Raw genomic sequence first — 57671 nt, 5'->3', positions numbered from 1 at the left:
GCCCGGGGTGCCGCGCGGGGAGGTCTGGAAGGAGGGCATCTGCCGCCGCCTGGGGTGGCCGGTGGACACTCCGGCCGCCTGGAAGCGGATCCTGGCCTCGGTGAACTCGTACAAGGACCTGGAGCCCGAACTTCTCCGGAGCGTCGAGCAACTCATCGATTTCACCACGGAGTAGCGTGCTGATCACCCCACGCGCGTGGGGGTCGCCCGTCGATGAGCTCGTCGACCCGGCCGAGTAGCGTCAGCGCCCCGCACGCGCGGGGCCGGCCCCGTCAGTCCACCAGGTCGCGCACCACCGCGTCCGCCAGCAGCCGCCCGCGCAGGGTCAGCACAGCCCGCCCCGCGGCGAACGGCCCGCCGGCCAGCAGCCCGTCGGCCAGCGCCCGCTCGGCGGCCCGCAGCCCGGCCGCGGTGAGCAGGTCGAGCGGGCAGCCCTCGACCAGTCGCAGCTCCAGCAGGATCCGCTCGACCCGGCGGTCCTCGGCCGGCAGCACCTCGCGCCCCTGGGCCGGCGTGCGGCCCTCGGCCAGGGCCCGTGCGTACGCCGCCGGGTGCTTGGCGTTCCACCACCGCACACCGCCGACGTGGCTGTGCGCGCCCGGCCCCGCGCCCCACCAGTCGGCCCCGGTCCAGTACAGCTCGTTGTGGCGGCAGCGCCCCGCCTCGGTGGTCGCCCAGTTGGAGACCTCGTACCAGGCGTAGCCGGCGGCGGCGAGCGCCTCCTCGGCGATCAGGTAGCGGTCGGCGTGCACGTCGTCGTCGACCATCGGCAGTTCGCCGCGCTTGATCCGCCCGGCCAGCCGGGTGCCCTCCTCGACGATCAGCGAGTACGCCGAGACGTGGTCGGGTCCGGCACCGATCGCGGCCGCCAGCGAGGCCCGCCAGTCCTCGTCGCTCTCCCCCGGCGTGCCGTAGATCAGGTCCAGGTTGACGTGCTCGAAGCCGGCCGCCCTGGCCTCGGCGACGCAGGCCTCGGGGCGGCCCGGGGTGTGGTGGCGGTCCAGCACCTTCAGCACGTGCGGGCGGGCGCTCTGCATGCCGAAGGAGATCCGGTTGAAGCCGCCCGCGCGCAGCTCGGCCAGGTAGGCCGCGTCGACCGACTCGGGGTTGGCCTCGGTGGTCACCTCGGCGTCCGGGGCGAGCCCGAACTCCTCGCGGACCGCCGCCAGCATCGCGACCAGGTCGCGGGCCGGCAGCAGGGTGGGCGTGCCGCCGCCGAGGAAGACGGTGCGCACCGGCAGCTCGGCGCTCCCCAGCACCTCGCGGGCCAGCCGGACCTCGGCGACCAGGTTGGCCGCGTAGGTCTCCTGGGAGGCGACCGCACCGGAGGAGTGCAGCTCGGTGGCGGTGTACGTGTTGAAGTCGCAGTAGCCGCAGCGGGTGGCGCAGTACGGCACGTGCAGGTAGAAGCCGAACGGCCGGTCACCGAGGCCGGTCAGGGCGGACGCGGGCAGCGAGCCGTCGGACGGCACGGGCTCGCCGTCGGGAAGTGCGGAGGGCATGCGTCCATTGTCCGGTACGGCGCGGGTTGCCCCTGCCGTACCGGACCGGGCGGGGGCTCAGGCCTCGTTGGCGCCCGCGTACATCTCCTGGACGGCCTCGGCGTAGGTGCGCTCGACCACCGGGCGCTTGATCTTCAGGCTCGGGGTGAGCTCGCCGTGCTCGACGTCCAGGTCACGCGGCAGGACGAAGAACTTCTTGATCGTCTGCCAGCGCTGCAGCTCGGCGTTGAGCTTCTTGACGAAGCCCTCGATCAGGTTCCGCACCTCCGGCGAACCGACCACCTCGGCGTAGCTCTTGCCGGCCAGGCCGTGCTCACCGGCCCACTGCATGATCACCGGCTCGTCCAGCCCGATCAGCGCGGTGCAGAAGTTGCGGCCGTTGCCGATCACCAGGATGTTGCTGACGAACGGGCAGATCGCCTTGAACTTGCCCTCGACCTCGCTGGGGGCGACGTACTTGCCGCCGGAGGTCTTGAACATGTCCTTCTTGCGGTCGGTGATCCGCAGGTAGCCGTCCGGGCCCAGCTCGCCGATGTCGCCGGTGTGGAACCAGCCGTCGGGCTCCAGCACCTCGGCGGTCTGCTCCGGGTTGTCGTGGTAGCCGCGCATCACGGCCGGGCCGCGCAGCAGGATCTCGCCGTCCTCGGCGATCCGGACCTCGGTGCCCGGCAGCGGCCGGCCCACCGTGCCGACCCGGATGTCCTCGGCGGGGTTGACCACCACGCCGGCGCTGGTCTCGGTGAGGCCGTAGCCCTCCAGGATCGGCACCCCGGCGCCCAGGAAGAAGTAGCCGATCTCGGGGGCCAGCGCGGCACTGCCCGAGACCGAGCCGCGCAGCCGGCCGCCGAAGGCCGCCCGGATCTTGGCGTAGACCAGCTTGTCGGCCAGCGCGTGCTGCAGCCGCAGGCCGAGCGGCGCGCTGTCGCGGCCGGTGGCGAGCCTGCTCTCCTGGACGGTCCTGGCGTAGTCGCGGGCCACCTTCGCGGCCCACATGAAGATCTTGTACTTGGCGCCGCCCTCGGCTCTGGCCCGGCCCGCGATGCCGTTGTAGACCTTCTCGAAGATCCGCGGCGCGGAGGCCATCAGGGTCGGCCTGATCAGGGGCAGGTTGTGGATGATCCGGTCCACCCGGCCGTCCACCGCCATCACGTGGCCGGTGGCGATCTGGCCGCAGATCAGCGACTTGCCGAAGACGTGCGACAGCGGCAGCCACATGAACTGCACGTCGTCGCTGCGCAGCAGGCCGCTCTCCTGCTGGGCCAGGCCCTCGTACGCCCAGCAGTCGTGCACCAGGCGGACGCCCTTGGGGCGGCCGGTGGTGCCGGAGGTGTAGATGAGGCTGGCCAGCTGCTCGCGGTCCAGGGCGTCCACCGCGCGGCGGATCGCGTCCGGGTGCTCCTTGAGGTAGGCGGCGCCGCGCTCCTCCAGCTCGGCCAGGGTGAGCACGGTGAGGCCCGCCGGCTCGGGCCGCTCGGCCGGCAGGTCGAAGAGCACCACGGTGCGCAGCTCGGGCAGCTGGTCGCGCTGGTCGACCGCCTTGGCCAGCTGGGCGGCGTTCTCGGCGAAGAGGACCTTGCTGCCGGAGTTGGCCAGGATGAAGGCGGTCTCGTCGGCGTTGGTGCTCGGGTAGATGGTCGTGGTGGCCACACCCGCGCACATGTTGCCCATGTCGGCGATGATCCACTCGATCCGGGTGGAGGCCGCGATCGCGGCCCGGTCCTCGGGCTCGATGCCGAGCGACATCAGGCCGGCGGCCGTGTGCTGGACCCGGGCGGCGGTCTGCGCCCAGGTGAGCGAGCGCCACTGCTCGGCGCCGGGCGCACCGTCCGCCGCGTGTTCGTCGACCGGAACGGGGAACCTGTATGCCTCGCCGTCGGGCGTGGCCTCTACCCTGCTGAGGAACAGGTGGGCCACTGAGGCCGGGCGCCCAGCGATCTTGTCGGAGCCGATGACGGAATGCGCTGAACTCAACGAGACCTCCGGGGGACCAGGTGGCCGAGGGTGGGATCCGTGCGGGGGCTTGGGGGGTTGACCGCCCGCCGGGCCTGTTCACCGTCCGGTTAATTAACTGGCCGGTAACAAGGCTGCCGACAGCCTAGGGCCAACAGGGCACCCCTGTTAAGAGGGAACCGCCCACTGACACCGCAACGAACTGGTAGTGCATGGAGTGATGAGATGACCAGACTGATGGTCGGATCAGGAGAGAAGCCCGCGTAGCCACCGCGGGACCGCCGAAAATGAGGGTGCGACCCCATCCCGTCGACAACGAGAGTGTCCGAGTGCTGATCAGACTTCTCAGGGCCCACCTCGGGCCCTATACCAAACCCATCTCCCTGCTGGTCCTGCTCCAGCTGGTTTCCACCATCGCCTCGCTCTACCTGCCGACGCTGAACGCCGACATCATCGACAGCGGCGTGATCAAGGGCGACACCGGCTACATCATGCGGATCGGCGGCGTGATGATGGCGGTCACGCTGGCCCAGGTGCTCTGCTCGATCGGGGCCGTCTACTTCGGCGCCCGCACCGCGATGGCGGTCGGCCGGGACATCCGGGCCGCCGTCTTCGACCGGGTGCAGAGCTTCTCGGCCCGCGAGGTCGGCCAGTTCGGCGCCCCCTCGCTGATCACCCGCACCACCAACGACGTGCAGCAGGTCCAGATGCTGGTCCTGATGTCCTTCACGCTGATGGTGGCCGCCCCGATCATGTGCGTGGGCGGCATCATCATGGCGCTCAACCAGGACGTCCCGCTCTCCAGTCTGCTGATCATCGTGGTGCCGCTGCTCGGCATCGTGGTGAGCCTGCTGGTGCGCCGGCTGCGGCCGGCCTTCCGCGGCATGCAGACCCGGATCGACGGCGTGAACCGGATCCTGCGCGAGCAGATCAGCGGTATCCGGGTGATCCGCGCCTTCGTCAAGGACGGCCACGAGCAGCAGCGCTTCGGCGTCGCCAACGACGAGCTGACCGACTACTCGCTGCGCACCGGCCGGCTGATGGCCTTCATGTTCCCGTCCGTGATGCTGATCGTGAACGTCTCCAGCGTCGCCGTGCTCTGGTTCGGCGCGCACCGGATCGCCGGCGGCGACATGAAGATCGGCGCGTTGACCGCGTTCCTCTCCTACCTGATGCAGATCCTGATGAGCGTCATGATGGCCACCTTCATGTTCATGATGGTGCCGCGCGCGGAGGTCTGCGCCGAGCGCATCGTCGAGGTCATGGACACCGAGTCCAGCGTGGTGCCGCCGAGCGCGCCGGTCACCGAGCTGCGCTCGCACGGCCACCTGGAGCTGCGCGGTGTCGACTTCCGCTACCCCGGGGCCGAGGCCTCGGTGCTGCGCGGTGTCGACATCACCGCCCGCCCCGGCGAGACCACCGCCGTGATCGGCAGCACCGGCGCCGGCAAGAGCACGCTGCTCGGCCTGATTCCCCGACTGATCGACGCCAGCGACGGCGAGGTGCTGGTCAACGGGGTCGACGTGCGCCAGGTCGCCCCGGCCCTGCTGGCCGAGAAGGTCGGCCTGGTGCCGCAGAAGCCGTACCTCTTCACCGGCACGGTGGCCAGCAACCTGCGCTACGGCAAGCCCGACGCCACCGACGAGGAGCTCTGGCAGGCCCTGGAGACCGCGCAGGCCAAGGACTTCGTGGAGCGCCTGGAAGGCGGTCTGGAGGCCCCGATCGCCCAGGGCGGCAGCAACGTCTCCGGCGGCCAGCGCCAGCGCCTGGCGATCGCCCGCGCGCTGGTCCGCAAGCCCGAGATCTACCTGTTCGACGACTCCTTCTCGGCCCTGGACTACGCCACCGACGCCCGGCTGCGCGCCGCACTCACCCGCGAGACGGCCGAGGCGACCGTGGTGATCGTGGCCCAGCGGGTCAGCACCATCCGCGACGCCGACCGGATCATCGTCCTCGACGAGGGCTCGGTGGTCGGCACCGGCACACACCGCGAGCTGATGGACGACAACCCGACCTACCGGGAGATCGTGCTCTCCCAGCTCACCGAGGAGGAGGCGGCGTGACCACCTCGCAGAAGGCCGGCGGACCCCCGGCCGACCCGGCCAAGCCGGGCGGGCCCCCCGCCGCCCCCGCCGCCCCGGCCGCGCCGGGCGATGTGCCGTCCGGTTCGCAGGCTGCCGCGGCCCGGCGCGGGCCGGCCGGCCCCGGCCGCTTCATGAGCGGCCAGGGCGCCGAGAAGTCGATGGACTTCACCGGCTCCGGCAAGCGGCTGCTCGGCCTGCTCCGGCCGGAGCGGGCCGCGCTGACCGGGATGCTGGCGCTCGGCACGCTCAGCGTCGGCTGCGCGGTGGCGGGCCCGAAGCTGCTCGGCCGGGCGACCGACCTGATCTTCGCCGGCGCGCTGGGCCGCCTGATCCCCACCCCGACCGCGCTGGCCTACGCGACCAGCGGAAACGGGAAGCAGGCGGAGCTGCTGCGCCACCTGCACTTCACCCCCGGTCAGCGGATGGACTACAGCGCCATCGGCACCGTGCTGCTCTGGGTGCTGCTGATCTACGTCGCCTCGTCGGTCTTCGGCATCATGCAGGGCCGGCTGGCCGCGCGCGCGATCAACCGGACGGCCAACCGGCTGCGCAACCAGGTCGAGGAGAAGATCAGCCGGCTGCCGCTGAGCTACTTCGACAAGCAGGCGCGCGGCGAGGTGCTCAGCCGGGTCACCAACGACATCGACAATGTCACCCAGTCCATGCAGCAGACCATGGGCCAGGTGGTGAACTCCCTGCTCACCATCGTCGGCGTGCTGGCGATGATGTTCTGGATCTCCTGGATCCTCGCGCTCATCGCGCTGGTCTCGGTGCCGCTCTCGGTGATCGTCGCGGCGCGGGTCGGCAAGCGGGCGCAGCCGCAGTTCGTCGCGCAGTGGAAGACCACCGGCAAGCTGAACGCGCACATCGAGGAGATGTACACCGGTCACGCGCTGGTGAAGGTCTTCGGACGGCAGAAGGAAGCCGCCGAAACCTTCCGCCAGGAGAACGAGGAGCTCTTCGCCTCCAGCTTCCGGGCGCAGTTCATCTCCGGGATCATCCAGCCCGCGATGATGTTCATCGGCAACCTGAACTACGTGGCGGTCGCGGTGGTCGGCGGTCTGCGGGTGGCCAGCGGCGCGCTCTCGCTCGGTGACGTGCAGGCGTTCATCCAGTACTCCCGCCAGTTCAGCCAGCCGCTCACCCAGGTCGCCAGCATGGCCAACCTGCTGCAGTCCGGGGTCGCCTCGGCCGAGCGGGTCTTCGAGCTGCTCGACGCCGATGAGCAGTCCCCCGAGCCGCTGCACCCCGAGCGCCCCGCCGAGCTGCGCGGCCTGGTCTCCTTCGAGGACGTCGCTTTCCGCTACACCCCCGACAAGCCGCTGATCGAGGACCTCTCGCTCAAGGTGGAGCCCGGCCACACGGTCGCCATCGTCGGCCCGACCGGCGCGGGCAAGACCACCATGGTCAACCTGCTGATGCGCTTCTACGAGGTCAGCGGCGGCCGGATCACCCTGGACGGCGTCGACATCGCCGCCATGTCCCGCGAGGAGCTGCGCTCGGGGATCGGCATGGTGCTCCAGGACACCTGGCTGTTCGGTGGCTCGATCGCCGAGAACATCGCCTACGGGTCCACCGGCGCCACCCGGGAGCAGGTCGTGGAGGCCGCCAAGGCCGCCCACGTCGACCGCTTCGTGCGCACCCTCCCCGAGGGCTACGACACCGTGATCGACGACGAGGGCACCGGGGTCAGCGCCGGCGAGAAGCAGCTGATCACCATCGCCCGCGCGTTCCTGGCCCAGCCGAGCATCCTGGTCCTGGACGAGGCCACCAGCTCGGTCGACACCCGCACCGAGGTGCTGATCCAGCGGGCCATGGCCCGGCTGCGCAGCGGCCGCACCAGCTTCGTCATCGCGCACCGGCTCTCCACCATCCGGGATGCCGACGTGATCCTGGTGATGGAGAACGGGGCGATCGTGGAGCAGGGCACGCACGACGAGCTGATCGCCGCCCGGGGCGCCTACGACCGGCTCTACCAGGCCCAGTTCGCCCAGGCGGTCGCCGAGCAGGAGTGAACCACCGGCTGTGCCGGCGGCAGGGCTGCCGGCACAGCATGTCAGCCGGCTGACCGGTTGACCGGCTGACCGGCTGGTCAGCCGGCCGGCTGATCGGCTGACATGCTGATCGGCTGACATACCGAAGGGCCGCCCACCGCGCTTGCGGTGGGCGGCCCTTCGCCGTGCGCCGGACTACTTCTTGGCGTCCTTGGGGGCGTCGGCGTCGGTGGACAGCGCGGCGATGAAGGCCTCCTGCGGGACCTCCACCCGGCCGACCATCTTCATCCGCTTCTTGCCCTCCTTCTGCTTCTCCAGCAGCTTGCGCTTGCGCGAGATGTCACCGCCGTAGCACTTGGCGAGGACGTCCTTGCGGATCGCGCGGACCGTCTCACGGGCGATCACCCGGGAGCCGATCGCGGCCTGGATCGGCACCTCGAACTGCTGGCGCGGGATCAGCTTCTGCAGCTTGCCGGCCATCATGACGCCGTAGTTGTAGGCCTTGTCCTTGTGCACGATCGCGGAGAAGGCGTCCACCGGGTCACCGTGCAGCAGGATGTCGACCTTGACCAGGTCGGCGGTCTGCTCGCCGATCGGCTCGTAGTCGAAGGAGCCGTAGCCGCGGGTCTTGGACTTCAGCTGGTCGAAGAAGTCGAAGACGATCTCGGCCAGCGGCAGGGTGTACCGCAGCTCGACCCGGTCCTCGGAGAGGTAGTCCATGCCCTGCAGGTTGCCGCGGCGGGCCTGGCAGAGCTCCATGATCGCGCCGACGAAGTCGTTCGGCGCCAGGATGGTGCCGCGCACGACCGGCTCGTAGACCTCCGCGATCTTACCGGTGGGGAACTCGCTCGGGTTGGTGACGGTGTGCTCGCTGCCGTCCTCCATGACAACCCGGTAGATCACGTTCGGGGCGGTGGAGATCAGGTCCAGGTTGAACTCGCGCTCCAGGCGCTCCCGGATGATCTCCAGGTGGAGCAGGCCGAGGAAGCCGCAGCGGTAGCCGAAGCCGAGCGCGACCGAGGTCTCGGGCTCGTAGACGAGTGCGGCGTCGTTCAGGCGCAGCTTGTCCAGCGCGTCGCGCAGCAGCGGGTAGTCGCTGCCGTCCAGCGGGTAGAGGCCGGAGAAGACCATCGGGCGCGGGTCCTTGTAGCCGCCCAGCGCCTCGGTGGCGCCCTTGTGCATCGAGGTGATGGTGTCGCCGACCTTGGACTGCCGGACGTCCTTCACGCCGGTGATGATGTAGCCCACCTCGCCGACGCCGAGGCCGTCCGCGACCTTGGGCTCGGGCGAGATGACGCCGATCTCCAGCAGCTCGTGGGTGGCGCCGGTGGACATCATCGCGATCCGCTCACGCTTGGTGAGCTGGCCGTCGACCACCCTGACGTAGGTGACCACGCCGCGGTAGGAGTCGTAGACCGAGTCGAAGATCATCGCGCGGGCCGGGGCGTCCTTGACACCCACCGGTGCCGGGATCTTCGCGACCACGTGGTCGAGCAGGTCCTCGACGCCCAGACCGGTCTTGGCGCTGACCTTGAGCACGTCGTCCGGGTCGCAGCCGATGATGTGCGCGAGCTCGGCGGCGTACTTCTCGGGCTGGGCGGCCGGCAGGTCGATCTTGTTGAGGACCGGGATGATCGTGAGGTCGTTCTCCAGGGCCAGGTAGAGGTTGGCCAGGGTCTGCGCCTCGATGCCCTGCGCGGCGTCCACCACCAGGACGGTGCCCTCGCAGGCGGCCAGGGAGCGGGACACCTCGTAGGTGAAGTCCACGTGGCCGGGGGTGTCGATCATGTTGAGGATGTGCGTGGTACCCGCGTGCTCACCGGTCAGCGGGGCCCACGGGAGGCGGACCGCCTGCGACTTGATGGTGATGCCGCGCTCGCGCTCGATGTCCATCCGGTCGAGGTACTGGGCACGCATCTGCCGGGGGTCGACCACGCCGGTGATCTGCAGCATCCGGTCGGCGAGCGTCGACTTGCCGTGGTCGATGTGGGCGATGATGCAGAAGTTGCGGATCAGCGCCGGGTCGGTACGGCTGGGCTCTGGCACGTTCGTAGGGGTCGCGGGCACCTTGGTCCGATTCTCCGTTGGTCCGGGGGGCCGGACGCTGTCGTCCGATCCAGGAGCCCTGGGGGTGTCTCAAATACCAGGGTTCCGTCCATCTTCCCACGAGCACGGCGCCGCCCGCCGGTTTGGGGGGCGCGCCAGGGCCCTGGTAGCGTGGGGCGCTGCACCTCGCTCTCGGCATGCCCTCTCAGCTGGACCGGAGTGAAGGACGCAACACCCGCAGACCCGATCGATCAGATAAGACTGAGGCTCTTTCGTGGCGAACATCAAGTCCCAGATCAAGCGCAACAAGACCAACGAGAAGGCGCGCCTGCGCAACAAGGCCGTCAAGTCCTCGCTCAAGACCGCGCTGCGCAAGGCCCGCGAGGCCGCTGCCGCCGGCGAGACCGAGAAGGCCACCGTGCTGGCCCGCGAGGCCTCCAAGGCCCTCGACAAGGCCGTCAGCAAGGGTGTCATCCACAAGAACCAGGCTGCCAACAAGAAGTCGGCGATCACCAAGCAGGTTGCCACCACCCAGGCCTGAGCCCCGTTGGTCCGCACCGCTCGGCCGGGCTCCGCTCGATATCGACCCGGCTCGGTGGCAGGACTTCACCGGACTCGCGGTACCTCGCGGTACCCGTAACACCGCGCAGCATCTCGTAATCTCGTAGTACCCCTCGGGTGACACGGCCCTCTACCCGGAGCCCCGAGGCGCACGAACTCGTACCGCACGCGGCCTGCGTTCGCCACGCGGGTGCGGTGCACAGCTCGACCGGCAGGCGCCATGGCAGTCCCCTTCGGGGGTGCCGCGGCGCCTGTCGGCGTTTCAGCCTGTCGGAGTTTCACGGGGGCGTTTCGGGGGCGTTCCGCGGGGGGCCTCGCGCACGGGTGTGCCCGGCCTCCTCGGGGCTGGCGTGTCCGCCGGAGGTGGCCGCGCCCACCTGGCGCGGCGGGCGGGGGGTATATCGTCTAGCCACGCTCCGTTCGGGGTCATCACGCTCTGCCGCCGCCGCTGCCGCGCCCTGGGGGATATGCCCGTGTCGACATCACCGCAGGCCCCACCCGGCTACGGCTACCCGCCCCTGCCGGGCGGGCCCGCCGGACCCCAGGCGCCGGCCGACCACGGAACGCCGAGCGCTCCCGCACCGCGCGGGCGGCGGTCGCTGCTGCGGGCCCGCTGGGGGTTCGCCGGTGCGCTGGTGGCCTCGGTGCTCTGGACGGCGGCGGTGTGGACCGTGCCCGGGCTGGCCAGAGCGCCCTCCGCGGCGCTGCCGATCGGCGGCTACCGACTGACCGACAACCTGTGCGGGACGGCGCCGCTGAGCCGGCTCGGACAGCTCTACCCGGTCTCGGCCGCGGCCTCGAACCACTTCACGACGCGGAACAAGGCGCTCGACGAGACGAACTGCACCGAGTACCTCAAGAAGTCCGCGACGGACACCGAGTACGTCTCCCTCTACCTGGACGCGCAGCTGCACCACGCCGTCAATCCGGCTCCCGAGTTCCAGGCCCAGCGGGCGTCCTACGCCCAGCGGCAGTTCGAGGTGAGCGACGTCCCGCAGCTGGGCGACCAGGCCTACGCCGGGTACCAGGACCAGCAGAACGGGACCGATCACAACCGGCACTTCCTCACGCAGATGGTCTACGTCCGGGACGGCGCGATGACCTACTACCTGATCTGGTCCACCTCCTACGAGGAGGGCAAGGAGACCGCACCCGACCGGGACGGGATCCGGCAGGCGCTGGTGATCGACACCCGGGACGCGCTGCGGGCGCTGGGCGGACGCGGCTGACGGGGCGGGGTTGGCGAGGCTGACGGGGCTGGGTTGGCGAGGCGGGGTTGGCGAGGCAGACAGGGCCGACTTGGCCGACTCCTCTGGAGCGGCCGGCGGCGCGTCAGTAGGAGCGGGCGCCGGAACGCGCGGCCCTGGCAACCGCGACCACGGCCCGCTCCAGCGCGTACGCCGGGTCGTCCGAGCCGCCCTTGACCGCGGCGTCGGCCTGGGCGATCGCGGTCAGCGCGACCGCGACGCCGTCACCGGTCCAACCGCGCATCTGCTGGCGGACCCGGTCCACCTTCCAGGGCGGCATGCCCAGCTCGCGGGCCAGATCGGCCGGACGCATCGAGCGGTCGGCGGTGGCGAGCCGGCCGATGCCGCGCACCCCGGAGGCCAGCGCGTAGGTGATGCCGGTGGGCGGCTGTCCCACGGCGAGGGCCCAGCGCAGCCGCTCCAGGGCATCGGCGGCCCGGCCGGTCACCGCGAGGTCGGCGACCTCGAAGCCGGTGGCCTCGGCGCGACCGCTGTAGTAGCGGGCCACCACCCGCTCGTCGATGGTGCCCTCGACGTCGGAGGTGAGCTGGCTGCACGCGGCTGCCAGCTCCCGCAGGTCTCCACCGAGCGAGTCCAGTAGCGCCTGGCAGGCCTCCGGACTGGCCGAGCGCCCGAGGGTGCGGAACTCGCCGCGGACGAAGGCGATCCGCTCGCCGGCCTTGGTCATCTTGGCGCAGGCGACCTCGCGGGCCCCGGCCTTGCGCGCCGCGTCCAGCAGCCCCTTGCCCTTGGCCGCCCCGGCGTGCACCAGGATCATGATCACTTCTTCGACCGGAGAGTCGAGGTAGGCCTTGACCTCCTTCACCGACTCGGCCGCGAGGTCCTGGGCGGCCCGGACCACGATCACCTTGCGCTCTGCGAAGAGCGAAGGCGTGGTCAATTCGGCCAGGCTGCCCGGCTGCAGGGCACCGGGAGCGAGATCGCGGACATCGGTGTCGGGATCGGCCGCCTTCGCCGCGGCCACCACCTGGGCGACCGCACGGTCGAGCAGCAGCTCCTCCTGGCCGACCGCGAGGGTCAGCGGGGCGAGCAGGTCGTCGGGTGCACTCTTCCTGGCCATCGCGTACCAGCATCCCACGAGCGGCTGACACCCCGGGGAGCGATGCCGGCGGCCGACGCCGAGGCGGGAGAATGGTCGCCGTGAACGCGCATGACATCCCTGAGACCGACAACGAGACCGACAGGCTGACGCACGCCTCCACGACCGTCGGCCGACAGCTGCTGGTGCTCGCCGACCGCGACGCGGCCGAGGCGGTGGCCGAGGAGTTGCTCCGGTGCCGGCCCGCGCTGGGTCCGTTCGAGCTGGTGCGTGATGCCCTGGCCGGTGAGGACGATGCCGAGGACGCCCAGTGGTTGGTGGTCCTGGAGGAGCCCGAGCTCGGCTGGGACCCGGCACTGCTGGCGTCGGTGGACGCCGTGGTGGCGGAACACGAAGGGTGGCGCGAGGACGGCTGAGGGCGGAGCTGAGGGCGGAGCTGAGGGCAGCGCTGAGGGGCAGGCGGGGCTGGGACGCCGGTACCGGCGCTGCCACTGCGTCCGCGCCCACGCCTGCCGCTGCCCAGGTCCCGGACCCAGGCCTGGCCCTGGGCCCGGCGGCGGCCTCGCTGGTGGGCCCTGCGACCTCGGTGTCGGCGGCGGAATGGGTGAGTACGCGGAGGTCGGCCGCGGTGTCGCCCAGGACTGCGATGTCGCCGCATCGGTCGGTGCGCAGCACGGTGGTGCCCAGGGCACGCAACTGGTCGACGGTGCGGGCCGCCGGGTGACCGTACGGGTTGTCGGCGCCAACGGAGATCAGCGCGAGGCGCGGACGCAGCGCCCGGGCCAACTCCCAGTCCTGGTTGGCCGAACCGTGGTGTGCCACCTTGAGGACATCGACCGCTCCTGGATGGACCCGACCCAGCAGCTCGGCCTGGGCGGCCGGTTCGAGGTCGCCGAGCAGGGCCAACCGCAGACCGCCGGCCGCGACCAGCAGCGCGAGGCTGGCGTTGTTCGCCCCCGGGGTCGCCGGGCCCAGCTCCCCGACGGGCCACAGGACGTCCCAGGAGAGTTCGGGCCCGGCCGTGCGGTGCTCGCCCGGCACCGCCCGCACCAGCGGCACCTGGGCCTGCGCCGCCCACCGGGTGACTTTGGCCACCTCGCCCGGCGGCGTCTCGACCGTGGTGGTCTCGATCGCACCCACCGAGCGGTTCCGCAACACCCCGGGCAGCCCCTCGCTGTGATCCGCATGGAAATGGGTCAGCAACACCATCGGCACCCGAGTGATCCCCAGATCGCGCAGACAAGCGTCGGCCGCCGCCGGATCAGGGCCGGTATCGACGACCACGGCGGTGTCCGAACTGTCCTCACCCGGCCCCGCGGTGACGGGGAGGACCAGCAGATCGCCCTGACCCACCGAGCACATGACCAGCCGGGCCCCGGTGGGCGGCCAGCCGGTGGCGATCCGGACCAGCGGGGCCGGCCGGAGCAGGAGCAGCAGGAAGCCGAGGGCGAGCAGTGCGGCCACCAGGATCCGCACCCGCCGCCGGGTTCGGGGGGACGGACGGGAGCCGGGCGGAGCGCCGAGTGGGGAGCCCGGCGGAGCACCGGATCCGGATCCGGATCGGGAGGCGGATCGGGAAGCGGATCGGGAGTCTGGTGGGTCGGTCTGCCGACCGGGCCTCGGGGGCAGCAGCAGCCGCAGCGCGTAGCAGGCCGCGACCACGGCCACCGCTAGGGTCGCCGTGCCGAACCAACCCGGGGTCCAGGCGAGTTCGGCGCCGGGTAGGGCCGCGCCGGCTCTGGCCACGGTGGCGAGCCACTGGGTCGGCAGTGCGGCCAGCTCCGCCAGGAGCCGCGCGAGGCCGGTGGAGAGTGGAGCGGACGCGAGGGCGGCGAAGCCGAGCAACGTGGCCGGGGTGACCGCGAGTTCGGCGAGCACATTGCACGGGATGCCCACCAGGCTGACCCGCGGTGCGAGCAGCACGGTGGCCGGCGCGCAGAACGCCTGCGCCGCGGCCGTGGCGGCCACCCCGCTCGCCAGGTGGTGCGGCCAACCACGCTCGTGCAGCGCCGTCGCCCAGGACCGCCCGGCGGTGAGCAGCCCCAGAGTGGCGAGTGCCGACAGCAGGAATCCGTAGGAACGGGCCAGGAACGGGTCGACCAGCAGCAGCGCGAGCACCCCGCCGGCCAGCGCCGGGATGGCTCGCCGGGGCCGGCCCATGGCCAGGGCGAGCAGCCCGAGCAGGCCGGTCGCGGCGGCCCGCAGCACGCTCGGATCGGGTCGGCAGAGCGTCACGAACGCCACCGTCAGCACCGCCCCGAGCAGGGCCGAGAGGCGCAGCGGCACCCCGAGCAGTGCGGCCAGCCCGCCCCGCTCAGCGGTGCCGGCCCGAGCGGGCGCGCCGAGCAGCACGGCCAGCACGATGGAGAGGTTGGCGCCGCTGACCGCCGTGAGGTGGACCAGGTCGGTGATGTGGAAGGCCTCCTCCAGGTCGTCCGGCATCGCGGAGGTGTCGCCCACCACGAGGCCCGGGAGCAGCGCTCGGACGTCGGGCGCGAGCCCGGCGCAGGCCTGGCGCAGGCCCGTTCGCAACCGCCCGGCCAGCCGCTGGGCCCAGCCGGGGTCGGCCAGCGGGCGCGGCGGCCCCTGGGCGAGCAGCGCCGCAGCGGTGTCCGCGACCGCCCCGGAGGCGGGCAGCACCCGTGCCTCGGCGACGACCCTGGCGGATGGCAGCAGGCCCTGCCAGGCGGCGCTGTCGCGCTCCTGGACGATCACGGTGACCGGCGTGCGGGTGCGGGTGGCGGCGCCGGTCGCCAGGGTGACCTGGTCGGCCGTCGCGTCCACGGTGAGGACGGGGCGCCCCGGACTGGAGCCGCGCGCCCGGGAGGTGCGGGTGTGCGGGTCACCGGTGATGGTGAGTTCGACGGAGGCGGTGGTGGACGCGGGCCCGGGCGCCGACCCGGTACCGGGCGTCGGCTGAGGGCCGGCTGAGGGCCGCGCGGATGGGAGGTCGGGGGCGCTGCCGCCGTGCGCCAGGGCGGGCAGCGGGCCCCGGTGCAGGTCCGCCGTGTGCAGGACGGTGCAGGTGGTGGCGGCCGCGGCTGTGAGCAGCAGCGCGGCGGCCATCCCGACAGCCGAGTGCGGGGCGCCGCGGAGGCGCCGCGGATGGTGCGGGCCGTGCTGGTTCTGCGGGCCGTCGTGGCCGGGCAGGCCGTCGTGGCGGTGACGGTGGTCCCGCCGGTACCGGCCGCCATGGCGGTGACGACCGGTCAGGTGAGCGGCCAGGATCAGCAGAGGAGCACTGATCGCCAGAAGGCCCGCCATGGCGATCAGGGCCGGCGCGTGCCGGGCATCTGCACCGAGGAGCACCGCGGTTACGCACCAGGCGACGATCGCGGGAAGCAGCAGGCGCAGGTCACTCTCCTGGCCGGCACCAGGTGGGGCTTGGGACATCGGGACCCTCTGCGGTGGATGGGCGGTCACGGGCTCACAGAGTCACGAGGGGTTTGAGCTCGGCGAGTTTTCGCTCCCCGATGCCGGTGATCAACCGGAGTTGGTCGAGTGACTGGAACAGACCGTGTGTGCCCCGGAAGTCGAGGATGTGCCGCGCCAGCACCGGGCCCACCCCGGGCAGCGCGTCGAGCTGGTCCAACGTCGCGCGGTTGAGGCTGACCGGGGGCTTGGGGGCGGGCGGCGCAGGCCCGCCCTGGACCGCCGGGGACGGCGCCCCCACCAGGACCTGCTCACCGTCCACCAGCACCCGGGCCAGGTTGAGTGTGTCGGTGTCGACCCCGGGTAGCGCGCCACCGGCCGCGCGGAGCGCGTCGGCGACCCGGGCGCCGCTGGGCAGTGCGCGGATGCCGGGGTGGGCGACTCGACCAGCGATGTCGATGACCACCGGCGGGAGCGCCTGGCCTCCGCTCCCGGGCACGGCGGCGGCCGAGGCAGCGGGGAGCGGAGCGGCGTCAGGAGCCGCGACCGGAACCGCATCCGGAACGGGAGCGGGGGCGGCATCAAGAGCCGGAGCCGGAGCGAGCGCGGCCTGAGGAACGGCCCGGGCGACTGGTCGGGCGGAGGAGAGCGGCACGGCGACGGCCTGTGGCCGGCCGAACCAGAAGTGCTGTGCCGCGTAACCGACGGCCAGCAGCAGGAGCACCGTGAGCCCGAGCACGGCCTTGCGGTCGGCGAGGAGCAGCGAGTGCAAGGCAGCGGGCAGCCGGAACCGGGAGCGCCGCTCGACGTGGACAGGGGTGAGGTCGGAGACGAGGTCCAGGTCGAGATCGGGGTCGGGGTCGGGGTCGAGATCGGAGTCGGGGTCGAGATCGGGGTCGGGCGGCGCCCCCGGACTCGGACCACGGACGGCGGATGCAGGTGCGGCCGCGACCGAGACCGCGCTCACGGGCGACGTGGCGGCGGAGCTGTCCGGCTCGGCGCGGTACCCGTAACCGTACGGCCAGCCGTCGGGGACCGGGGTGGGCCCGCCCGTGCGGGAGCCGGAGCGGGCGGCGCGGTCGGCGCGGTCAACAGGGGCCGCGACTGGTCTGCCGGCCGCCGCCGTAACCGCAGACGTCGCCGCCAACCCCTGCGCGAGCGAGGCGCGGAGACGGGCCGCCGCGACCCACGCCTCGTCCGCGACCGGCCGCCCGCTCGCCGGTGGCGCTCCGACCGGGGAGCGGGCGGGCGGCTGCGCGCAGAGGACGGCCAGGCGGCTACGGGCGAGGTCGGCGGCCTCGCGACGGCGGTTGGCGGCAGGGGTGCACGGGCGCTTCATGAGGCCGACGGTACGGAGCTCCCCGACCACCCGTCAGCGGCGGCTCAAAACCTGTGGATAACCAAGGCTCTGTGGATAACTGAGGCTCCGTCAGCCCGCCGTGGACGGATTCCCCGGTACGACCGGTACGACCGGGTCCACCGGTACGACCGGGTCCACCGGTACAACCGGGTTCACCGGTACGACCGGGTCCACCGGTGCCACCACCACCGCGAGCAGCCCGGGCCCCACATGGGTCCCGATCACCGCCCCGACCTCCCCCACCAGCACCTCGCGCACACCCGGGACACGTGCGCGCAGCCGCTCGGCCAGCGGCTCGGCGCGGTCCTCGGCGGCCAGGTGGTGCACCGTGATGTCCACCTGGCCCTCCCCCGCCCGCTCGACCGCGATCTCCTCCAGCCGGGCGATCGCCCTGGCGGCCGTGCGTACCTTCTCCAGCGGCTCGATCCGCCCGCCCGCCAGGTGCAGCAGCGGCTTCACCGCGAGGGCCGAGCCGAGCAGTGCGCGGGCGGTGCCGATCCGGCCGCCCCGGCGCAGGTGTTCGAGGGTGTCGACGTAGAAGAAGCCGCTGGTGGCCGCGGACCGGCGCACGGCCGCCTCGGCCGCGGCGGCCGGGTCGAGCCCCGCGTCGCGGGCCTCGGCGGCGGCGAGCACCGCATAGCCGAGGGCCATGCCGACCAGGTGGCTGTCGACCACCTGGACCGGGACCGGCGCCTCGGCGGCGGCCAGTCGGGCGGCTTCGGCGGTGCCGGAGAGCTCGGCGGAGAGGTGGATCGACAGCACGGCGGTCGCGCCGGCCTCGGCGGCCGCCCGGTACGCGGCGGCGAAGGCCTCGGGATTCGGCCGGGAGGTGGTGAGCCGCTGCTTGGCGCGCAGCGCCTCGGCGACGTCCTTGGGGGTGATCTCGACCCCCTCCGCGAGCACCTGGTCGCCGAGCACCACGCTGAGCGGGACCACCGAGATCCGGTGCCGGTCGACGGCCTGCTGGGGCAGATAGGCCGTGGAGTCGGTGACGAGCGCGAGATCGGCGGGCATGTGCCGGAGGTTACTCCCCGAAACAGGCCGAGGACAGCCGAGGACAGCCGAGGCCGGACGGACGCCGCCCGCCCCCGAGGAGCGCTCCCGCCCGCCCCGCCGAGGAGTCGTCCCCGCCCCGCCGGGAGGCCGGCCTCAGCTCGCCGAGGAACCGGGTTCGGCCTTGCGCAGCCGCTGGCCGAGGCGGGTGAGCGGCTCGCTCAGGTTCAGCATCTCCTCCGCGCCGAGCCGCCCGGCCCGCGCGGCGATCCCGGGCCGCGACGGGGTGGCGCCGCCCTGGGAGGCGGTGTGACCGCCCCGGCCGGCGCCGGCAGCAGTGGCGGTGCCGGACGCGGCCCCAGGGCCGTCGGACCCGGCGGCAGGCTCCTGCCCCACCCGGTCCCAGTGCCGCAGTGCCCCGGCCTCGCTCTCGCACTCCGCGCTCAGCCGGCTCAACTCGTCGGCCGCGAAGCGCTGCATCCGGTCCTGCGCCGCCCAGCGCATCGACTCGGCGGAGTGCGTGATCCGGTCCGCGCGCTCGCGCAGCTCGGGCAGCTTGGTGGCGATCCGGGACGGCTGCGGCTCGCGCTCCAGCATCCGCAACTCGGCGTCCAGTTCGGCGGCGTGCCGGTCGAGGCGGTCCAGCAGCCCCAGTGCTTCGGCCAGTTGGCCATCGGCCCCGACGCCGGCCGCGAGCACCTCGCGGGTGCCGGCCAGCGAGGTGCGCAGCCCGAGCCGGACAGCGGCCAGCTCGCCCTGCGGGCCGGGCTTGGTGAAGCTCTTGGCCCTGAGCGTGACGTTCTCCACCGCGCGGCGGGCCTGCGCCTCGGTCCGCTCGACCTTCCTGGCCACCGCCCTGGCGGCCTTGACCGCGCTCACCACGACCAGGACGATCACGGCGGTCGCGAAGAGCCCGAGCAGGATGATCACTGCGCCGATCGCATCCATCAGTTGCCGCCTTCCACCAGGGCCGGGGGCCCCGACTCCGCGCCGGATTCCGGCCGGACTCCGCGTCGTGTTCCACGGTAGCCGCCCCAGGAGCGTCACAGCAGGGAGCCGGGGACGGATCAGGGTGCGCTCAGGGATGACCCTGACCCCGCGGCCCCCACCCTCACCCGCCTCCCACCGCCCGCCCCGGCTGCCAGACTCACCCCATGCTCGAAACCTCCGCCCGACTGCTGCGCCTGCTCTCGCTGCTCCAGGCCCGCCGCGACTGGTCCGGTGCCGACCTCGCCGTGCGCCTGGGGGTCGGCGTCCGCACGGTCCGCCGGGACGTGGAGAAGCTGCGCGCCCTGGACTACCCCGTCGACTCGACACCCGGCGCGGCGGGGGGCTACCGCCTGGGGGCGGGCGCCGAGATGCCGCCGCTGCTGCTGGACGACGAGGAGGCGGTGGCCGTCGCCGTGGGCCTGCGCATGGCGGCGAACGGGAGCGTGGCGGGGATCGAGGAGACCTCGGTGCGCGCCCTGGCCAAGCTCCAGCAGGTGCTGCCCGCCCGGCTGCGCGGCCGGGTGGAGTCGATCGCCGGCGCCACCACCAAGCTGCGCAACCGGGGTCCGGCGGTGGACGCCACCACGCTGGCCGTGATCGCCGCCGCCTGCCTCGCGCACGAGCGGCTGCGCTTCGAGTACACCGCCAAGGACGGCGCCGGCACCCGCCGGGACGTCGAGCCCTGCCGGCTGGTGCACACCGGCACCCGCTGGTACCTGGCGGCCTGGGACATCGACCGGGCGGACTGGCGCAACTTCCGGGTCGACCGGATGCGGCTGCGGCCCCCGCACGGTCCCCGGTTCACCCCGCGCGAGCGGCCCGAGCAGGACATCGGGGACTTCCTCTCCTGGGAGGTCGCGGTCGGCCGCTACCGCTACCAGGCCAGGTTCACCGTGCACGCGCCGGCCGCGCGGGTGGCCGAGTGGATCGGGCCCACCGACGGGCTGGTCGAGCCACTGACCGCCGACAGCTGCACGGTGCGGACGGGGTCCAACTCGCTGAACGGGCTGGCACTGCACATCGGGCTGCTCGGCCTGCCGTTCACCGTCCACGAGCCGCGCGAACTGGTCGAGCACATAGCCGCGCTGGCCCAGCGGCTGGGCCGGGCGACAGAACCGGCCGACCGCTCCGCGAACGGAGCGGCCGGCCGGTTCGAGACCTGACCAGGTGCCTGCTGAAGCACCCGCGAGAACACCTGACGCGAGGTCAGCCGGTGACGATGTTCACCAGCTTCGGCGCCCGGGCGATCACCTTGCGCACCGGCGCCCCACCGATCGCGCCGACCACGGCGGGGTCGGCCAGCGCCAGCGCCTCCAGCTCGGCGTCGGTGATGGTCGGCGGCACCTCCAGGCGGGCCTTGACCTTGCCCTTGATCTGGACCACGCAGGTCACCGACTCGTCCACCACGAACGCCGGGTCGGCGACCGGGAAGTCGGCGAAGGCCAGCGAAGCGGTGTGGCCCAGCTTGCGCCACAGCTCCTCGGCGATGTGCGGGGCCAGCGGAGCGACGACCAGGACCAGCGCGTCGGCCACCTCGCGCGGCGTGCTGCCGCGCTTGACCAGGTAGTTGTTCAGCTCGATCGCCTTGGCCACCGCGGTGTTGAAGCGCAGTGCGGCCAGGTCGCCGCGGATCCCGTCGATCGCCTTGTGCAGCACCCGCAGGGTCGGCTCGTCGGCCGGCTCCTCGGCGACCACCAGCTCACCGGTCTCCTCGGAGACCACGTTGCGCCACAGCCGCTGCAGGAAGCGGTACGAGCCGATCACGGCGCGCGGGTCCCAGGGGCGGGAGACGTCCAGCGGGCCCATCGACATCTCGTACAGGCGCAGCGTGTCGGCGCCGTACTCCTCGCAGATGGTGTCGGGCGCGACCGCGTTCTTCAGCGACTTGCCCATCTTGCCCGCCTCGCGGGTGACCGGCTGCCCCTGCCAGGCGTAGCCGCCGTCCACCTCCTCGACCTCGGCGGCCGGCACCGGGAAGCCGCGCTCGTCGCGGTAGACGTCGGCGGTGATCATGCCCTGGTTGAACAGCTTGTGGAACGGCTCCACGGAGGAGACGTGACCCAGGTCGTGCAGCACCTTGTGCCAGAAGCGGGCGTACAGCAGGTGCAGCACCGCGTGCTCGGCGCCGCCGACGTACAGGTCGACACCGCCGGCCGGCTTCTGCTCGGTGGGGCCCATCCAGTAGGCCTCGTTGGCCGGGTCGACCACGTTCGCGGCGTTGACCGGGTCGACGTAGCGCAGCTCGTACCAGCAGGAACCGGCCCAGTTGGGCATGGTGTTGGTCTCGCGGCGATAGGTCTTGACGCCGTCGCCCAGGTCCAGCTCGACGGTGACCCAGGCCTCGTTGCGCGACAGCGGGGTCTTCGGGGTGCTGGTGGCGTCGTACGGGTCGTAGGTGTGCGGCGAGTAGTCGTCCACCTCGGGGACCTCGACCGGCAGCATCGACTCGGGCAGCGCGTGCATCACGCCGTCCGCGTCGTAGACGATCGGGAACGGCTCGCCCCAGTACCGCTGGCGGCTGAACAGCCAGTCGCGCAGGCGGAAGTTGACGGTGCCCTCGCCGATGCCGCGCTCGGTCAGCCAGGCGGTGACGGCGGCCTTGGCCTCGACCACCCGCAGGCCGTCCAGCGACAGGTCGGGGTTGGCGGAGCCCACGATCACCGAGTCGTAGGTGTCGAAGGCGTCGTCCCACTCGGCCGCCTCGGTGCCGCGCCCGTCGGTCGGCTCGACCACGCAGGCCATCGGCAGCGAGAAGGCTCGGGCGAAGGCGAAGTCGCGGTGGTCGTGCGCGGGCACGGCCATGATCGCACCGGTGCCGTAGCCCATCAGCACGTAGTCGGCGATGAAGACCGGGATCGGCTTGCCGGTGACCGGGTTGGTCGCGTAGGCGCCGGTGAAGACGCCGGTCTTGACCTTGGCGTCCACCTGCCGCTCGACGTCCGACTTGGCGGCGGCCGCGGCCCGGTAGGCGGCGGCGGCCTCGGCGGGGGTGTGCGCCCCGCCCTTCCAGTCGGCGTGCGTCTGCGCCGGCCAGGCGGCCGGGACGATCGCGTCGACCAGCTCGTGCTCGGGCGCCAGCACCATGTAGGTCGCGCCGAACAGGGTGTCAGGGCGGGTGGTGAAGACGGTGATCGCCTGCTCGTGCGCACCGCCGTTGTGGGTCTGGACGGCGAAGTCGACCCGGGCGCCCTCGGAGCGGCCGATCCAGTTGCGCTGCTGCATCTTGATCGCGTCGGGCCAGTCCAGCTGGTCCAGGTCGGAGATCAGGCGGTCGCCGTAGGCGGTGATCCGCATCATCCACTGGCGCAGCTTGGACTTGAAGACCGGGAAGTTGCCGCGCTCGGAGCGGCCGTCCGCGGTGACCTCCTCGTTGGCCAGCACGGTGCCCAGCCCGGGGCACCAGTTGACCGGCACCTCCTTGCTGTACGCCAGGCGGTACTCGCCCAGCACCTCCTCGCGCTCCAGGCCGGACAGCTCGGACCAGGCACGGCCGTCCGGGGTGGGGCGGGAGCCGTCGGCGAAGGCGGCGATCAGCTCGGTGATCGGGCGCGCCGCGTTCGCGGCCGGGTCGTACCAGGAGTTGAAGATCTGCAGGAAGATCCACTGGGTCCAGCGGTAGTACTCCGGGTCGATGGTGGAGATCGACCGGCGCGAGTCGTGGCCCAGGCCCAGGCGGCGCAGCTGGGCGCGCATGTTGGCGATGGCCGCCTCGGTGGAGACCCGCGGGTGCACGCCGGTGGCCACCGCGTGCTGCTCGGCGGGCAGGCCGAAGGCGTCGTAGCCCAGCGTGTGCAGCACGTTGTGGCCGGTCATCCGCTGGAAGCGGGCGTAGACGTCGGTGGCGATGTACCCCAGCGGGTGGCCGACGTGCAGGCCGGCGCCGGACGGGTAGGGGAACATGTCCATGATGAAACTGTGCGGCCTGGCGGCGACCTCACCGGCGGTGGCGGTCGCCGAAGCCAGCGGACCGGCCGGGTTGGGGGCGTTGAACGTCCCCTCCTTCTCCCAGATGTCCTGCCAGCGCGCCTCGATGTCGGCGGCCAGGTTCGCGTCGTACTTGAACGTCGGCGTCCGGAACGGCTCGGTGGCGGCCGCGCTGGCCGCGGGGGTCGTCTCGCTCATGATCTTTCAGGCTCCATCGTGTCAGATCGCGAATCGTCAGCGGGGTGGCCGGGCAGGGGCTTCACTGGTCGAGCAGTGCCCGGGAAACAAAAAAGCCCCTCGACAGGAGGGGTCGCCACGCTGACTCCGGCATGGCCCGCTGGGGTCGGCCGGTCCTGGTCAGCGCGGCCGGCTAAGGAGCAGGCGCACGGTTCGCATGGCAGCAGGGTACCGCAGGCCGCCCCCGGGAGGAGGCGCTCACCCCGGGGACGGACGGCTCCGCCGAGCCGCTCGCCGCGACCCGGGGACGGACCGCTCAGGCGAGCCGCTCTCCCCCGGACCCCGCTCACCCCGCCTACCCCGCTCACCCCGCCGACGACGCCGGCGACGCCGACGCCGCCTACCCCGACGACGCGGAGGTCCGGCGGCGGCGCGGCGGCGGGCCCGCGGCGACCTGGGCCGTGTCGAACTCGCGCAGCATCCGGGCCACCACCTGGGACTGCATGCCGGCGGCCAGCAGCCGGGCCTGATCGGCTGCCGCCAGCGCCGGGCCCCGGTCACCGGTGCGCAGCCAGGAGTCGGCCAGCCGGATCAGCAGCAGCGCCCGCGCCCGCGCGCCGCCGGTGGCGCTCGCCGCCTCGCCGAGCATCGGTCGCGCCAGCTCGTGCTCCTCCAGCAGCAGATAGGCCCCACCGACCAGTCCGAGCAGCTCGGCCCGCCGTCGGCCGCCCTCCCCCGCGAGCAGCGCGAAGGCCTGCTCGGCGGCCGCCTCGGCGCCCGCCCGCTGCCCCACCCCGGCCAGCGCCAACGCCAACCTGCCCAGCTGGCGGACATGCTGACCGACCGTCAGCTTGTCGCCCACCGCCGCCAGCGCTCGGGCCAGCAGTGCCGCCGGGTCGAGGCCGCGACCGGCCCCCTGATGGGTGACCTGCACGGCCAGAGCACCGACCACGCTCATCGCCAGCTGCGGCTCGCCGGCCGCGTGGGCGGCCCGCAGCGCCGCCACGTAGGCGCGCTGGGCGGCCGCCTCCTGCCCGAGGTCGGCGGCGGCCCAGCCGACCAGCCGGGCCAGGCGCCCCGCCGCGCCGTAGAGCGCCCGGCCCAGCCCCTCCTCCCCGGCGTAGCCGCCGAGCTCCAGCAGCTTGCCCGCCATCAGCAGCTCGGCCCTCGCCGGCTCCAGGACCAGACCGCCGCCACAGGCCTGGGCCAGCCGCCGCTTGCCCTGGTAGCCCAGCCGCAGATCGGCCAGCTGCCCCTCGGTGACCCGCAGCGCGCCCTCGCCACCGGTGAGCGGCGGCGGCAGCGCGGCCCAGTGCTCGACCGCGTCGGCCAGCTCACCACCGCGGAACAGGTCGGTCAGCCGCACCGGGGCGGCCTGCGCGCCCGCCTCGCGCAGCGCCGTCTGCGCGGTGTCGGCCGTCCACGGGTCGGTCAGCAGGCGGGCCGAGAGCACCTTGGCGCCGCGGTTGCTGCCCATCGGCCCCCAGAGCTGCTCGTAGGTGACCGCGATGCCGACGGCGCGGCTGAGCACCTCGCAGACCGCGTGGTCGTGCGGCGCCCGGGGCACCATGCCGCGGTCGCGCCACTTGTACGGGGCGGTCTGGCTGAGCGACAGTCCGGGCGGCAGTACCTGGTTGACCTCGCGGGCCAGCCGCTCGGGGCTCCAGGAGAGCTGGTGCAGTATCCGCGCGAGTTCTTCGTTGCGCTTGCGGGCGAGGTCGGCCATGGCCCGACCGTAGCGGGCCCGGGACGGCGACCGGCGGCATCTCGACCAACCGAGACAAATTGTTACCCTGAGTGTTCGACAGGGCTGAACGGGCCAGTGATTTCACCAGCTCAGGGCGGCGATCGAGGTACGGCGTAACCGGAAGGTGTCACTCAGCGTATGACACCCGGAATCCTCCGCCCTTGAGAAACGGTGATCCTCTTGCCGCAGACCGCCCTGCTCCCCCGCCCCGGCCTCGCCGCCGATCCGCCCCGGCCCCGCGGCCGGTTCGACCACCGGCGGATCGGCCGCCGCCGGGGCCTGGTGGCCGCCGCCGTGGTGCTCAACCAGCTGGCCTACGGCTCGGTGTACTCCTGGAGCATCCTGTCGGCCGGGCTCCAGGCACCCGGCAGCGCCTTCGCGCTCGGCCGGGACGAGGCCGGGCTGCCGTTCGCCACCGCGCACGCGCTGGTCTTCCTCGGCACCGTGCTGGGCGGCCTGCTGATGAGCCGGCGCCCGCCGCGCGGGATCGCGCTGCTGGCCGGGGCGCTGTACGCGGGCGGCCTGCTGGTGGCGGGCTGCGCGCACGGGCGGCAGGACTTCTGGCTGGTGCTGCTGGGCTACGGCGTGATCAGCGGGGTGGGCCTGGGCCTGGGCTACATCGTGCCGACCACGCTGCTGCAGCGCTGGTTCCCCGGGCACCGCGCGCTCGCGGCGGCGGTGGCCACCGGCGGCTTCGGACTCGGCTCGGTGCTCAGCGCGCCGCTGATGCGGGTGCTGGTGGCGCACTTCGCGGGCAACCCGGTGCGCGCGCTGCTGGTGCTCGGCGGGCTCTTCCTGGTGACCACGCTGACCGGCGCGGCCTTCTTCCGCGACCCGCCGCGCGCGGTGGCCGCGCCCGCCCGGCGCGGGGCCGCCGGCGGTGCCGGTTACCGGCCGGCCCAGGCACTGCGGACCCGCCAGTGGTACCTGCTGACCCTGATCCTCTTCTTCAACACCGCGGCCGGGATCAGCATGCTCTCGGTGATCGCCCCGGCGGCCGGCAGCCTGACCGGCCTGAGCCCCACCGCGGCCGCCGCGCTGACCGGCGCGCTCGGCGTCTTCAACACCGTGGGCCGCCCGCTCTGGGGCTGGTTCTCGGGGCGGACCGGGCTGCGCCGCGCCTTCGTCCTGATGCTCGCCTCCCAGGGACTGTGCCTGATGGCGCTCTCCCGGGTCGCCTCCCCCGCGCTCTTCCTCCCGCTGGCGGCGCTGGTCTGCCTCTCCTTCGGCGGCGGTTTCGCCACCATGCCCGCGCTCGCCTCGGACTTCTTCGGGCTGGCCCACGCGGGCGGGGTCTACGGGCTGATGCTGATCGGCTGGAGCCTGGCCGGCATCGCGGGGCCGCTGCTGGTCTCGGGGCTCGCGGCGGAGTCCTCGTACCGGACGGCGTTCCTGGTGCTCGGCGCGGTCACGCTGGCGGCGGCGGTGCTGCCGCGGCTGACCCGGCGCCCGCCGGCCGCGGCAGCGGCGAGCTCCGACGCAACCGCGGCGATGGCGGCCACGGCCTGAAAACGCCGTAGGGCACCCGGGAGATGTCCCGGGTGCCCTACGGTCACTGTGGAGCTACGGGGAATTGAACCCCGGACCTCTTGCATGCCATGCAAGCGCTCTACCAACTGAGCTACAGCCCCATATGCAGATGTGGTCATGCGATTTTGCCGCATTTTTTTGCCGCCGATGGTCTCCCTTGGCGACAGGTCTTACTTTACACGGTCGACGGGACGGTTAACGAATCCATTCCCCGCCCCCACCCTGGCAGGGCGGGGACGGGGCGCGTACGGGGCGCGTACGGGCCCCGCGCCGACCAGTGCCGCGAACTAGCCGAGGCCCGCCGCGCGGCGGGTGCGCAGGGCGAAGACCGATGCCAGCAGGGCCGACACCGCCAGCACGAGGGTGGTGACGGCCAGCGCGCGCCCCGAGGCCGCGGCCGGGGCCGGGTAGTTCACCGAGCTGAGGAAGATGGTGCCGACCAGCGACACCCCGACCACCTGGCCGAGCTGGACCATGGTCACCATCACCCCGCTGGCGTCCGGCGCGTCGGCGGCCGCCACCCGGCTCAGCGCCCGGGCGAAGAGCGGGCTGTACGCGGAGCCGGAGGCCGCCCCCAGCACCACCAGCAGCACCTGGACGCCGACCCCGAGCCCACCGCCGGGCCGCAGCAGCTGACCGAGCGCCAGGTAGCCGGCCGCGACCACCAGCAGCGCCAGCACCGGCAGCGGCAGGTGCAGCCGCGCGGGCAGCCGGTGCCAGTGCAGACCGGAGACCCCGAACCCGATCGCGACCGGGCCGAAGAGCAGACCCGCGTGCAGCGCGCTGTAGCCCAGCCCCGCCTGCAGGTGCAGCGTGAAGGAGAACAGGAACCCGGCGAACTGGAGCATGACCAGGAAGATCGCCACCGCGGCCGGCAGCAGCCCCGGCGAGCGCAACACCCGGCCGTGGATCAGCGGCTGGCCACCGCGCGCCCCGATCCGGTGCTCCACCAGCACGAAGACGGCGAAGACCGGCACCGAGGCGCCCAGCATCAGCCAACCCCAGAGCGGCCAGCGCAGCTCGTGGCCGAGCACCAGCGGCACCACGAACAGACCGATCGCCGCCGCCAGGAGCACCAGGCCCACCAGGTCGAACCGGCGCTCCCGGTCCACCGGCAGCTTCGGCAGCACCCGGTGCCCGGCCAGCAGCAGCACCACGCCGATCGGCACGTTGACCAGGAAGACCGGACGCCAGCCGGAGCCGAAGAGGTCGGCGCTGACCAGCACACCGCCCACCACCTGGCCCACCACGCTCGCCCCGGCCAGCACCGCGGTGTAGATGCCCAGCGCCCGGGCCCGGGCCGGGCCGGTGAAGGTCTTCTGGATCAGGCTCATCACCTGGGGCACCATCAGCGCGGCACCCGTGCCCTGGAGCAGCCGGAAGCCGATCAGGCTCCCGGTGTCCTGGGCCAGACCGCAGAGCAGCGAAGCGGCCGTGAAGACGACCAGCCCGCCCTGGAAGAGCGGCCGGTGCCCGAACCGGGCCCCCAGCCGGGCGCCGGTGATCAGCAGCACCGCGTAGGCGATCGTGTAGCCGGCGATCACCAGCTGCAGGGCGGCGCCGGAGGCGTGCAGGTCGGTCCGCATGGTCGGCACCGCGACATTGACGATCGCGACGTCCAGCACGGCCATGAACTGGCCGGTGAGGATCAGCGCGAGCAGCAGGCCGGGGCGGCGGTGGGTGACCGCGGCGGCGGGGGCAGCGGATGCAGATGCGGATGCGCTGGCGGCTGCGGCCCGCGGGGGCCGCTCGATCTGAAGGTCCGTCATGGCAGCCAGCTTGCCGGGGCACCGGTACTGGTGGTTAGAGCCTGCTGATCCTGGTACCGGCACTACCTCCCAAAGGCCCGGCGGCTACGTCAGGATGAGGGCATGACCGTGCTGGACACTCCTCCTGCGGCACCCGCGACCGCGCCACCCGCCGCCCCCGGCTCTGGCCCCGCCCCTGGTACCGCCCCCGGCCCCGGCCCCGGGCAGGCCAGAGCACGCAGGACCGAGCTGGCGGCCTTCCTCAAGGCCTGCCGGGCCCGGGTCTCCCCCGTCGACGTCGGCCTGCCGCCCGGCCTGCGCCGCCGCACCCCGGGCCTGCGCCGCGAGGAGGTGGCGCAGCTCGCCGGGGTCGGGGTCACCTGGTACACCTGGCTCGAACAGGGCCGACCGATCAACGCCAGCGAGCAGGTGATGTCGGCCGTCGCCCGGGCGCTGCTGCTCGACGCGGTGGAGCGGGTGCACCTGTTCCGGTTGGCCGGCCTGCCCGGCGCCGAGCTGGAGACGTCCGTCTGCCCGGCTGTCGATCCCGCGATGCAGGTGATCCTGGACGGCCTGACGCCGATGCCGGCCGCGATCAGCAACCGCCGCTACGACGTGCTCGCCTACAACGCCGCCTACGACGCGCTCTTCCCCGGTGCCACCAGGAGCAGGGCCTCGCGCGGCCGCCGCAACTCGATGTGGTGCGCCTTCATGGTGCCCGACTGCTGCAACCCGTTCGTCAACCGGGACGAGGAGCTGCCCCGGATGGTCGGGGTGATGCGCGCCGCCTACGCCTCGCACGTCGGCGAGCCGGCCTGGGAGGACTGGGTGCGCGAACTCTCCGCCGACAGCCCCCGGTTCCGCGAACTGTGGGCGACCCAGCAGGTGGCGCCGGCCACCACCGCGCTCAAGGTGTTCCGGCACGCGGGGGTCGGCGAGATCCGGGTCCAGGCCGCCTACCTGACCATTCCGGGCGCCCCGGAGCTGTACATGGTGGTCTACACGCCGGAGGGCGAGCGGGACCGGGAGCGGATGGCCTGGGTCACCGCCCACCCGGACGCGCCGGCGAACGACCACAGCCACTGAGCCCGGCCGCGCCCGGACACGATGAAGGCCGGTACCCGAGGGGTACCGGCCTTCATCCGTCTGTGGAGCTACGGGGAATTGAACCCCGGACCTCTTGCATGCCATGCAAGCGCTCTACCAACTGAGCTACAGCCCCGCGACACGCGCGGGCCGATGACGGACCGCTGGTGCGGAGTGGAGCTACGGGGAATTGAACCCCGGACCTCTTGCATGCCATGCAAGCGCTCTACCAACTGAGCTACAGCCCCGCACTCACGGAGAGTCCCGCTGCCCCGGTGGGCCGCTTTCTCTCCTGCGAACGAGGAAGACTCTAGCTGGTCAGACCCGGAATGACGAAATCCCGCCCGGTTCGAACCCCGTCCCCGCTCCGCTCAGGTGTCGTCGCCGATCACCGGCTCCGGCAGCGTCCCCGCGTTGTGCTCCAGCAGCCGCCAGCCGCGCGCGCCCTGGCCGAGCACCGACCAGCAGCAGTTGGAGAGGCCGCCGAAGCACTCCCACTGGCTCGGGTCCAGGCCGAGCAGCCGGCCCAGCATGGTGCGGATCGTGCCGCCGTGGCTGACCACCACCAGGGTGCCGTCCTCGGGCAGCTTCTCGAAGGCGTCCAGCACCACCGGGACCGAGCGGTCGGCCACCTCGGCGCTCAGCTCCCCGCCGCCGCGCCGCACCGGCTCGCCACGGCCGAAGGCCGCGTACTCCTGCGGGTAGCGCTCGCGGATCTCGGCATGGGTCAGGCCCTGCCAGGTGCCCGCGTAGGTCTCCCGCAGGCCCTCGTGCAGCTGCGCCTCCAGGCCGGTGAGCCTGGCCAGCTCGGCGGCGGTGGCCGCGGCCCGCTGCAGGTCGGAGGAGAGCAGCAGGTCGGGCCGCAGCCCGGCCAGCAGCCGGGCCGCGCGCCGGGCCTGGGCGCGGCCGACCTCGGTCAGCGGGATGTCCGTGCTGCCCTGGAACCGGGAGTCCAGGTTCCAGGAGGTCTGACCGTGCCGCCAGAAGACGATCCGCGGTCCCCCCGCGCGGCCGCTCAGCTGAAGTCCTGGATGAAACCGACCGCGTTGCCCGCCTCGTCGGTCGCCGCGTCCTCGGGACGGTTGCGGGTGGCCAGCGCGTCAGCGGGCAGCTCCAGCTCCGGGCAGTCCTTCCAGAGCCGGTCCAGGGAGTAGAAGGAGCGCTCCTCGGAGTGCTGCACGTGCACGACGATGTCCAGGTAGTCGAGCAGGATCCAGCGGCCCTCGCGCTCGCCCTCGCGGCGCACCGGCTTGACGTCGAGCTGCTCGCGCAGCTGCTCCTCGACCTCCTCGGCGATCGCCTTGACCTGGCGGTCGTTGGCCGCCGAGGCGATGAGGAAGGCGTCGGTGATCGACAGGACGTCGCTGACGTCGAAGGCGATCACGTTGTGCGCGAGCTTGTCGGCCGCCGCCTGGGCGGCGACGGTGATCAGTTCCTGCGAGCGTTCGGTTGCGGTCACGGTGTTCTTCCGGCTCGATGACATGAATTTCCGTCTCCAGGATCTCACGCCAGCACAGCGGGCCCGGCCGGAGTTCTCCGGCCGGGCACCCGAGCACCTCCCGGCACTACTGCTTGGGCGGCTGGTAGTCCTTGCCCAGCACCACCACGAGGTCGGCGGTCTGGGCGGTGGTGACCTTCTTCACCACGCTGCCCGGCAGGCCCAGGGTGGCGGCCAGTGACTGGGCCGCCGCCAGGCGCCCGTCGTCGGTGTAGTCGATCTCACTGGTCTGCTGCGCGCTCACGGTGGCGCCGCCGGGGACGAAGTTCAGACCGGCGCCGACCACCTGCACCTGGGCGGACAGCGCTGCGGCGCCGCCGCTGCCACTGGCGTCCACGACGCTCACCCGGGCCGGGGCGCTGGTGGCGGCGGCCAGGTGCACGGTGCTGCCGAGCACGTCCTTGACCACCGGGGCCGCCTTGGCCTGGTCCAGCGTGCCGTCCGGCTGGACCGGCAGCTCGGTGGTGCCGAAGTGGCCGGCGCCGGCCTGCTGGGCGAGTTCGACCAGCAGGCCCGCCAGAGCCTTCTCCGGCAGCGAGGGGTCGAGCACCGCCCCCATCTTGTCCACCACGGCGGTGGCGTCCGAGAGCTTGGTCGGCATGGCGGCGATCGCCGCGGTGAGCACCTGGCCGAAGCGGTTCAGCTGGGCGTCGCGGCTCTCGCCGGGCGCCTGGTAGGTGGCGTAGGCCACCGCGCCGTCGCCGCTCAGCAGCTGCCCCTTGCCCTGGCCGACCAGCGGCTTGCCGTCCGGGCCGTTGACCGCGGCGTTGGTGTCCACCTTGACGCCGCCCAGCTGGGCCACCAGCAGCCGCAGGTACGGGGTGTCCAGCCGCCAGGTGCCGGCCACCGGGGCCCCGAGCAGGTCGGCCAGCGCGTCCCGGGTGGAGGCCGGGCCGACCGAGTCCATCGCGGCGCTCAGCTGGGTGGTGGGGGTGTCGCCGCCGGTCGGCAGCTGCAGGCTGTCGGGCAGCAGCAGCATCGAACCCTTGTGCCCGGCCGCGTCGTTGACCAGCAGCACGCTGCTCACCTTGCCCTGCAGGTCGCGCAGGTGGACCACGACCACGCTGCGCTGCCCGACCGCGGCCGCGGCCGACTGCGAGCCGCCCAGCGCACCGGTGTGGAAGAGGTAGCCCACCGTGCCGCCGGCCAGCAGCGCCACCGCGACGGCACCGCCGATCAGCCGGGTGCGCAGCTTGCGGCGGCGCTCGTCGCGGCGCTCGGTGCGCGACTCGGCGAACTTCAACCAGTCGATGACGTCCTCGGTCTCCTCCGCCGGTTCGTCGACGAAGGTGAACTCGCCCGTCTGGTACGCGTCCTGGTCGCCCTCCCGGGCCGGCTTGGTGGCCGCGCGACGGCCGCCGACCTGCTCGGAGGGCTCGGCGGGCGCAGCCGGTGCGGCGGGCGCGGGCGCCGGGGGCGCCGGGCGCGGGCGCGGCGGGGCCGGCACGGACGTCGAGCGCGGCGGCGGGACGGGCGCGGGCGGGACGGGCGCGGGCGACGCGGGAGCGGCCGGCTGCTCGTAGCGCGGCTGCTCGTACACCGGCTGCTCGTACACCGGCTGCTGGTAGAGCGGCGGCTGCTGCTGGTAGGCCTGCTCCTGGTACGGCTGCCCCTGGTACGGCTGGGCGTACCCCTGCTGCTGGTAGACCGGCTGCTGCTCGTAACCCGCCTGCTCGTAACCCGCCTGCTGGTAGACCGGCTGCTGCTCGTAACCGCCCTGCTGCTGGTGGGGCTGCTCCTGGTACGGCTGGGCGTACCCCTGCTGCTGCTCGTACGAGGCGTACTCCTGCTGCTGGTGAGCCTGCTGCTCGTACGGCTCGTAGGCGTACGCCTGCGGCTGCGGGTACTGCCCGGTGGACCAGTCGCCGTCCTCGGGCCCTTGGTGGTCTGCCGTCACGCCATCCCTCAAGGTCTTCCTCCGGCTCAGCCGGCGTCCAGGTAGAGCGCCCGCTTGTCGATGTACCGCACCACGCCGTCCGGGACGAGGTACCAGACCGGCTCACCCTTGGCCACCCGCAGCCGGCAGTCGGTCGAGGAGATGGCCAGCGCCGGCACCTCGACCAGCGAGACCCGGCCGGCCGGCAGCCCGTCGTCGGAGAGCGTGTGCCCGGGCCGGGTGCAGCCGATGAAGTGGGCGAGCGCGAAGAGCTCCTCGACGTCGCGCCAGGAGAGGATCTGGGCCAGGGCGTCGGCGCCGGTGATGAAGAAGAGGTCGGCGTCCGGGTGCTGGTCCCGCAGCTCACGCAGGGTGTCGACAGTGTAGGTGGGCCCATCGCGGTCGACGTCGATCCGGCTGACCGAGAACTGCGGGTTCTCGGCGGTGGCGATCACCGTCATCAGGTAGCGGTCCTCGGGCGCCGAGACGGTGGTGCCGCTCTTCTGCCACGGCCGTCCGGTCGGGACGAAGATCACCTCGTCCAGGTGAAAAGCGCTGGCCACCTCACTCGCGGCGACCAGGTGCCCGTGGTGGATCGGGTCGAAGGTTCCGCCCATGACGCCCAGCCGCTTGCGCCGCCCGGGCCCCGCCGTCGGCCTGCTCTCTCCCATGCCGCAACACCTTACGCGACCCGCTCAAGGGGCACTCGCCCCGCCCGAGCCGCAACGCACCGAAGGGAGCGTCCCGCTCTCGGGGCGCTCCCTGGTCGCTCGCGCGGGGCCGGCTGGTCGCTCGCGCGGGGTGCGGCTCAGCGGTCCTTGTTGAAGCGGGTCACCAGGAAGAGCAGCATGAGCAGGATGAACAGCGCGCTGCCACCGGTGAGCAGCGGGTTCAGGCTGTCGTGGCCGCCGCCCTCGGCGAGGCGGGTCAGGGCGGGCAGGGCGCTAGCGGTCATGATCGGCAGGGCCTTCTCGACTCGGTGGGGGGCCAGGACGCGGGTCCCGGCGAGCCGCTGCGGCCCGCGCCCCTCATCCTACGAGGCCCTTACCCGCAACCGCGCGGCGGCTCCCCGCGTCTGACAACGGGTGAGACTCAGTTGTCGCGGCCGGCCCGGACCAGGATCCAGGCGAGCAGGCAGACGCCGATGATCGACCCGAGCACGATCAGCCGCAGGAAGAGGCCCGGACCAGGGCCGTTGGAGATCGCGGCCAGGTTCACCAGGGCGTCGGGGGACATCGGCAGGGCTCCTCGGGGAGGGTGTGACACATCGGAATCCAGCGTAGACCCGCCCCCGCCGAGCCGTGCGCACCGCCCCCGTTCCGCCACCGCCGGGGCGCCGTGCGCCGAGCCCGGGGACGAGTACGCGCACGCGGACGTTGAAGCAGACGGATCCAGCGGGGGCCGGCGATGGGCCGGGACCGGCGTCGAGCAGGAGGTACTCAGCACATGACCGATTCCAGTCGGAGTGACGGCACCACGGGCACGCCCGGTCGCCGCCGCCAGCGATTCGCCGGCATCTCCACCCGGGCCTGGGAGCACCCGGCCGACCGCTCGGCGCTGGTCGCGCTGCGCAAGCTCTCGGGCTTCGACGAGATCCTGAAGAAGCTGGCCGGCCTGGTCTCCGAGCGCAGCCTGCGGCTGATGTTCCTGGCCACCGCCGTGAAGGCCTCCGAGCGCCAGTACCCCGAGATCCACGACATGGTCCGGGACGCGGCCTACATCCTGGACCTCGAACGGGTCCCCGACCTGTACGTGACGCAGGACCCGACCGTCAACGCGATGTGCATCGGCATGGACACCCCGGTGATCGTGCTGACCACCGGCCTGGTCGAGCTGCTGGACGAGGAGGAGCTGCGGGCCGTGGTCGGCCACGAGGTCGGCCACGCGATGTCCGGCCACGCGGTCTACCGGACGATGCTGCTGATCCTGACCAACCTGGCCGCCCGGGTCGGTTGGATACCGCTGGGCAACCTGGCGATCATGGCGCTGGTCACCGCGCTCAAGGAGTGGTTCCGCAAGGCCGAACTCTCCTGCGACCGGGCCGGCCTGCTGGCGGGTCAGGACCCGCAGGCCTCGATGCGCGGCCTGATGAAGCTGGCCGGCGGCCACAACCTCGGCGAGATGAACGTGGACGCCTTCCTGGAGCAGGCCGAGGAGTACGAGAAGGCCGGCGACCTGCGCGACGGAGTGCTGAAGCTGCTTCAGGTGCTGCCGCAGACCCACCCGTTCGCGGTGGTCCGGGTCGCCAAGCTCAAGCAGTGGTCGGAGGGCGAGGAGTACCGCTCGATCCTGGCGGGCGCCTACCCGCGCCGCGCGGACGACCCGGACACCAGCGTCTCCGAGCAGTGGCGCGCGGCCGCCGACTCCTACGGCAAGTCGATCAAGGAGAGCAAGGACCCGCTCTTCTCGCTGCTGCGCGACATCGCGGACGGCGCCGGCTCGGTGGGCGGCAAGCTGCGCGACACCTTCACCGGCGCGAAGGCCTCCGGCCGGGCGCCGGAGGACGAGCCGCGCGACTAGGAGCTGGGCCCTCGCCGCTGCCCTAGGAACTCCCCCAGCGGTACACCGTGATCCCGCCGCCGGCCGCCACCACCCGGTAGCCGGCGGCGGGCAGCGCCGCCGTGGCCTTCAGCTGCTCGCTCTCGGGCACCGGGAAGTCGCCGGGATCGTCCAGCGCCGCCACCCACCGGGCCACCGGGCGGTTGACCGGCCCGGTGGCACCCGGGTAGGTCAGGTAGGGGAAGAGCGAGACGGTGCAGCGGTCCGTCAGCTGAGGGGCGAGCTGGTTGGCGGCGGCCACCGTCGCGCCGTCCGGTATCACGGCCAGCACCTGGCGGACGGCGCGCACCGCGGGGCTCGGCCCGGCCAGGTCGGGCAGCGGGGCGGTGGCCAGGCCCAGGAGCAGCGCGATCGCGGGCACCGCCGCGGCCACCCGCCGCACCACCCGCCCCGCACGGCCCGGCCGGTGACCGGCACCTGCCCGGATCCGGTGCAGCCCGTCCACCAGCGCCAGGAAGAGCACCGGCATCAACGTCGCGTTGTAGTGGCACGCGGTACCCCAGTAGCTGGGCGCCGGCGTCCAGAACCGGGCCGCCAGGGGCAGCACCGCCAGCAGCACCAGCGGTGAGCGCAGCGCCACGAAGAGGGTCGGCGCCAGCAGCAACGCGACCGTGTCCCACTTGAGTTCGGGCAGGAGCAGCCGGGTCAGCGGGTCGCCGTGCCAGGCGCCGTTGTTGCCGTAGCTGTACACCCCGCCGGGGTTCAGCGCGGGCACCACCACCAGCACCGCCAGCAACGTGCCCGCCACCGCCGCCAGCACCGCGCCGGTGCCCAGCAGCCGCCGGCCCCGGCAGAACACGTAGACGCCGATGCCTGCCAGCATCAGCCCCTGGTCCTCCTTGACCAGCAACAGCGGCAGCGCCCAGCAGACCGCCGCCCGGTAGCGGCCGCGAGCCAGCGCGGCCACCGCCCAAGCGGTCAGTGGGACGGCCAGCGCCACCTCGTGGAAGTCGAACTGGGTCGCCTTCCAGAGCCCCCAGGAGAATCCGTAGGCCAGCCCCACCGCCACCCCGCGCCGCCGCCCCAGCCGCTCGACGGCCAGCGCGGTGACCGGCACGCAGGAGAGCGCGAAGAGCAGCGCCTGGGCCACCAGCAGCGTGGCCGCGCAGGGGAAGAGCCGGTAGACCGGCGCCAGCACCGCAAGCAGCGGGCTGAAGTGATCGCCGAGCAGGTTGAAGGCGGTGCCCTTGAGCGCGGCCACCGGCGCGTGGAACCCCGCGTAGCCGCGGACCGCCTCCTCGAAGATCCCGAGGTCGAATCCGCTGGTCTCCATCCGCCATTGCCGGGGCACCGAGAGCAGCAGGTCGAAGGCCAGGACCGGCAGTACGGGTATCCAGGAATTCCAGCCGCGCACGGCGGCGAATCGTCCACTATCCACCTGCCCGACGCTAGGAAAATCGCGCTGAAGGAATTCTGAACGAACCTGAGGATTCATTCAGCCAGGAGCTTTGCGGCATAACGGACAGCGGGGCTCCCCAAGAAAGGGAACTGACCTATTCTGAGCCGATGCGCCTTCTGATGGTCGAGGACGAGGAGCGGCTCGCGCAGTCGCTGAGCCAGGGCCTGAGGGCCGAGGGGTACGCGGTCGACGTGGTCGGCGACGGCCTGCTCGGGCTGGAGCGCGCCCGCTCCTGCGACTACGCCGCAATCGTGCTCGACCTGATGCTGCCCGGCCTCAACGGATTCCGGATCTGCCAGGAACTGCGCCGCGAGCGCAATCCGGTGCCGATTCTGATGCTGACCGCGAAGAACGGCGAGTACGACGAGGCCGAGGCCCTGGACTGCGGCGCCGACGACTTCCTCAGCAAGCCGTTCTCCTATGTGGTGCTGACCGCCCGGCTGCGCGCCCTGCTGCGCCGCGGCGCGGCGGCCCGCCCCTCGGTGCTGGCCGTCGCCGACCTGCGGATCGACCCGGCGGCCCGGCGCTGCACGGTGGGCGAGGGGGTGCTGCGACTGACCGTCAAGGAGTTCGGGGTGCTGGAGTGCCTGGCCCGGCGCCCCGACCAGGCGGTGCCGAAGACCGAGATCCTGGACGCGGTCTGGGACTCGGCCTTCCGCGGCGACGCCAACATCGTGGAGGTCTACATCGCGGCGCTCCGCCGCAAGCTGGCCGGCTCCGACGCCCTCTGCCGGATCGAGACCGTGCGCGGCATCGGCTACCGGCTGACGCCCCATGGCGACTGAGCGGCGCCCACCACGCCGTCCCCGGCTCGGGGTGCGGGCGCGGGCGGCGGTGGCGGCGCTGGTCGCCTCGGCCCTGCCCTTCGGGGTGGCGGCGTACTGGGTGGGCCGGTCGGTGCACGACGAACTGGAGCGGGAGGCCACCGACCAGGCCCGGATGGCGGTGGAGAACATCGCCGGCAAGGTCCCCTCGGGCCCGGACGAGGAGTACCAGACCAGGGAGGTCACCCCCGCGCAGATCGTCGCCTACGGCGGCGCGTACGCCGATGGTGCCGCGCCACGCACTCAGCGGCTCACCGTCCACGTCCTCGTCGACCCGCGGGAGGCCGACCGGGCCGGCGACACCATCACCCGCATCCTCGGCTGCTACCTGGCCCCGGGCGCCTCCCTCTTCGTCGCGCTGACGGCCTACCTGGTCACCGGCCTGGCACTACGCCCGGTGGAGGCGATCCGGCGGCGGATGGCCGAGATCGGCGACGGCGCCTTCCACGAGCGGGTCCCGGTGCCCAAGGCGCGCGACGGGATCTCCCGGCTGGCCGCGACCACCAACGTCACGCTCGGCAAGCTGGAACGGGCCCTGGGCGAGCAGCGCCGACTGGTCGCCGACGCCTCGCACGAGCTGCGCAGCTCCCTGGAGGTGCCGCTGGCCCACCCCGCCGCGACCGAACCGCCCAGCGGTCACGGGGCCCAGCTGGTGGTCCGCCTCCCCCCTCGCCGCCCGGCAGCAGCGGAGCTAGGGCCGAGCACGGCCTAGGACCCGGTCGGCGTCGCCAGCACCGCGCACTGCTGCCAGGCCGGCTGCGAGCGGTCGGCCGGGTCCACCGCGCCGGGCCGGGCGGCAGCCGAGCCGACCGGGCCGACCGGGCCGACCGCCAGCGGCCGCAGGTAGTCGGCCTGGGCGGCGCCGCACGCGGTCGGGCCGGCTTGCTCGACCGAGTCGACCAGCCGCACCTGCGCGTTGGCGATGTCGGTGGGCCCGAGGTCGAAACGCACCTCGCGGCGGACCGTGTAGAGGCTGACCGGGCCGTTGGTCACCGCGCCGGCCGGGCGCAGCGCGTAGACCAGCGTGTGGTCGCTGGTGATCTGCAGGGTGCCCGGATCGAGCTCGGTGACCGTCACCCCGCCGGCCACCTTGACGGTGTCCGTGGCCAGGGCGATCCGCATCGGGTCGAAGCGCACCATCCAGCCGGTGGCGCTGTGGTGCTGGTCGTCGGCGGGGGAGGCCACGCTCTGGTCGAACTGGTCCTGCTCCTGGGGTGCCAGCAGCGCCCGGACCGGCGCCGTCTGCCCCTGCACCAGTACCGCCGGGGCCAGCTCGGTGGCTTCCAGGTAGCGGCGCACGGTGTCCAGCGCGACGCTGACCTGCGACTGGCTGAAGTGCGCCGTCGCGGTACGGACGGCAGGCAGGCCGAAGCCCGCGCTGCCGTCCGCGTAGCCCGTCGCGGCCGCGAGTGAGGCGAACGGGCTGCTCGGGTCCGCCGCCGGCACCTCGCCCGTGGCCGGGGCGAGCGCGGTCAGTTCGGCGGTCAGCTGGGTGGCGCCCGACTGGCCCGGGTCGCCCCGCGGCGCGGTGACACCGAAGTAGACGGCGGCGCCGAAGGCCAGCACGATGAGCAGCAGCAGGGTCAGTGCCTGGCGCGGCAGCGAGGTGAACGCCCCCGCGCCGACCTTGTGCCGGATCGCCCGGGAGCCGCCTCCCAGGCGCTCCTCGGCCGAGAGCTCGGTGATCCGGGCAGCCCTGACGAAGGACTCGTCGAAGACGACGGATCGGTATTCGTCATCGCTTCCGGAACCACCCTCGGGCACACCCTCCGGAGGCTCACCCCGGTCACCCATGACTCAAGGGTAGAGCGCGGCTCGGTCCGGGAACGAGACCCGGGACGCAACGTGTCCGAGCGGTGACCTGCTCAGCCGGTGGGCAGCGGAACGGCGGCCGCGCCGGGTCGCGCACTGGCGTCGGCGGCGGGCGGCGCCGGGGCCGGGTCCGCCGAGCGACTGGTGCCGACCTCGGGACGTCGTCCGGGGGCACTGCCGGAACCCCGGTAGACCGCCGCGACGGCCACGGCCACCAGGCTGACCCCCATCACGATCACCAGCACCCAGGCCAGCGGCCGGTGCCAGCGCTGCTGCGCGACCTGGCCGCGGACCTGCGCCCGGGGACCGTAGCCGGGCCAGCGGACCGCGCGGCGGCGGCCCGGACGCCGGCCGGCGCCGACCCAGGGGTCGGTGTAGATCCGGTCGTCCTCCAGGCCCGCGGGGTGCGGGCGTAGCTCCAGCGGCAGGCCGTCGAGACGGTCGGCACCGTACTCCACCGGTCGCACCGCGATGCCCGGCTCCGGCTCGCTGCGGGCCTCGGCGGCGGCCAGCTGCCGTTCCTTGGCGCTCGGCTCGTACACCGCGGCGGATCTGATGAAGGCCTCGTCGAGGACCACGGTGGCGAACTCGTCGTCCGCATCACCGTGGTCGGCGCCGTCGGAGTACGGCGAGCCCCCCACATCCTCAGCCACGGGAATCAGCGTATTACCGGGCGCGCGATTTGTCTGTGGCTCCCGGCACTTGGACTGACGCGCCGCGGCCGGTCGGCCACCGACGGCCGACACTGCCTGGCAGTGCGGCTAGCCCCGGACGTGGCCGTCGCCGGTCACGATGTACTTGGTCGAGGTCAGCTCCGGCAGGCCCATCGGGCCGCGGGCGTGCAGCTTCTGGGTCGAGATGCCGATCTCGGCACCGAAGCCGAACTCGCTCCCGTCGGTGAACCGGGTGGAGGCGTTGACGGCGACCGTGGTCGAGTCGACCAGCTGGGTGAAGCGCCGGGCGGCGGCCTGCGAGGTGGTGACGATCGCCTCGGTGTGCCCTGAGGACCAGCGCCTGATGTGCTCGACGGCGGCGTCGAGCGAGGGCACCACGGCGGCCGCCAGGTCCAGCGAGAGGTACTCCGCGGCCCAGTCCTCGTCGGTGGCGGGCAGCACCGTGGCGGGCGAGCCGACCGCGAGCTCGCGCACCGCCTCGTCACCGTGCACGGTCACGCCCGCCTCGGCCAGCGCGGTCAGCGCCAGCGGCAGGAACTCCTCGGCGACGTCCTGGTGGACCAGCAGGGTCTCCGCCGAGTTGCAGACGCTGACCCGCTGGGCCTTGGAGTTCAGCAGGATGCCGACCGCCATCGCGAGGTCGGTGGCGGCGTCCACGTAGACGTGGCAGTTGCCGGTGCCGGTCTCGATCACCGGCACGGTGGAACCCTCCACCACGGTCTTGATCAGCGCGGCGCCGCCGCGCGGGATCAGCACGTCGACCAGGCCGCGGGCGCGCATCAGCTCGGTGACCGAGTCGCGGCTCTCCCCCGGCACCAGCTGGATCACATCGGCGGGCAGCCCGGCGGCGGCCACCGCGTCGCGCAGCACCGCGACCAGGGCGGTGTTCGAGCGGTAGGCGGAGGCCGAGCCGCGCAGCAGCACCGCGTTGCCGGACTTCAGGCAGAGCGCGGCGGCATCCACCGTGACGTTCGGCCGGGCCTCGTAGATGATGCCCACCACGCCCAGCGGGACCCGCACCTGCCGCACGTCCAGACCGTTCGGCAGGGTGTAGCCGCGCACCACCTCGCCCACCGGGTCGGGCAGGCCCACCACGCTGCGCACGTCGGCGGCGATGGCGCCGATCCGCTCGGGGGTCAGGGTGAGCCGGTCGATCACCGACTCGGCGGTGCCGGCCGCGCGGGCCCGGGCGACGTCCTCGGCGTTGGCGGCGGTGATCTCGGCGGTGCGCTCGGTGAGCGCCCCGGCGATCGCCAGCAGCGCGGCGTCCTTGGCCGAGCGCGGCAGCGGGGCGAGTGCGGCGGCGGCCGTACGGGCGCGGCGCGCGGTGGCGAGGACGGGGCTGTCGATGGTCATGCCCTGAAGGGTAGCGACTGGCCGAGGGCGCCTCCGGTCCCCGTCACCCTCTGAGACGCCCCGGTCCCGGCACGGGTCGGCGGGCGGGTCAGTACGGGTGCACGCCGCCCAGCTGGCTCGGCGGCTCGCCGAAGCCCTCGGCGACCCGCTGGTGGTAGGTGGCCCGGTCGACCACCTCCAGGCCGACGATCTCCCACGGCGGCAGCTTGGCGCTGGCCTTGTGCTCGCCCCAGAGCCGCAGTGCGATGGCCGCCGCGTCGTGCAGGTCGCGGGCCTGCTCCCAGTAGCGGATCTCCGCGTGGTCGGCCGCGTAGCGGGCGGTGAGGAAGAACGAGTGGTCGTGGGCGAGCCGCTCCAGCCCCGCCCGCAGCGCGGCCAGCGGTGTCACCTCCCCGGCCACGCTGAGCACCACGTGCCAGAGCCGGCCCTGCTCCGCCGCGGCGGCGTCCGCCTCCTGGGCGGCGGCCGGGCGCAGCTGCCGGACGACGGCGCCGGCCTCCCCCGGCGGCTCGGGCAGCACTCGGTCGCCCCAACGTCCCACCGGCGGCCTCCTGTTCGACGCTGCTGCTCTGTCCCCGGGCCCGCCGCGACCTGGCGGCCCGTCAGCCGCGCAGCACCACCAGGTCGTCCCGGTGGATGACCTCACGCTCGTAGGCGGCGCCGAGTTCCTGGGCCAGGTCCCGGGTCGACCGGCCGAGCAGGCGCGGCAGCTCCCTCGCATCAAAGTTGACCAGCCCACGAGCGATGATGTGGCCGTTTTCGGCAAGAAGGTCGACCGGATCGCCCGCGGCGAACTCGCCGTCCACCTTGGTGACGCCCGCCGGCAGCAGCGACTTGCCGCCCTCGACCACCGCCCGCACCGCTCCGTCGTCCAGGTGCAGGGCGCCGCGCGGGCTGCTCGCGTGGGCCAGCCAGAGCAACCGGTCGGCGGTGCGGGAACCGGTGCGGGTGAACAGGGTGCCGGTGGGGCGGCCGGCCAGCGCGTCGGCGGCGTGCCGGGCGGCGGTGAGCACCACCGGGATGCCGGCGCCGGTGGCGATCCGGGCGGCCTCGACCTTGGTGACCATGCCGCCGGTGCCGACGCCCGCCTTGCCGGTGCTGCCGATCTCGATGCCGGCCAGGTCCTGCGGGCCGGTCACCTGGGCGATCCGCCGGGTGCCGGGCTTGCTGGGGTCGCCGTCGTAGAGGCCGTCCACGTCGGAGAGCAGGATCAGCAGGTCGGCCCGGACCAGGTGGGCGACCAGGGCGGCGAGGCGGTCGTTGTCGCCGAACTTGATCTCGGCGGTGGCCACCGTGTCGTTCTCGTTGACCACCGGGACGGCGCCCATCGCGAGCAGCTGGTCCAGGGTCCGGTAGGCGTTGCGGTAGTGCGCACGGCGGCTGGCGTCCTCGGCGGTGAGCAGCACCTGGCCCACCCGCAGGCCGTAGCGGGCGAAGGAGGCGGTGTAGCGGGCCACCAGCAGGCCCTGGCCGACGCTGGCGGCCGCCTGCTGGCGGGCCAGGTCCGCCGGGCGCCGGGCCAGCCCCAGCGGCGCCAGACCGGCCGCGATCGCGCCGGAGGAGACCAGCACCAACTCCGGCGCCTCGGCTCTGCCGAGCGCCTTGGCGAGCGCGTCGACCAGTGCGTCCACCCGGTCGGCGTCCAGCCCGCCGGCCGCCGTGGTGAGCGAGGAGGAGCCGACCTTGACGACGATCCGCCGGGCGGTCAGGACGTCCTGACGCAGTGTCTGATCGCTCATCGGTCATGTCCCTTACACGCTGTGGTGGTCCGCCGCTGTGCGCAATGTACGCGAAAACGCGGAGCGGCCCGAACCGGATATCACTGTCCGGACGGGCCGCTGGCGGGTGTTGGACGACCGCGGGCCGGGCCCGCGTCCGCTGCTACTCCTCGTCGCCCACGTCGCCCTCGTCACCCTCATCGATCGCGGCCGGGCGGCCGGAGGAGAGCGCCTCGAAGGCGAGGTACTCGGTCTCGGCGGCGTCGCGGCCCTTCTGCTTGTCGCGGCGGCGGTCGACGGCCGGGCGGGGGGTCTCGAAGCGGTGGTCCTCGCCGCGGCGGCCGAGCATCTCGGCGCCGGCGGCCATGCTGGGCTCCCAGTCGAAGACCACGGCGTTCTCGTCGGGGCCGATGATGACGGTGTCACCCTCGCGCGCACCGACCTTCCACAGCTGGTCCTCGACGCCGAGCCGGGCCAGCCGGTCGGCGAGGTAGCCGACGGCCTCGTCGTTGCTGAAGTCGGTCTGGCGCACCCAGCGCTCCGGCTTGCTGCCGCGCACCCGGAAGGCGCCGTCCTCCTCGGTGACGGTGAAGCCCGTGTCGTCCACGGCCGTGGGCCGCAGCACCATCCGGGTGGACTCCTCGATCGGCTTGGCGGCACGCGCCTCGGCGACGATCTGGGCGAGCGCGAAGCTGAGCTCGCGCAGCCCGGAGCGGGAGGCGGCGGAGACCTCGAAGACCCGGTAGCCGCGCTCCTCCAGCGACTCGCGGGTGAGGTCGGCGATGTCCTGGCCGTCCGGGACGTCCACCTTGTTCAGCGCGACCAGTCGCGGCCGGTCCTCCAGGCCGCCGTACTGCGCGAGCTCGGCCTCGATGGTCTCCAGGTCGGTGAGCGGGTCGCGGCCCGGCTCCAGGGTGGCGCAGTCCAGCACGTGCACCAGGACGGAGCAGCGCTCGACGTGGCGCAGGAACTCCAGGCCCAGGCCCTTGCCCTGGCTGGCGCCGGGGATCAGGCCGGGGACGTCGGCGACGGTGTAGACCATGTCGCCGGCGGTGACCACGCCGAGGTTGGGGATCAGGGTGGTGAACGGGTAGTCCGCGATCTTCGGCTTGGCGGCCGAGAGCACCGAGATCAGCGAGGACTTGCCGGCGCTCGGGTAGCCGACCAGCGCGACGTCGGCGACGGACTTGAGCTCCATCACGATGTCGCGGGCCTCGCCGGGCTCGCCGAGCAGGGCGAAGCCGGGGGCCTTGCGGCGCGAGGAGGCCAGCGCGGAGTTGCCGAGCCCGCCGCGACCGCCGGCGGCGGCCACGAAGGTGGTGCCGTGGCCGACCAGGTCGCCCAGCACGTTGCCCTGCTTGTCCAGCACCACGGTGCCGTCGGGGACCGGCAGCACCAGGTCCTCGCCGTTGGCCCCGGTGCGGTGCCCGCCCGCGCCCGGCTTGCCGTTGCCGGCCTTGCGCTTGGGCGAGTAGTGGTACTCGAGCAGCGTGGTGATGTTGGCGTCGACCACGAGGGTCACGGTGCCGCCCTCACCGCCGTTGCCGCCGTCCGGGCCGCCGAGCGGCTTGAACTTCTCCCGGTGTACGGAGGCGCAGCCGTGGCCTCCGTTACCCGCGGCGACGTGCAGTTCGACGCGGTCCACGAAGGTGGTCATGAGCGGTGCCTCCCATTGGCGACGGGTGATAAAACGCGCAGGGTGGACCGGAGATTCCGATCCACCCTGCACAGGATCCAGCGGAAGAGCTGGATCAGGCCTCGACGGCCACGATGTTGACGACCTTGCGGCCGCGACGGTTGCCGAACTGGACCGCACCGGCGGTCAGCGCGAACAGGGTGTCGTCGCCACCGCGACCGACGCCCGCACCCGGGTGGAAGTGGGTGCCACGCTGGCGGACCAGGATCTCGCCGGCGCTGACGACCTGGCCGCCGAAGCGCTTGACGCCGAGGCGCTGGGCGTTCGAGTCACGGCCGTTGCGGGTAGAGCTTGCGCCCTTCTTGTGTGCCATCTCGCTATCCCCTTACTTACTTCGCGGAGTCGATGCTGGTGATGCGGACGGCGGTGTGACGCTGGCGGTGACCCTGGCGCCGACGGTAGCCGGTCTTGTTCTTGTAACGAAGGATGATGATCTTCTCACCCTTGGTGTGGTCGACGACCTCGGCGTGAACCTTCACACCGGCGAGGACCCACGGGTCGGACGTGACGGCTTCGCCGTCGACGACCAGGATGGTCGAGAGCTCCACCGAGTCACCCGGCTTGACGTCGACACGGTCGATCTCCAGCACGTCGCCGATGGCGACCTTGTGCTGGCGGCCGCCGGCGCGAACGATCGCGTACATGCGGTACCTGCTTTCCACTGCTCGGTTCGGAACTCTCGATGCCAGCCGCTGGGTATGGACACAGCGGCCTCCCCCGCTCCGACTTGCGAAGGTTCGGGAGGTGATGTGCTCGGGAGCATTGGCGTAGACACGCCGATGGTCAAGAATACGGACCGGTCGCCGCTGGAGCAAACCGAGCGGCTCGGGCCGTACGGAGCACGGGGTGGCCGCGAGGGCCACCCCGCACCCGGGTCACTCCGCGGCCGAATCACCCTCGGCGGCGGCTGCCTTCTTGGCCGCCGCGCTGGTCCGCTTGGTGGCGGTCTTGCGGGCGGTGGTCTTCTTGGCCGCCGTCGTCGTCTTCTTGGCGGCGGCGGTGGTGGCGGTGGCGGTCTTCTTGGCGGCGGCCTTGCGCGGGGCCCGCTTCTTCGGAGCGGGCTCCTCGGCCTCCTCCGCGGGCTCAGCGGCGACAGTGGCCTCGGCGGCCTCAGTGGCCTGCTCGGCGACCTCGGCGACCTCGGCGACCCCGACGGTGGCCTCGGCCACCTCGGCGGGCCGCTCTGCCGCGACCGGGGCGGCGGCGGCCAGCGCGGCCTCCACCACGGCTTCGGCGCGCGACTGCAGCACCACGATCTCGGCCTCGTCCGGGCTGCCCGCCGAGGCGGTGGCCTTGCGCACCGCGCGGCGGCGGGTACGGCCGGCGGCCGGGGCGGCGACCGGGATCTCCACCAGGCTGGGCTGCTCGACGACCGGGGCCGGGGCCTCGGTGGCCGCCTGCTCGACGGCGGCCTCCTCGACGTCCTGCGCGAGGTCCTCGGCCGACTCGACGGCCTCGACGGCCTCGACGTCCTGCGCCCCGCGGTCGACGAGCTCGAACTCCTCGTGCTCGTGCTCCGCGGCGGCCTCGTCCTCGATCAGGTGCGGCTGCGGCTCCTCGTGGCCCGCCCCGCCCTTGCCGCGACGCCGGCGCTTGCCCGCACCCGCGCCCTCGCCGGCGGTGCCGACCGGGCCGCCACCGCCGCCGGGGGAGGTCGGCTGCTCCATGTGGACGATCACGCCGCGCCCGTTGCAGTGCACGCAGGACTCGGAGAAGGACTCCAGCAGGCCCTGGCCGACCCGCTTGCGGGTCATCTGCACCAGGCCCAGCGAGGTGACCTCGGCCACCTGGTGCTTGGTCCGGTCCCGGCCCAGGCACTCCAGCAGGCGGCGCAGCACCAGGTCACGGTTGGACTCCAGCACCATGTCGATGAAGTCGATCACGATGATGCCGCCGAGGTCGCGCAGCCGCAGCTGGCGGACGATCTCCTCGGCCGCCTCGATGTTGTTGCGGGTGACGGTCTCTTCGAGGTTGCCGCCCTGACCGACGAACTTGCCGGTGTTGACGTCGACCACGACCATCGCCTCGGTCCGGTCGATCACCAGCGAGCCGCCGCTGGGCAGCCAGACCTTGCGGTCCAGCGCCTTCATCAGCTGCTCGTCGATCCGGTAGGTGGCGAAGACGTCGACGTTGGACGTCCACTTCTGCAGCCGGTCCACCAGGTCGGGCGCGACCCCGCCGACGTACTCGTGGATGGTGTTCCACGCCTCGCCGCCGGAGACGATGACCTTGCTGAAGTCCTCGTTGAAGATGTCGCGGACCACCCGGACGGTCATGTCCGGCTCGCCGTAGAGCAGCGTCGGCGCGTTGCCGGAGGCCGCCTTCTTCTGGATCTCCTCCCACTGCGCCTGCAGACGCTGCACGTCGCGGGTGAGCTCGTCCTCGCTGGCGCCCTCGGCGGCGGTGCGCACGATGACGCCCGCGTCGTCCGGGACGATCTTCTTGAGGATCTGCTTGAGGCGGGCCCGCTCGTTCTCGGGCAGCTTGCGGCTGATGCCGGTCATCGAGCCCTCGGGCACGTAGACCAGGTAGCGGCCGGGCAGCGAGATCTGGCTGGTGAGGCGGGCGCCCTTGTGGCCGATCGGGTCCTTGGAGACCTGGACCAGCACGGACTGACCCGACTTCAGCACCGACTCGATGCGGCGCGGGCCGCTGTGGCCGAGCTGACCGAAGTTCACCTCACCGGCGTAGAGCACCGCGTTGCGGCCCTTGCCGATGTCGACGAAGGCGGCCTCCATCGACGGCAGCACGTTCTGGACCTTGCCCAGGTAGACGTTGCCGACGTAGGAGGTGGCCTGCTCCTTGTTGACGTAGTGCTCGACCAGGACGCCGTCCTCCAGGACGCCGATCTGGGTGCGCTCGCCGTTCTGCCGCACCACCATGACGCGCTCGACCGACTCGCGGCGGGCCAGGAACTCGGCCTCGGTGATGATCGGCACCCGGCGGCGGCCCAGCTCGCGGCCCTCGCGGCGGCGCTGCTTCTTGGCCTCCAGACGGGTGGAGCCCTTGATCGACTGCACCTCGTCCGGGTCGAAGGACGGCTCGGTGGAGCGGCGGCGCGGCTCGCGCACCTTCACGACCGTGCGGACACCGTCCTCGCTCACGGGCTCGGCGGCCTCGCCACCGGAGTCCCCGCTGCGGCGGCGGCGGCGGCGACGGCGGCGGGACGAGGCCAGGCCGTTGGCCAGGTCGTCCTCGTCGTCCTCGTCGACCGGCTCGGTGTCCGCCTCATCGGCGGGCTCGACCGGCTCGGCGGCGGACTGCTCCTGGCCCTCCGCCTCGAACTCCTCGGCCTCGCCACGGCGGCGGCGACGGCCGCCACGACGGCGCCGGCGCGAGGACGGACGACCGTCCTCCTCCCAGTCGCCGTCCTGCTCCGGACCCTGCTGCGCGGGGGCGACGGCCGCCGCGGCGGGCTCGGCGGGCGCGGCCTGCACGGGGGGTGCCGCCTGCACGGCGGGTGCCGCCTTCGCGACGGGAGCGGCCTGCGCGGCCGACCTGGCGGCGGCACCCTTGCGGCCGGTCGGCGGGGTGACCCGCACCGGGGCGCGGCCACCACGGCGGCGGCGACCGACACCGCTGTACTCGTACTCCTCGTCCTCCTCCACCGGGGCGGCGGCGGGCGCGGCGGCCTTCGCCGCGGCAGGGGCGGGAGCCGCGGTGGCCTTCGACACGGCGGGGGCGGCGGCGGGGGCAGCAGCGGCCGGGGCGGCGGCGGGCGCGGGGGCGACGTAGGAGGCGGGCTCCTGGAAGACCGGGGCCTGGAAGACGGCGGTGGCCGGACGCACGGCGCGGCGCCGGGCCCGCGGGGCCTCGGTGTGGTGCTCCTCGGCCGGGGCGGGCGGCGCGACGACGGCCGGGGCGGCCTCGACGGGCTCCTCCTCGGCGGCGGGCTCCTCGGCTGCGGGCTCCTCGGTGACGGGCGCCTCGGCGGCCGGGCTGGTCACCGGGGACTCGGCGCGCTTGCGGGTGCGACGGGCCCGGACCGGCTTCTCCGCCGCGGGCTCCTCCACCGGCGCCACCTCGGCGGCGGGCTGCTCAGCGGGCGCCTCGGCGGGCGCCTCGGCCTCGACCGGCGCGGCTTCGGCGCGCTTGCGGGTACGGCGGGCCCGGACCGGCTTCTCCGCCGCGGGCTCCTCGACCGGCGCCACCTCGGCGGCGGGCTCCTCGGTGACGGGCGCCTCGGCGGCCGGGCTGGTCACCGGGGACTCGGCGCGCTTGCGGGTGCGACGGGCCCGGACCGGTGGCTCGGCGGCGGCCGGCTCGGCCGCAGCCGACTCGGCAGCGGGCTCGGTGACGGTCGGCGCGCTCTCGACCGGGATCACGGTCTCGCCGCCCTCGGCCCCCTGCGGGGTACCGGCCGGGCGGGACACCGCGCGGCGACGGCGGCGCGGCGGCGCGGCATCCCCGATCGGGGTCTGCTGCGAATCGTTCTGCTCGTTGTTCTCGTTCTCAGGCATGCGGGTGGATCTCCCGTCAGGCCCCCGGGCTCCGCATCCGGGCACGGCCGGGCACCGGTGGCCGGCCATGGGGCGCGAAGGCGCCCGGGCCGACTCTCCACGGTGCCGCCGTGCGGACGCGAGGCCGCACAGGGGCTCGTAGTCTCGCTCGGCGCCCCGCACGGTGCGGGGTGTCGAAAAGTCTTCTGGTCCGACCAGTGTTCTCAGGTTTTCCCAAGCTGCGCGGCCCCACAACCCAGGTGGCTCCCGGGACCTGTGCGCGACGACGCTCGCTCCCCTGGGGAGCCGCGGCGGCCTGGAGCACGCAGGGCCGGGTGGTTGGTCCGGCCCTCGCCTCCGCCCGCTAGGCGGACGCTGCGGCCTGCGGCTCGACGGCCGTCTCCGATGGGACGGCCGGGGCCGCAGCGCGGTCGAGCGCCAGCGGGTCGGTCACCGTGCCGGTCTCCTCATCGAGCGGCCCCTGCGCCAGCCTGGTCACCTCAGCGGGGACCGGCAGCGCCAGGTCGGCCGTCGCACGGAGACCGGACAAGACGTCGTCTGGTCGTACGGCGGGTGTGGCGTGTCGTACTACCAGGCGCAGTATCGCACAGGCCTGACCGGTACGAACATCGGAGGTGGCCGCTGATTCCCCGACCGGACCAACGCCGACCTGCGCCGGGAGCAGTTCCAGGTGGCTGACGGCCCCGCGCGCGTCGAAGACCCGCAACCCGTTCTTCGTCTGCCGTTCGACCTCGACCCTCTCGGCGGCCAGGAACACCTCGATCGCGTGCGCCGCCTGGGCCTCGGAGACGCCGGCCAGCCGCAGCTCCCAGAGGGAGGCCTCCAGCCGCTCCACGAAGTTCGGGGTGCGCACCTCGACGGCGTCCACGATGTCCAGCCCGGTCGGCAGCGACTCGTCCAGTCGCGCGCGCAGCTCCTGCGGATCCCGCGGCTCGGCCAGCCCGATCTCCAGGTACTCCGCCTCGCTGGCCACCCCGGTCGGGGCGGCGTTGGCGTAGGAGACCTTGGGGTGCGGGGTGAAGCCGGCCGAATAGGCCATCGGGACGGCGGACCGCCGCAGGGCCCGCTCGAAGGCGCGCTGGAAGTCGCGGTGGCTGGTGAAGCGCAGACGGCCACGCTTGGTGTAGCGCAGACGGATGCGCTGCACCGTCGGCGCGGGAGGCGGACCGTCGGGCGTGCGGCGTGCCAGGGTCGCTCAGTCCTTCGTCAGAAGCCGGGTCCGGGGGCGGGTGGTGACCTGCGGTCCGGACGCTGTCAAGGAGCAAGCCTACCCGGCATGCGGACCTCCCCCGGAAGCCGCACACCACGCAAGCAGGGGCGCACCCGTGACCGAGGTCACACCGCGCGCCCCTGCCGCTCCCGGACCGCCGGGCCGCGGATGCCACCGACCCGGACGGCCCGCGCCGATCAGGCCGTCGTGCCCTGCGGCTGGGGGGCGGCGTTGACGACGGTCAGCGGCAGCAGCTTCTTGCCGGTGGGGCCGATCTGGATGGTCGTGTCCATCTGCGGGCAGACGCCGCAATCGAAGCACGGGGTCCAGCGGCAGTCGTCGACCTCGACCTCCTCCAGCGCGTCCTGCCAGTCCTCCCAGAGCCAGTCCTTGTCGAGGCCGCTGTCCAGGTGGTCCCAGGGCAGCACCTCCTCGTAGGTGCGCTCGCGGGTGGTGTACCAGGCGACGTCGACGCCGGTGCCGGCCAGGCCCTTCTCCGCGCTGAGCATCCAGCGGTCGTAGGAGAAGTGCTCGCGCCAGCCGTCGAAGCGGCCGCCGTCCTCGTAGACCGCGCGGATGACGGCGCCGATCCGGCGGTCGCCGCGGGAGAGCAGGCCCTCGACGATGCCCGGCTTGCCGTCGTGGTAGCGGAAGCCGATGTTCTTGCCGTACTTGCGGTCGCCGCGGATCGAGTCGCGCAGCTTGGCCAGGCGGGCGTCGGTCTCCTCGGCGGAGAGTTGCGGGGCCCACTGGAAGGGGGTGTGCGGCTTGGGGACGAAGCCGCCGATCGAGACGGTGCAGCGGATGTCGTTCTGACCGGTGACCTCGCGACCCTTCTGGATCACGTTCTTGGCCATCGCGCCGATCTGCAGCACGTCGTCGTCGGTCTCGGTGGGCAGGCCGCACATGAAGTACAGCTTCACCTGGCGCCAGCCGTTGCCGTAGGCGGTGGCGACGGTGTTGATGAGGTCCTCCTCGGACACCATCTTGTTGATCACCTTGCGGATCCGCTCACTGCCGCCCTCGGGGGCGAAGGTGAGGCCGGAGCGGCGGCCGTTGCGGCTGAGCTCGTTGGCCAGGTCGATGTTGAAGGCGTCGACCCGGGTGGAGGGCAGCGAGAGGCCGATCTTGTCCTCGGTGTAGCGGTCGGCCAGACCCTTGGCGATGTCGCCGATCTCGGTGTGGTCGGCCGAGGAGAGCGAGAGCAGGCCGACCTCCTCGAAGCCGGTCGCCTTCAGCCCGCGCTCCACCATCTCGCCGATGCCGGTGATGCTTCGCTCCCGCACGGGGCGCGTGATCATGCCGGCCTGGCAGAAGCGGCAGCCGCGGGTGCAACCGCGGAAGATCTCCACGGACATCCGCTCGTGCACCGTCTCGGCGAGCGGGACCAGCGGCTGCTTGGGGTAGGGCCACTCGTCCAGGTCCATCACGGTGTGCTTGGAGACCCGCCACGGCACGCCGGGGGCGTTGGGCACCACGCGGGCGATCCGGCCGTCCGGCAGGTACTCCACGTCGTAGTAGCGGGGCACGTAGACCCCGCCCGTCTTCGCCAGCCGCAGCAGCAGCTCGTCGCGGCCGCCGGGGCGGCCCTCGGCCTTCCAGGCCCGGATGATCGCGGTGATGTCCAGCACGGCCTGCTCGCCGTCGCCGACCACCGCGCAGTCGATGAAGTCCGCGATCGGCTCGGGGTTGAACGCGGCGTGGCCGCCGGCCAGCACGATCGGGTCCTCGTCGGTGCGGTCCACGGCCTGGAGTGGGATGCCGGCCAGGTCGAGCGCGGCCAGCATGTTGGTGTAGCCGAGCTCGGTGGAGAAGCTCAGCCCGAAGACGTCGAAGGCCTTGACCGGGCGGTGCGCGTCCACCGTGAACTGGGGCACCTGGTGCTCGCGCATCAGTGCCTCCAGGTCCGGCCAGACGCTGTACGTCCGCTCGGCCAGCACGCCCTCGCGCTCGTTGAGCACCTCGTAGAGGATCATGACGCCCTGGTTGGGCAGCCCGACCTCGTACGCGTCCGGGTACATCAGCGCCCACCGCACGTCGCAGGAGTCCCACTCCTTGACGGTCGAGTTGAGTTCGCCACCGACGTACTGGATCGGCTTCTGGACGTGCGGGAGGAGGGCCTCCAGGCGTGGGAAGACCGATTCGACTGGCATACGGCGAAACCCTTTGTGTGAGCGGGAGGGGTGACCCTCAAGGGTAGCGCGACGTGTGGGGCGTCCCGGAACGCCGCAGGCGGCGGCATGACGAACCAGAGGTCGGTCCAGGTGAGGACCAGGCGCTGGACGGGCAGCGGCAGCAGCGCGAGCAGCACCAGCACGGCCGGTGCTGCTCGCCCAGTTGTCCGGACAGGCCCGCGGCGACGGCGGTGACGGCGGTGACGGCGGAGACGGCGGAGACGGGGTTCCAGGACAGCCGCGGCGAACCCGTCCCGGGGGTGGCGTCCGCCGGCAGGCGAAGGCCCGCCCCGGTGCGGCCCGCGTCGTGCGGGTGGACCCCGCAGGCGCCCGCTCCGGGCTCCCCGCCGATCCGCACGTGGTCGTCAACAGTCCGCCAGGGGCGTGCCCGGGTTTGACCCGCGGTCGACGGAATGTGATCGCCGGGCATCAATGCCTGTCGGAATGACAGGAGTTGCATCGTTGACATCCCGCAGCCATTCGTGCGCTACTGACACGGCGATCGCACCCGCACCATCCCTCGGGCAGTGGACGAATGCGCGGACCTGAACGAGACGACACGGCAGCCGCAGCGCAACCACCCCCTGCCCTGCCGGGTGCGCCGACCTCAAGTCGGCGCGCCATGTATCTGACGGTCGATCAACTCATCGATCGGGCAGCCACCTTGGCGCGGCGATCGGGTGGGACGCTGCGCCGGATCGGCGAGTCCGCCCAAGGACGTCCGCTCTGGCTGCTGTCGCTGGGCGCCGGGGAGCGCCATGTCCTGGTCGTGGCGGGGGCGCACGCCAACGAGCCGGTGGGGATGACCACCAGTTGGCTTCTCGCCCGCCAGGCGGCGGCCCAACCGGGCGGGTTTTCCTGGCACTTCGTGCTCTGCCTGGACCCCGACGGTGCGGCACGCAACGAGGAGTGGCTACGTGGGCCGCTGACCATGGAACGCCACTTCCAGCACTTCTACCGGCCCCCGGCGGCCGGCCAGCCCGAGTGGCTCGGGGCCGAACGGCTGCCCGAGACCCGGGCTCTGCTGGGCGTGATCGAGGAACTCCGTCCGGCCCTCCAATGCTCGCTGCACGGCGTGGACTTCGGCGGCGCCTTCGTCCAACTGACCAGGCCGATCGCCGGGTTCAGCCGGCCCTTCGGTTCGGCCGACCAGGTGCCGCTGGAGCTCGGCTCAGCCGATGCCGCCTACTGGCCGAGCCCCGAACCGGGCCTCTACCTGATGCCCGGTGCCGGGGCCCGGGAGCGGTTCGAGGTGCTGCCGGAGGACGCGGCCGCGTCGACCTGGACCCATCTGGGGGTGACCACCGCCGTGGTGGAGGTGCCGATGTGGGCGGTCACGGGGGTGGGCGACGACTCACCGCACCCGGACCCCGCCGCCGCCCTCCAGGCCGCGGCCCGGCGCCTGCGCGACCGGCTGCGAGGGGTGCGGGCGTACGGCCACCCCGCCGCCGAGGAGACCCTGGCCCTCGCACCGGGTCTGGCCGACGAGTGGGAACGCGGCACCTGGGCCCGCACCGTGGCGCAGGTCACCTCGCTGGAGCTCGCCGCCGAGCGCATCCCGCTGCGGGTCGCCGCGGCCCTGGGCTCGATCCCCCGGATCGCCGGCCACTGCGCGGACCTGCGCGAGCGGTTCGCCCCGCGCTGGGTCCCGGTCACACAGCAGGCACGGTTGCAGGCCAGAGCCGTGGCCGCGGGCGCCCGGGCCGTACTCGGCGACGCGTAGTGCGTCGCGGCGCGATGCGGCGCCAGGGCCTTCCCGCACGCGGGGAGTCGCACCGTTGGCGGCAGGTGGAAAGGCAGGTGGAGCAGCACGGGGAACGGCAGGCCCGGGCGGTGCTGAGCACCGCCCGGGCCTGCGTTGGGTGAGCGACCGCTCAGCCCGCTATCGGCCGCTGGGTCCTGACCGCCTGGAGCAGGCCGATCGCGATCCACCCGGCGAACATCGAGGAGCCGCCGTAGCTGACGAACGGCAGCGGGATGCCGGCCACCGGCATGATGCCCAGCGTCATGCCGATGTTCTCGAAGGACTGGAAGGCGAACCAGGCGATCACGCCGCCCGCGACCACGGTGCCGAACAGGTCGGTGGCCTGCCGGGCGATCCGGCAGGCGCGCCAGAGGATGATGCCGACCAGCACGATGATGGTCAGGCCGCCGATGAAGCCCAGCTCCTCCCCCGCGACCGTGAAGACGAAGTCGGTCTGCTGCTCGGGGACGAACTGCCCTATGGTCTGGGTGCCGTGGAAGAGCCCCTTGCCGGTCAGGCCGCCGGAGCCGATCGCGATCCGGGCCTGGGCGGTGTTGTAGCCGACGCCGGAGGGGTCGAGCGCCGGGTTGGCGAAGGCGGCGAAGCGGTCGATCTGGTACTTGCTGAGCACGCCGAGCTTCCAGACCGCCGTCGCGCCGAGGCCGCCGCCGGCCAGCAGGCCGAAGAGCCAGCGGTTGGCGACCCCGGAGGCCAGCAGGATCCCCAGGATGGTCACCGCCATCACCATCACCGAACCGAGGTCGGGCATCAGCAGCACGACCCCGATCGGGAAGCCGCCCAGCAGCAGGGCCAGCAGCACCGTGCGGCCGGTGGGCATCGTGCGCTCGCCGGTGTCCACCCGGGAGGAGAGCACCAGCGCCATCCCCAGCACGATCGCCAACTTGGCGAACTCGGCCGGCTGGATCGAGAAACCGCCGCCGAACTGGATCCAGGAGTGCGCGCCGTTGATGGTCGAGCCCAGCGGGCTGAGGGTGGCGAAGAGCATCAGCAGGGCCAGCACGTAGAGCACCGGCACCGCGGCCTTGATCCGGTGGTGCCCTATCGCGATCGCGCCGCCGCAGAGCACCACGCCGATCGCCATGTTGGTCAGGTGCCGGTAGAGGAAGTACTGCGGGTCGCCGTGGGTCAGCGAGTCGCGGCCCCGGGTGGCCGACCAGACCAGCATCGAGCTGCCCAGCGACAGGGCCAGCGCGGCCAGGATTATCACCCAGTCGAGCCGCCGCAGCGGGGCGTCCTTGGCCAGCGCCCTGGCCAGCGGGCCGCGCTGCGGGGAGAACCGCAGCTGGCGGTAGGAGCCGTACGAGGAGGAGGTCATGCCCGGCCCCTTCCGATCGTGGTCCGCCCCATCGGCTCCAGCGCGACCAGGTCGGTGGTCGCCGCCGGCCGGGTCGGCGCCGAGGGGAGGTCGAGGGTGTACGAGGCGGTCTTCAGGATCGCGGTGCCGTCCGGGTTGAACTTGGGCAGCTGGGTCTGCGGGGTGGGCAGCAGCGCCTTGTTGGGGTCGATGTTGCCCTTGTCGTCCACGCCGTAGAGCGCCTGGTAGATCCGGCGCACCGCGTCACCCGAACCGCCGGAGCCGGTACCGGCCTGGCTGATCGTCATGATGACCGCGTAGTCCTTGCTGTAGGTGGTCAGCCAGGAGGTGGTCTGCTTGCCGTAGACCTCGGCGGTACCGGTCTTGGCGTGCAGCTGGATCTTGTCCTGCGGCCAGCCCGCGCCGGTGAACTTCCAGGCCGCGGTGCCCTCGGTGATCACGCCCGCGGTGGCCTGGTCGATGTACTGCAGGGTCTTCTGGTCGTCCGGCAACTTGCCGCTGACCTGCGGGGCGATGTCGTGCACCAGCTGGCCGCCAGGGGTGACCACCGCCTTGGCGACGCTGGGCTTGTAGAGCGTGCCGCCGTTGGCCAGCGCCGAGTAGATGGTGGCCATCTGGATCGGGGTGACCAGCGTGTCGCCCTGGCCGATGGCGTAGTTGACCGAGTCACCGGCGCGCATCACGGCGCCGTCCACGCAGTTCTCGCGGGCGATCTCGGTGGCGTAGTCGGTGCCGCCGCCGGCCGCCTGCTTGCACCAGGCGTCCTTGTTGGCGTTGAAGAAGTCGGTCTTCCACTGCCGGTCGGGGACCCGGCCCGGCACCTCGGCCGGCAGGTCGATGCCGGTCTTGGCACCGAGGCCGAACTGGTGGGCCGTCTTGTAGAACCAGTCGGCGGGGTTGGCCTTGGGCTTGATCCCGCCGTCCTTCATCCACTGGTCGTAGGAGAGGCCGTAGAAGACGGTGTCGCAGGAGATCTCCAGCGCCTTCTCCAGTGAGATGTCACCGGCCGACTCGCCCTCGAAGTTCTTGAACTCGCGGCCGCCGATGGTCAGGCTCGACGGGCACGGGTAGTGGCCGTCCAGCGAGTAGCCGGCCTGCACCGCGGCGGAGGTGGAGACCACCTTGAAGGTCGAGCCGGGGGCCGACTGGCCCTGGATCGCCCGGTTGAGCAGCGGGTAGTTCGAGACCTGGTTGGTGAGGTTGGCGTAGTCCTTGGCGGAGATGCCGCCGACCCAGAGGTTGGGGTCGTAGGTGGGGGCACTGGCCATCGCGATGATCCGGCCGGTGTGCACGTCCATCACTATGGCCGCGCCGGAGTCGGCGACGAAGTTCTGGTTGGTCACCGTGTCGAAGGTGTTCCGGGCGTCGGTCATCGCCTGGTTGAGGTTGTCCTCGACGACCTTCTGCACCCGGGCGTCGATGCTGGTCACCACGTTGTCGCCGGGCTGGGCCGGGGTGGTGCCGGCGCTGCCGATCACCCGGCCGAGGTTGTCCACCTCCAGCCGGTCGACGCCGGTGGTGCCGCGCAGGTCGTTGTCGTAGACCGACTCCAGGCCGGCCCGCCCGATCTGGTCACTGGGCAGGTACTTGTTCTTGCCGCTCTGGTTGGCGCTCTTGGTGACCTCGTCGTCGGTGACCGGCGAGAGGTAGCCGAGCACCTGGGCCATGTTGGCGCCGTCCGGGGCCGGGTACTGGCGCAGCGCGGTGGGCTGGGCGGTGATGCCGGGGAAGTCCTCGCGGCGTTCCATTATCTGCATCGCCTGCTGGGTGGTGGCCTGGTCGGTCACCGGGATCGGCTGGTAGGGCGAGCCGTTCCAGCAGGGCTGCGGCGTCTTGGCGTCGCAGAGCCGGACCTTGTCCTGGACGTCCTTGGGGCTCATCCCGAGCACCTGGGCGAGCCGGGTGAGCGCGGCCTTGCCGTGGTCCTTCTGCTCCAGCAGCGAGGTGCGGCTGACCGAGACCAC

The 57671-nt window shown here is 72.9% G+C and carries 42 protein-coding genes, 3 tRNA genes and 2 pseudogenes (2 of these 47 running past the window's edge); 13 read left to right on the top strand and 34 right to left on the bottom strand.

Annotated features, from left to right (window positions below; translation table 11 throughout):
* Positions 1-175, top strand: the final stretch of a protein-coding gene (locus OG455_RS26665) for a DUF3097 domain-containing protein (protein ID WP_266297874.1). It extends 647 nt beyond the left edge of the window; only the last 175 of its 822 coding nucleotides appear in the window; its start codon lies off the left edge, out of view; it ends in the stop codon at positions 173-175.
* 97 nt (positions 176-272) lie between these two features.
* On the opposite strand, the gene hemW is transcribed toward OG455_RS26665, so the two are convergent.
* Together hemW and OG455_RS26655 are read right to left on the bottom strand one after the other, a co-directional pair.
* A complete protein-coding gene (gene hemW / locus OG455_RS26660; RefSeq protein WP_266297872.1) occupies positions 273-1502 on the bottom strand; it encodes a radical SAM family heme chaperone HemW in 1230 nt (409 codons plus the stop codon).
* Positions 1503-1559: 57 nt separating this feature from the next.
* Positions 1560-3473, bottom strand: coding sequence for a long-chain fatty acid--CoA ligase (locus OG455_RS26655; RefSeq protein WP_266297870.1), 1914 nt, complete (start codon positions 3471-3473; stop codon positions 1560-1562).
* A gap of 308 nt (positions 3474-3781) precedes the next feature.
* On the opposite strand from OG455_RS26655, the gene OG455_RS26650 reads away from it, so the two are divergent.
* Both OG455_RS26650 and OG455_RS26645 read left to right on the top strand, forming a co-directional pair.
* The gene (locus tag OG455_RS26650; protein WP_266297868.1) at positions 3782-5515 is read left to right on the top strand and encodes an ABC transporter ATP-binding protein; all 1734 of its coding nucleotides are present in this window, start codon (positions 3782-3784) and stop codon (positions 5513-5515) included.
* Between the two features lie 152 nt (positions 5516-5667).
* Positions 5668-7551 carry an ABC transporter ATP-binding protein gene (locus OG455_RS26645; RefSeq protein ID WP_266300965.1) on the top strand — a complete coding sequence of 628 codons (1884 nt, stop codon included), beginning with the start codon at positions 5668-5670 and terminating at the stop codon, positions 7549-7551.
* A gap of 174 nt (positions 7552-7725) precedes the next feature.
* On the opposite strand, the gene lepA is transcribed toward OG455_RS26645, so the two are convergent.
* The gene (gene lepA / locus OG455_RS26640; protein WP_266297866.1) at positions 7726-9597 is read right to left on the bottom strand and encodes a translation elongation factor 4; all 1872 of its coding nucleotides are present in this window, start codon (positions 9595-9597) and stop codon (positions 7726-7728) included.
* 253 nt (positions 9598-9850) lie between these two features.
* Between lepA and rpsT the strand changes: the two genes are divergently transcribed.
* The gene (gene rpsT, locus OG455_RS26635; protein WP_266297864.1) at positions 9851-10117 is read left to right on the top strand and encodes a 30S ribosomal protein S20; all 267 of its coding nucleotides are present in this window, start codon (positions 9851-9853) and stop codon (positions 10115-10117) included.
* 493 nt (positions 10118-10610) lie between these two features.
* Positions 10611-11366, top strand: coding sequence for a hypothetical protein (locus OG455_RS26630; RefSeq protein WP_266297862.1), 756 nt, complete (start codon positions 10611-10613; stop codon positions 11364-11366).
* A gap of 103 nt (positions 11367-11469) precedes the next feature.
* Here OG455_RS26630 and holA read toward each other — a convergent pair.
* Positions 11470-12408: pseudogene (holA, locus tag OG455_RS26625) on the bottom strand (DNA polymerase III subunit delta); the annotation flags it as partial.
* Between the two features lie 215 nt (positions 12409-12623).
* Between holA and OG455_RS26620 the strand changes: the two are divergent.
* Positions 12624-12860 (top strand): hypothetical protein, encoded by a 237-nt coding sequence (locus tag OG455_RS26620; protein ID WP_266300963.1) that lies wholly within the window; start codon positions 12624-12626, stop codon positions 12858-12860.
* Between the two features lie 361 nt (positions 12861-13221).
* Here OG455_RS26620 and OG455_RS26615 read toward each other — a convergent pair.
* The 4 genes and pseudogenes from OG455_RS26615 to OG455_RS26600 form a co-directional block, all read right to left on the bottom strand.
* Positions 13222-15510, bottom strand: a pseudogene (locus tag OG455_RS26615) (ComEC/Rec2 family competence protein); the annotation flags it as partial.
* Positions 15511-15871: 361 nt separating this feature from the next.
* Positions 15872-17155 carry a helix-hairpin-helix domain-containing protein gene (locus OG455_RS26610; protein ID WP_266297860.1) on the bottom strand — a complete coding sequence of 428 codons (1284 nt, stop codon included), beginning with the start codon at positions 17153-17155 and terminating at the stop codon, positions 15872-15874.
* Between the two features lie 90 nt (positions 17156-17245).
* Complete coding sequence (locus OG455_RS26605; RefSeq protein WP_266297858.1) at positions 17246-18190, bottom strand: DegV family protein; 945 nt, start codon at positions 18188-18190, stop codon at positions 17246-17248.
* Between the two features lie 135 nt (positions 18191-18325).
* Positions 18326-19117, bottom strand: coding sequence for a hypothetical protein (locus OG455_RS26600; protein ID WP_266297856.1), 792 nt, complete (start codon positions 19115-19117; stop codon positions 18326-18328).
* Between the two features lie 206 nt (positions 19118-19323).
* Here OG455_RS26600 and OG455_RS26595 point away from each other — a divergent pair, with 206 nt between their 5' ends.
* Positions 19324-20322, top strand: a complete 999-nt coding sequence (locus OG455_RS26595) for a YafY family protein (RefSeq protein ID WP_266297854.1) — start codon at positions 19324-19326, stop codon at positions 20320-20322.
* A gap of 43 nt (positions 20323-20365) precedes the next feature.
* Here the strand turns inward: OG455_RS26595 and leuS are convergent, their stop codons facing one another.
* Both leuS and OG455_RS26585 read right to left on the bottom strand, forming a co-directional pair.
* Complete coding sequence (leuS, locus tag OG455_RS26590) at positions 20366-23281, bottom strand: leucine--tRNA ligase (RefSeq protein WP_266297852.1); 2916 nt, start codon at positions 23279-23281, stop codon at positions 20366-20368.
* 379 nt (positions 23282-23660) lie between these two features.
* Entirely contained in the window at positions 23661-24986 is a 1326-nt protein-coding gene (locus tag OG455_RS26585) for a hypothetical protein (RefSeq protein ID WP_266297850.1), read from the bottom strand.
* A 201-nt stretch (positions 24987-25187) separates the two neighbouring features.
* Between OG455_RS26585 and OG455_RS26580 the strand changes: the two genes are divergently transcribed.
* Entirely contained in the window at positions 25188-26516 is a 1329-nt protein-coding gene (locus OG455_RS26580; protein ID WP_266297848.1) for an MFS transporter, read from the top strand.
* Positions 26517-26565: 49 nt separating this feature from the next.
* Here OG455_RS26580 and OG455_RS26575 read toward each other — a convergent pair.
* Positions 26566-26638 (bottom strand) — tRNA-Ala (locus OG455_RS26575).
* A gap of 186 nt (positions 26639-26824) precedes the next feature.
* Positions 26825-28306 (bottom strand): MFS transporter, encoded by a 1482-nt coding sequence (locus tag OG455_RS26570; RefSeq protein ID WP_266297846.1) that lies wholly within the window; start codon positions 28304-28306, stop codon positions 26825-26827.
* A gap of 102 nt (positions 28307-28408) precedes the next feature.
* Between OG455_RS26570 and OG455_RS26565 the strand changes: the two genes are divergently transcribed.
* A complete protein-coding gene (locus OG455_RS26565; RefSeq protein WP_266297844.1) occupies positions 28409-29371 on the top strand; it encodes a helix-turn-helix transcriptional regulator in 963 nt (320 codons plus the stop codon).
* 63 nt (positions 29372-29434) lie between these two features.
* Here OG455_RS26565 and OG455_RS26560 read toward each other — a convergent pair.
* The 8 genes from OG455_RS26560 to OG455_RS26525 form a co-directional block, all read right to left on the bottom strand.
* Positions 29435-29507, bottom strand: a tRNA-Ala gene (locus tag OG455_RS26560).
* Positions 29508-29546: 39 nt separating this feature from the next.
* A tRNA-Ala gene (locus OG455_RS26555) sits at positions 29547-29619 on the bottom strand.
* A gap of 123 nt (positions 29620-29742) precedes the next feature.
* Complete coding sequence (locus tag OG455_RS26550) at positions 29743-30390, bottom strand: histidine phosphatase family protein (protein ID WP_266300962.1); 648 nt, start codon at positions 30388-30390, stop codon at positions 29743-29745.
* Positions 30387-30830 (bottom strand): ribosome silencing factor, encoded by a 444-nt coding sequence (gene rsfS / locus OG455_RS26545; RefSeq protein WP_266297841.1) that lies wholly within the window; start codon positions 30828-30830, stop codon positions 30387-30389. The genes OG455_RS26550 and rsfS overlap by 4 nt, the downstream gene beginning before the upstream one ends.
* Positions 30831-30936: 106 nt before the next feature.
* A complete protein-coding gene (locus tag OG455_RS26540) occupies positions 30937-32766 on the bottom strand; it encodes an LCP family protein (RefSeq protein WP_266297839.1) in 1830 nt (609 codons plus the stop codon).
* 26 nt (positions 32767-32792) lie between these two features.
* Entirely contained in the window at positions 32793-33416 is a 624-nt protein-coding gene (gene nadD / locus OG455_RS26535) for a nicotinate-nucleotide adenylyltransferase (protein ID WP_266297837.1), read from the bottom strand.
* Between the two features lie 137 nt (positions 33417-33553).
* Positions 33554-33700 (bottom strand): hypothetical protein, encoded by a 147-nt coding sequence (locus OG455_RS26530; RefSeq protein WP_266297835.1) that lies wholly within the window; start codon positions 33698-33700, stop codon positions 33554-33556.
* Positions 33701-33837: 137 nt separating this feature from the next.
* Positions 33838-33981, bottom strand: a complete 144-nt coding sequence (locus OG455_RS26525) for a hypothetical protein (RefSeq protein ID WP_266297833.1) — start codon at positions 33979-33981, stop codon at positions 33838-33840.
* 210 nt (positions 33982-34191) lie between these two features.
* On the opposite strand from OG455_RS26525, the gene OG455_RS26520 reads away from it, so the two are divergent.
* On the top strand, positions 34192-35265 hold the full coding sequence (locus OG455_RS26520; RefSeq protein WP_266297831.1) for a M48 family metallopeptidase: 1074 nt from the start codon (positions 34192-34194) through the stop codon (positions 35263-35265).
* Positions 35266-35287: 22 nt separating this feature from the next.
* Here OG455_RS26520 and OG455_RS26515 read toward each other — a convergent pair whose 3' ends face one another.
* Positions 35288-36682 (bottom strand): DUF2079 domain-containing protein, encoded by a 1395-nt coding sequence (locus OG455_RS26515; protein ID WP_266297829.1) that lies wholly within the window; start codon positions 36680-36682, stop codon positions 35288-35290.
* Between the two features lie 128 nt (positions 36683-36810).
* Between OG455_RS26515 and OG455_RS26510 the strand changes: the two genes are divergently transcribed.
* On the top strand, positions 36811-37488 hold the full coding sequence (locus tag OG455_RS26510) for a response regulator transcription factor (RefSeq protein WP_266297827.1): 678 nt from the start codon (positions 36811-36813) through the stop codon (positions 37486-37488).
* The gene (locus tag OG455_RS42125; RefSeq protein ID WP_323185578.1) at positions 37478-38239 is read left to right on the top strand and encodes a hypothetical protein; all 762 of its coding nucleotides are present in this window, start codon (positions 37478-37480) and stop codon (positions 38237-38239) included. The genes OG455_RS26510 and OG455_RS42125 overlap by 11 nt, the downstream gene beginning before the upstream one ends.
* Here OG455_RS42125 and OG455_RS26500 read toward each other — a convergent pair.
* From OG455_RS26500 to OG455_RS26450, 11 genes are all read right to left on the bottom strand, one after another.
* Complete coding sequence (locus tag OG455_RS26500) at positions 38236-39321, bottom strand: hypothetical protein (protein ID WP_266297825.1); 1086 nt, start codon at positions 39319-39321, stop codon at positions 38236-38238. The genes OG455_RS42125 and OG455_RS26500 overlap by 4 nt on opposite strands.
* 71 nt (positions 39322-39392) lie before the next feature.
* A complete protein-coding gene (locus tag OG455_RS26495; protein ID WP_266297823.1) occupies positions 39393-39992 on the bottom strand; it encodes a hypothetical protein in 600 nt (199 codons plus the stop codon).
* Between the two features lie 108 nt (positions 39993-40100).
* Positions 40101-41369 carry a glutamate-5-semialdehyde dehydrogenase gene (locus tag OG455_RS26490; RefSeq protein WP_266297821.1) on the bottom strand — a complete coding sequence of 423 codons (1269 nt, stop codon included), beginning with the start codon at positions 41367-41369 and terminating at the stop codon, positions 40101-40103.
* A gap of 88 nt (positions 41370-41457) precedes the next feature.
* Positions 41458-42090 carry a hypothetical protein gene (locus tag OG455_RS26485; protein ID WP_266297819.1) on the bottom strand — a complete coding sequence of 211 codons (633 nt, stop codon included), beginning with the start codon at positions 42088-42090 and terminating at the stop codon, positions 41458-41460.
* A complete protein-coding gene (proB, locus tag OG455_RS26480) occupies positions 41972-43108 on the bottom strand; it encodes a glutamate 5-kinase (RefSeq protein WP_266297817.1) in 1137 nt (378 codons plus the stop codon). Before proB ends, OG455_RS26485 begins: the two co-directional genes overlap by 119 nt.
* 142 nt (positions 43109-43250) lie before the next feature.
* The gene (gene obgE / locus OG455_RS26475) at positions 43251-44744 is read right to left on the bottom strand and encodes a GTPase ObgE (RefSeq protein WP_266297815.1); all 1494 of its coding nucleotides are present in this window, start codon (positions 44742-44744) and stop codon (positions 43251-43253) included.
* A gap of 94 nt (positions 44745-44838) precedes the next feature.
* The gene (gene rpmA, locus OG455_RS26470; protein ID WP_030058248.1) at positions 44839-45096 is read right to left on the bottom strand and encodes a 50S ribosomal protein L27; all 258 of its coding nucleotides are present in this window, start codon (positions 45094-45096) and stop codon (positions 44839-44841) included.
* 16 nt (positions 45097-45112) lie between these two features.
* Positions 45113-45427 carry a 50S ribosomal protein L21 gene (gene rplU / locus OG455_RS26465; protein ID WP_266297798.1) on the bottom strand — a complete coding sequence of 105 codons (315 nt, stop codon included), beginning with the start codon at positions 45425-45427 and terminating at the stop codon, positions 45113-45115.
* A gap of 231 nt (positions 45428-45658) precedes the next feature.
* Positions 45659-49243, bottom strand: a complete 3585-nt coding sequence (locus OG455_RS26460) for an Rne/Rng family ribonuclease (protein WP_266297796.1) — start codon at positions 49241-49243, stop codon at positions 45659-45661.
* Positions 49244-49586: 343 nt separating this feature from the next.
* A complete protein-coding gene (locus OG455_RS26455) occupies positions 49587-50390 on the bottom strand; it encodes a TIGR03936 family radical SAM-associated protein (protein WP_266297794.1) in 804 nt (267 codons plus the stop codon).
* 260 nt (positions 50391-50650) lie between these two features.
* Entirely contained in the window at positions 50651-52606 is a 1956-nt protein-coding gene (locus OG455_RS26450; RefSeq protein WP_266297792.1) for a TIGR03960 family B12-binding radical SAM protein, read from the bottom strand.
* Between the two features lie 643 nt (positions 52607-53249).
* Here OG455_RS26450 and OG455_RS26445 point away from each other — a divergent pair.
* Positions 53250-54350: a M14 family zinc carboxypeptidase gene (locus OG455_RS26445; RefSeq protein WP_266297790.1), complete on the top strand. Its 1101-nt coding sequence runs from the start codon at positions 53250-53252 to the stop codon at positions 54348-54350.
* Between the two features lie 151 nt (positions 54351-54501).
* Here OG455_RS26445 and OG455_RS26440 read toward each other — a convergent pair whose 3' ends face one another.
* Together OG455_RS26440 and mrdA are read right to left on the bottom strand one after the other, a co-directional pair.
* Positions 54502-55707, bottom strand: a complete 1206-nt coding sequence (locus OG455_RS26440) for an FtsW/RodA/SpoVE family cell cycle protein (protein ID WP_266297788.1) — start codon at positions 55705-55707, stop codon at positions 54502-54504.
* Positions 55704-57671, bottom strand: partial view of a penicillin-binding protein 2 gene (gene mrdA / locus OG455_RS26435; protein WP_266297786.1) — the 3' portion only. It continues 246 nt past the right edge of the window; the window shows 1968 of its 2214 coding nt (coding positions 247-2214); its start codon lies beyond the right edge, outside the window; the stop codon is at positions 55704-55706. Before mrdA ends, OG455_RS26440 begins: the two co-directional genes overlap by 4 nt.

Source organism: Kitasatospora sp. NBC_01287 (assembly GCF_026340565.1).
In the GTDB taxonomy this organism is placed as follows: Bacteria; Actinomycetota; Actinomycetes; order Streptomycetales; family Streptomycetaceae; genus Kitasatospora.
This window is presented reverse-complemented; position numbering and strand designations above follow the sequence as displayed.

Coding starts and splice junctions, on each gene's coding strand:
- hemW (WP_266297872.1), bottom strand. CDS start 1,502: ATGCCCTCCGCACTTCCCGACGGCGAGCCCGTGCCGTCCGACGGCTCG.
- OG455_RS26645 (WP_266300965.1), top strand. CDS start 5,668: ATGAGCGGCCAGGGCGCCGAGAAGTCGATGGACTTCACCGGCTCCGGC.
- OG455_RS26610 (WP_266297860.1), bottom strand. CDS start 17,155: ATGAAGCGCCCGTGCACCCCTGCCGCCAACCGCCGTCGCGAGGCCGCC.
- OG455_RS26605 (WP_266297858.1), bottom strand. CDS start 18,190: ATGCCCGCCGATCTCGCGCTCGTCACCGACTCCACGGCCTATCTGCCC.
- OG455_RS26600 (WP_266297856.1), bottom strand. CDS start 19,117: ATGGATGCGATCGGCGCAGTGATCATCCTGCTCGGGCTCTTCGCGACC.
- OG455_RS26595 (WP_266297854.1), top strand. CDS start 19,324: ATGCTCGAAACCTCCGCCCGACTGCTGCGCCTGCTCTCGCTGCTCCAG.
- leuS (WP_266297852.1), bottom strand. CDS start 23,281: ATGAGCGAGACGACCCCCGCGGCCAGCGCGGCCGCCACCGAGCCGTTC.
- OG455_RS26585 (WP_266297850.1), bottom strand. CDS start 24,986: ATGGCCGACCTCGCCCGCAAGCGCAACGAAGAACTCGCGCGGATACTG.
- OG455_RS26570 (WP_266297846.1), bottom strand. CDS start 28,306: ATGACGGACCTTCAGATCGAGCGGCCCCCGCGGGCCGCAGCCGCCAGC.
- OG455_RS26565 (WP_266297844.1), top strand. CDS start 28,409: ATGACCGTGCTGGACACTCCTCCTGCGGCACCCGCGACCGCGCCACCC.
- nadD (WP_266297837.1), bottom strand. CDS start 33,416: ATGGGAGAGAGCAGGCCGACGGCGGGGCCCGGGCGGCGCAAGCGGCTG.
- OG455_RS26530 (WP_266297835.1), bottom strand. CDS start 33,700: ATGACCGCTAGCGCCCTGCCCGCCCTGACCCGCCTCGCCGAGGGCGGC.
- OG455_RS26525 (WP_266297833.1), bottom strand. CDS start 33,981: ATGTCCCCCGACGCCCTGGTGAACCTGGCCGCGATCTCCAACGGCCCT.
- OG455_RS26520 (WP_266297831.1), top strand. CDS start 34,192: ATGACCGATTCCAGTCGGAGTGACGGCACCACGGGCACGCCCGGTCGC.
- OG455_RS26510 (WP_266297827.1), top strand. CDS start 36,811: ATGCGCCTTCTGATGGTCGAGGACGAGGAGCGGCTCGCGCAGTCGCTG.
- OG455_RS42125 (WP_323185578.1), top strand. CDS start 37,478: ATGGCGACTGAGCGGCGCCCACCACGCCGTCCCCGGCTCGGGGTGCGG.
- OG455_RS26500 (WP_266297825.1), bottom strand. CDS start 39,321: ATGGGTGACCGGGGTGAGCCTCCGGAGGGTGTGCCCGAGGGTGGTTCC.
- OG455_RS26490 (WP_266297821.1), bottom strand. CDS start 41,369: ATGACCATCGACAGCCCCGTCCTCGCCACCGCGCGCCGCGCCCGTACG.
- OG455_RS26485 (WP_266297819.1), bottom strand. CDS start 42,090: ATGCGAGGGAGCTGCCGCGCCTGCTCGGCCGGTCGACCCGGGACCTGG.
- proB (WP_266297817.1), bottom strand. CDS start 43,108: ATGAGCGATCAGACACTGCGTCAGGACGTCCTGACCGCCCGGCGGATC.
- obgE (WP_266297815.1), bottom strand. CDS start 44,744: ATGACCACCTTCGTGGACCGCGTCGAACTGCACGTCGCCGCGGGTAAC.
- rpmA (WP_030058248.1), bottom strand. CDS start 45,096: ATGGCACACAAGAAGGGCGCAAGCTCTACCCGCAACGGCCGTGACTCG.
- rplU (WP_266297798.1), bottom strand. CDS start 45,427: ATGTACGCGATCGTTCGCGCCGGCGGCCGCCAGCACAAGGTCGCCATC.
- OG455_RS26460 (WP_266297796.1), bottom strand. CDS start 49,243: ATGCCTGAGAACGAGAACAACGAGCAGAACGATTCGCAGCAGACCCCG.
- OG455_RS26450 (WP_266297792.1), bottom strand. CDS start 52,606: ATGCCAGTCGAATCGGTCTTCCCACGCCTGGAGGCCCTCCTCCCGCAC.
- OG455_RS26445 (WP_266297790.1), top strand. CDS start 53,250: ATGTATCTGACGGTCGATCAACTCATCGATCGGGCAGCCACCTTGGCG.
- OG455_RS26440 (WP_266297788.1), bottom strand. CDS start 55,707: ATGACCTCCTCCTCGTACGGCTCCTACCGCCAGCTGCGGTTCTCCCCG.